The sequence below is a fragment of the Pontibacter flavimaris genome (assembly GCF_001907195.1).
Lineage (GTDB): Bacteria > Bacteroidota > Bacteroidia > Cytophagales > Hymenobacteraceae > Pontibacter > Pontibacter flavimaris.
This window is the reverse complement of the sequence record NZ_LVWA01000002.1, coordinates 401374-459044: the sequence shown is the minus strand read 5'-3', so window position 1 is coordinate 459044 and position 57671 is coordinate 401374. Positions and strand designations below refer to the sequence as shown.

The following is a 57671-nucleotide window of genomic DNA, read 5'->3' as shown; positions in this document are numbered from 1 at the left end:
GATGTTGGCAGGTTTGGCACGATCGGAACGTTGACTACCGGCAACTCATAGTGGTTGGCCGAGATAACGGAGTTCCTGTCTATGTTGCGCGGTCCTTCGATGGTCCAGTCCTTCACCTCTTTCTTATCAAAGCGGCAGGTGTTACAGATAAACTCCTCCACCTCGCCGTACTGGTCTTTGCGGGCTGTTACGCGCAGCACTTCCTCGCCGCGAGTCCATAGCGTCACCTTGCCGGAGCAGGTAGGGCAGTCGCGGTGCGCGTCCATCGGCTTTGTGAACCACACACGGTTCTTAAAGCGCCACGTCTTGTCTGTCAGGGCGCCCACCGGGCACACGTCGATCACGTTTCCGGAGAAGTCGTTGTCGATCACGTTCTCAATGTAGGTTCCGATCTCAGCGGCATCGCCACGTCCTAGCACGCCATGTACGCGGTTGTCCGTGATCTGGTCGGCCGTGTACACGCAGCGGTAGCACAGGATGCAGCGCGTCATGTGCAGCTGGATGTACGGGCCCAGGTCCACCTTATTGAACGTGCGGCGCTCTTCCTCAAAACGCTGCCCGCTTACACCGTGCTCGTAAGAAAGGTCCTGCAGGTCGCACTCGCCCGCCTGGTCGCAGATAGGGCAGTCCAGGGGGTGGTTGATGAGCAGCATTTCCACGATGCCTTTGCGGGCGTTCAGCACGTCCTCATTGGTCGTGTTCTCCACCACCATGCCGTCCTGTACCTGCGTGATGCACGAGGCAACCAGCTTGGGCATAGGGCGTGGGTCTTTGGTTGAGCCCTGTGTAACTTTTACAAGGCACACACGGCACTTGCCGCCACTGCCCTTTAATGGAGTATAGAAACACATGGCAGGAGGCACCACGTGCCCACCGATTTTTCTGGCGGCCTGCAGGATGGTAGTTCCATCTTCTACCTCTACCTCAATGCCATCGAATGTTATTTTAGCCATTTTTATGATCGTTGTTCGTTATCGGTTGTTCGTTGATCGCGAACACCTGAACGATTTAAGCTATACTTTCCTTCTTAGGATGTTAATTTATACTTTCTCTTTTTGTCATCCTGTAAGGATCTTGGTAGCTAATAGAAAAGACTTAACCTCCCTTCAACCAAGTTTCTTTCAGAATGACAGAGATAAGTCTATTCTTAAGCCGTTACTTCGGCCAGCTGACCCCTGTACACCGCGCCTGGGGCTGTGGCCTCTTGCGGGTGCTTGATGTGCCACTCAAACTCCTCGCGGAAGTGGCGGATAGCGGCTGCTACCGGCCAGGCGGCCGCATCGCCCAGCGGGCAGATCGTGTTCCCCTCAATTTGCTTGGCTACGCTTACCAGTAGGTCGATGTCCTGCTGATGGCCGTGGCCGTACTCAATGCGGTGCAGCACTTTCTCCATCCAGCCGGTACCCTCACGGCATGGGCTACACTGGCCGCACGACTCGTGGTGGTAGAAGCGGGCATAGTTCCACGTGTTACGCACGATGCACTGGTCCTCATCAAACACGATAAAGGCACCCGAACCCAGCATGGAGCCGCTTACAAAGCCACCGTCAGACAATGATTCGTAGGACATCAGGCGATCTTCGCCGGCTGCCGTTTTAAGGATCAGGTTGGTTGGCAGGATTGGCACAGAGGAACCTCCCGGCACCACGGCCTTCAGTTGCTTGCCTTTCCAGATGCCGCCGCAATACTGGTCTGAGTAGATGAATTCTTCTACCGGCACACCCAGTTCGATTTCGTACACGCCCGGCTTGTTGATGTTGCCGCTGGCTGAGATCAGCTTGGTGCCCGTGCTGCGGCCGATGCCTATTTTGGCGTACTCGGCACCGGTGTTGTTCACAATCCAAGGCACAGAGGCAATGGTCTCCACGTTATTCACTACGGTTGGGCTCTGGAACAGACCTTTCACCGCCGGGAAGGGGGGCTTGTTACGCGGGTTGCCGCGTTTGCCCTCCAGTGACTCCAGCAGGGCTGTTTCCTCGCCGCAGATATAAGCGCCACCACCCGGCGCCACGTGCAGGTCCAGGTCGTAACCGGAGCCAAGTATGTTCTTGCCCAGCAAACCGGCCGCATACGCTTCCGCGATGGCTTTCTCCAGGATACGCAGCACGAACAACAGCTCGCCGCGGATGTAGATGTAAGATTTATTGGCTCCCAGCGCGTAGCTCGACGTGATCATGCCCTCCACCAGCGCGTGCGGGTTGTGCTCCATGAACCAGCGGTCCTTGAAGGTGCCCGGCTCCGACTCGTCGGCGTTGCACACCAGGTAACGCGGAATGCCCTCCGGCTTGGCCAGGAAGCTCCATTTCATACCTGTCGGGAAGCCGGCGCCACCGCGGCCACGAAGGCCCGATGTCTTCACCTCTTCCACCACCTCTTCCGGAGACATCGTTTTCAGGGCTTTCTCTACAGACTTGTAGCCGCCGTGCTTACGGTATACTTCCAGCGTTTCGATGCCGGGAACGTTGATATGCTCAGTTAATATTTTAAGTCCCATTGTAGCAGGATATATAGCTTGGCAGTTGCTTTACCGGCTTCTGCCTGTTTATACTTTATTAGTGACTGACCAAGGAGCTTTTGACAAAGGACGAAAGAGGTGATGCAAGTATAAAGTCTTTTGTCTGATGGTCTTTTGTCAGAAGTCCTTAAATACTACTTCAGATGATGCGGCTTTTCGGCTTCGCTGTGGCGCATGGTCTCCAGGAACTCGTCCAGCTTCTCCTCGCTGTCGATGTTCTCGTAGAACTTTTCACGCACCTGCAGCATCGGGCCTGAGCCACACGAGGCTAGACACTCCACCGGCTTGAGTGTGAACATGCCGTCGGCGCTTGTCTCGCCTTCCTCAATGTTCAGCTTCTGCTTGATCATGTCGATGACCTGGTCGGCGCCACGCAGGCAGCAAGGGCCGGTGCGGCATACTTCCAGCACATGCTTTCCAACCGGCTTGAGGTTGAACATGGTGTAGAACGTGGCCACCTCGTATACTTCGATCGGCTGTATGTTCAGGATCTGGGCTACTTTGTCCATCACCTCCGGGCTAACCCATCCGCCGGATTCCGCCTGCGCAATGTGCAGGATGGGAAGTATAGCAGACTTCTGGCGCCCTTCCGGGTAGTGGCTGATGTAGCGCTGGATCTCGGCCATGGCCTCATCAGAAAACTTTACTTCGTTTATTGTCTCTGCCATTTTTCAGTTGTCATTGATCAGTTGTGAGGGACCAATGTTAAATGGTAAATGATAAATGTTTATGCGTCCAGCTCGCCGGCGATCACGTTCAGACTGCTCAGCGTCAGGATCGCGTCAGCCAGCTGCCCACCTTTGATCATCTCAGTATAAGCCTGGTAGTAAATAAAGCACGGGCGGCGGAAGTGCAGGCGGTACGGTGTGCGGCCCCCGTCAGAGATCAGGTAGAAGCCCAACTCGCCGTTGCCACCCTCCACGCTGTGGTATACTTCGCCAACCGGAGCGTCCACCTCACCCATCACAATCTTAAAGTGATAAATCAGGGCTTCCATGCTAGTGTATACTTTCTGCTTGGGTGGCAGGTAGTAATGCGGCGCGTCGGCGTGGTATGAGCCCTCGGGCAGGTTTTTGTAAGCCTGCTCAATAATCCTAAGGCTTTGCCATACTTCCTCGTTGCGCACCAGGTAACGGTCGTAGGTGTCGCCTTTGGCGCCTACCGGTATCTCGAAATCGAAGTCGTCGTAGGAAGAGTAGGGGTTCATCACGCGCACGTCGTAGTCTACGCCGGTGGCACGCAGGTTCGGGCCGGTAAAGCCGTAGTTCAGGGCACGCTCCGCAGAGATGGCGCCCACGCCCACGGTCCGGTCAATGAAGATGCGGTTGCGGGTCAGCATTTTCTCAAACTCCGCCCATACTTTCGGGAAGCGCTTGAGGAACTCGTCGATCATGTGCAGGGCCTTCGGCGAGAGGTCGCGCTCCATGCCCCCGATGCGGCCCATGTTCGTCGTCAGGCGGGCGCCGCATACTTCCTCGTAAATATCGTAGATATGCTCGCGCTCCTGCATCACGTACAGGAAGCCGGTGAAGGCGCCGGAGTCCACTCCCAGGATCGAGTTACAGATCAGGTGGTCGGAGATACGGGCCAGCTCCATCATGATCACGCGGATGTACTGCGCGCGCTTCGGTATTTCGATGCCCAGCAGCTTCTCCACCGTCATGTGATACCCCATGTTATTGATAGGGGCGGAGCAGTAGTTCATGCGGTCGGTCAGCGGCGTGATCTGGTAAAATGGCCGGCGCTCCGCAATCTTCTCGAAGGCGCGGTGGATGTAGCCGATGGTTGGCACCGCATCCACGATTACCTCCCCGTCCATTTGCAGGATGTTCTGGAAAATGCCGTGCGTGGCCGGGTGGGTCGGGCCCAGGTTCAGCGTGGTAAGCGGCCGCTCTTCCTCAAGGGCGAGTCCGTGGTCTTGACGGAACTGCTCTATATCGGTAAGCTCGGCGGGTTTATGTTCAGTAGCCATGATGGTCTCCTTTTTCTGTCAGCTATAGTTGTTGGTAACTATAAATCTGGCTTAACGTCCGAAATAAGTGTTGATCTTATCTTCCCGTGTCTGGTCTTCCAGCGGGTACTGCTTCAGCATCGGGTGGTACTCCATCTCCTCTATGTTGAGGATACGGGTCAGGTTCGGGTGGCCGATAAACTTAAAGCCGTAAAAGTCAAAGGCTTCGCGCTCCATCCAGTTGGCGGTGGCGTACAGGTCTGTCATAGTCGGCATCACCGCGTCATCCATAGGCATGTATACTTTTATGCGGATGCGGTAATTGTGGCGCAGGCTGTGTTTCTGGTACATCATGCACATTTCCTTGTCGCCCTGGCCGGGGAAGTGGATGCCGCACATGGTGGTCAGGAAGCTGATCTGCAGTTCCTCGTCGTCGCGCAGGTATTTGATCAGGTCGTGAATCGTCTCGCGGTTGGTGGTGATCGTCATGATGCCATCCGGGTTCATCGCGTCCCAGATGTTCTCTTCCCCAAACTCGCTGATGATCTTGCCGAGTACGTTTTCGTTCGTAAGCTCCATGCTGCTTATTTAATGTTGTAAGAGGCTAAGAGTGCCTGATATTCCGGGGAGTCGCGGCGGCGAAGCGATTCGCTTTCGGCCAGCTCCTGCACGCGCATCAACCCGTCCAGGATCTGCTCCGGGCGCGGCGGGCAGCCGGGCACGTACACGTCCACCGGCACCACGCGGTCGATGCCCTGCAGTACCGAGTAGGTGTCGAAGATACCGCCTGAGGAGGCGCAGGCACCCACTGCGATCACCCAGCGCGGCTCGGCCATCTGCTCGTACACCTGCTTTACCACCGGGCCCATCTTCTTGGCAATGGTACCCATTACCATCAGGATGTCGGCCTGGCGGGGCGAGAAGCTTGGGCGCTCCGAGCCAAAGCGGGAAATGTCATAGTTGGAGCCCATGGTGGCCATGTACTCGATGCCGCAGCAGGAAGTGGCGAACGGCAGCGGCCACAGCGAGTGCTTACGGGCAAGTCCTACTACTTTTTCTAAGGAAGTGGCAAAAAAACCCGCTCCGGAAATACCATCCGGGGCCTCCGCCATCATTATGTCTTTATTCGTATCGCTCATGTCGAGATTATTTTGTTGCACTGAAAGTATGGTATAAACCAGCTACAGAACAACGGTTAATTCTCAAAAGTTTAATATTCGTGGTCTACTTAAGAATGCCCTTCTTGATCTCGTAAAAGAAGCCCGCCAGCAATACGCCCAGGAAAACCAGCATCGGCAAGAAGAAGTCCAGGCCATACTCGCGGAAGTTCACCGCCCAGGGATACATGAAGATGATCTCCACGTCGAACAGCACGAACAGGATGGCCGTGATAAAGTACTTGTAGGAGATCGGTGTGCGGGCATCCCCCACCGACTCGATACCACTTTCAAAGGCGGCGCCCTTTACCTCGCTGGTTCGCTTGGGGCCAAGGATGTGGGTGAGCACCAGTGCAAAAATCACAAACCCGAGTGCGGCCGCAAACTGGATAAAAATTGGCAGGTAATCCGACGGTAAATACTGATTTACAGATGGTTCCATAACACTGTATCGCTTTCTTAAGATTTGGGAGCAAAATTAGGTATAAATAGCCATTAATCAAAAGTATAAGCCAAGTGTAAAATACCATAAAAGCCGCATAAGCGGGAAGTTCTCAGAAAATGAAGTTAAAACAACATTTTTAGCCGCTGAGGTGCCGGAGGGGCAAACAAAAAGCCGCACCCTCTTGCGGGGCGCGGCCTCTGTTACAGGTATGATTATACTTTAAAGTATGGCTTACTTGTTCTCGCCCAGGAACGGGTAACGGTAATCCACAGGCGGTACAAAAGTTTCCTTAATGGAGCGGGCAGACACCCAGCGCAGCAGGTTCAGCATGGAGCCGGCCTTGTCGTTGGTGCCGGAGGCGCGGGCGCCACCGAACGGCTGCTGGCCCACCACGGCGCCGGTTGGCTTGTCGTTGATGTAGAAGTTACCGGCCGCCTGGTCCAGGCGCTTGGTGGCATACTCCACTATGTAGCGGTCCTGAGAGAAAATAGCACCGGTCAGTGCGTACGGCGATGTGGAATTCACCAGTTCCACGGTGTCCTCGAAGTTGTTCTCATCATACACGTAGAGCGTTATAACGGGCCCGAAGATCTCCTCGCACATGGTGATGTACTGTGGGTTGTGCGACAGCAGTACCGTTGGCTCGATAAAGTAACCTTTCGACTTGTCATAGTTACCGCCGGCGATCACCTCCACCTCATTGCTCTCCTTGGCATTGTCGATGTAGCGGGCAATCTTATCAAAGGACTTCTCGTCGATCACAGCGTTGATGAAGTTGCCGAAATCCTCCGGCGCGCCCATCTTAAACGACTTCAGGTCTTCGATCACGTAGCCTTTCACCTCGTCCCACAGGTTGCTCGGGATGTAGGCGCGCGAGGCGGCAGAGCACTTCTGGCCCTGGAACTCAAAGGCGCCGCGTGAGATGGCCGTAGCCAGCGCCTTGGCATCGGCAGACTTGTGAGCAAGTATAAAATCCTTGCCGCCGGTCTCGCCCACAATGCGCGGGTAGGTTTTATACTTGTGGATGTTGTTGCCGATGGTTTTCCAGATGTTCTGAAACACGCCGGTGCTGCCCGTAAAGTGGATGCCGGCAAAGTCAGCGTGGCTGAAGATCACGTCTCCGGCCGTCGGGCCGTCCACATACACCAGGTTGATCACGCCATCCGGCAGGCCCGCTTCGCGGAACAGCTCCATGATCATCTGGGCCGCGTAGATCTGCGTATTGGCTGGCTTCCAAACCACCACGTTACCCATCATAGCCACAGAGGAAGGCAGGTTGCCGGCAATAGCCGTGAAGTTGAACGGCGTGAGCGCGAACACAAAACCCTCCAGCGGGCGGTGCTCCATGCGGTTCCAAACGCCCGGCGATGACTCCGGCTGCATGTGGTAGATCTCGGTGGCATACTGCACGTTGAAGCGCAGGAAGTCGATCAGCTCGCAGGCAGCGTCGATCTCGGCCTGGTAGGCGTTCTTGGACTGGCCCAGCATGGTGGCAGCGTTCAATCTTGCTCTCCAGGGGCCTGCCAGCAGCTCGGCGGCCTTCAGGAAGATGCTCACGCGGTGCTCCCAGCCCATGGCAGCCCAGGACTCACGCGCGGCAAGCGCCGCGTTTATCGCCTGTTCCACGTGGGACGCGTCGCCCTCGCTGAAGTGGCCCAGGATGTGCTGGTGGTCGTGCGGCTGCACCAGGGGCTTTTTGTTGTCGGTGTATACTTTGTCGCCGCCGATGTACATGGGCACATCCAGCTGCTGCGACTTCAGTTCTTTATAGGTGCGCTGCAGTTCTTCGCGCTCCGGAGAACCCGGTGCATACGATTTCACAGGCTCATTTACTGGGGTGGGTACTTTAAAAAATCCGGTTGCCATTACGTATATCGTTACAGATTCAGAATTAAATATTTATACTTTATTTACGGCCCTGAAGGCCATTTATACAAAGATAAGGCTTATTATTTGATTTTTTGGCATGAAACGGCCCTGGCTTTGGCCGGGGTGGGGCATCCTGCTTCGGGTGTGCGTAAGTATGGCATTCATGCGCGTAGCGGGTGCCGTGGCTATACTTTGTATCGTGTGTTGCTAAATCTAGCTATACCTATTCCATTATATCTCTAAATTATTTATAACTTGATAGCGAGTAAGTAACGAATTGCGCACTTGTTCCCACATAAAAAGTTACAGACAGACAACATGAAAAAACTAACCGTAGGAGTGTGGCTGCTTGCCCAGGCCATGCTGATGAGCTGCTCTCAAATCTCCACTGACACCGCTGCCGTAACGGCCGCCAATGAGGCGGATGCGGCGGCACAGGGCCTGAGCCTGAAAATAGAACTGGCCGACAACCAGCAACAGAATAGGGGGCAGTCCCGGTCGGTTTTAACGATCACCAACAATGGCCCGGAGGCACTGCCAGCCAAAGGCTGGAAGCTCTACTTCAACGGGGGCGCCCTTAAATCGGCGGATTCCACGGTGGCGACCGTAGCGCACTTCAACGGCGACCTGCACTACCTGGCTCCGGGGCCAGCATTTAAGGAACTAGCGCCTGGCGCCTCGGCTACGGTAGAGGTGCAGGGCCGCGCTGTCCGGAATGTCTCCAACTTCCCGGTCGGGTTTTATATAGTGTATGATGCGGAGCCGGGAAAAGGTATCCCTGTGTCGCTGGAAATTGAGCCGGGGGAACACTTTGAGGAGGCCACACAACAGTTCGCGGCGAAGGTCTATGAGGCTAACGCCGCTATACAGGACCTGCCGGCGACAGCGCTTACGAAGGTTTTCCCAACGCCGGATTCTTTCCAGGAGAAAGGAGCGCCGTTCATGCTGGACACCAAGGTAACTCTGGTCGCTGACGCAGACTTCAAAAGAGAAGCAGAGCACCTGGCAGCCGTATTGGCAACTGCCACTGGGCAGAAACCTGCCATACAGAGCAATGCTACCGGCAAGGCGATCTTCCTCCGGAAAAAGCTGGGCATGGGGGCAGAGGAGTATTCGTTGAGTGTAAACCCGGAGCGCATTGAGATCACCGCTTCCGCACCTGCCGGCGCTTTCTACGGCATCCAGTCGCTTAAAACACTGCTGCCGGCCACGGCATTCGCGAACAAGGCCGCTACAGTTGAGGTGGCAGGCGTGGAAGTGAAGGACGCGCCGCGCTTCGGCTACAGAGGATTTATGATGGACATGGCCCGCAACTTCCAGCCAAAGGCGGAGGTGCTGAAGGTGCTGGACGTGATGGCCCTGTACAAGATGAACAAACTGCACTTCCACTTCAGCGAGGATGAGGGCTGGCGCCTCGAGATCCGTCCGTTGCCGGAGCTTACGGCTGTGGGCGGTACGCGCGCCCATACCACCGACGGCAGCAGCATTGTGCCTTCCTACGGCTCCGGGCCGCATGCAGACAACAAGGCGGGAACAGGATTCTACAGCCGGGAGGACTTTATCGAGATACTTAAGTATGCACGCGACCGCCACATCGAGGTGATCCCCGAGATTGAGTCGCCGGGCCACGCCAGGGCGGCCATCAAGGCCATGGATGCCCGCTACACGAAACTGATGGACGAGGGCAAAAAGGAAGAAGCCGAGCGCTACCTGCTGCGCGACCTGAACGATAAGTCGGTTTACCGCTCGGTGCAGGGTTGGAACGACAACATCATGGACGTGTCGCTGCCTTCTACCTATACTTTCCTGGAGACCGTGGTGGATGAGATCAGGAGCATGTATAAAGAGGCGGAAGCCCCGCTGCACACGATACACTTTGGCGGGGATGAGGTGCCCTCAGGTGTGTGGGAGAAATCACCCTCCGTGCAGCGTCTCATCAGCCAGAACACAGAGGTTAAGAATACTGATGACCTGTGGTATTACTACTTCGGCAAGGTGAACCAGCTGCTCAAGGAGCGTGGTCTGTACCTCTCGGGTTGGGAGGAAATAGGGCTGCGGAAGGTAGTGGAGAACGGCAAAGTGAATTGGGTGCCTAACCAGCAGTTCGCCAATGAGAACTTCCATGTGAATGTGTGGAAGAACGACCCTGGCTCAGGCGCCGAGGACCTGGCCTACCGCATGGCGAACGCCGGCTACAAGGTAATCCTGACGGGCGTGACCCACTTTTACCTGGACCTGGCCTACAACCCTTCCTATACCGAGCCGGGCCTGTACTGGGGCGGCTATGTGGACATCGACAAACCCTTTTACTTTATACCCTACGATTACCTCCGCAACCTGAAAGAGGATAGCAAGGGCAATCCGCTGGACCGCTCCATCATCAAGAGCAAGGAACCGCTGACCGAGAAGGGAAAGGCAAATATTGTGGGCATCGAAGCGCCGCTCTGGTCGGAGACGAACCTAACCACTGAAGCCTTCGAGTATAAACTGCTGCCCAAGTTGCTGGGCGTGGCCGAGCGTGCCTGGTCAAAGGATCCGGACTGGGCCAAGGAAAAAACCCCGGCAAAAAGCGAAAAGCTCTACAGCCAGGCCTGGTCTGAGTTTACTAACGTGGTGGGTAAGCGAGAGCTGCCGCGGCTCGATTATTATGCAGGCGGCTATGGGTACAGAATCCCGACGGCAGGAGCAAAGGTGGTGGACGGAAAGGTAGCGGCCAATGTGCAGTTCCCTGGCTTTACCATCCGGTACACAACAGACGGCAGTGAGCCAACCAAAAGCAGCCCTGCCTACGCCGAGCCTATTGCGGCAACCGGTGCTGTGAACCTGCGGGTCTTTAATGCTGCAGGCCGGGGAGGGCAAACCATTACCATCCAAAACCAAAGTACCATGTAAACAACCGGAAGCTTCAGTGAACTGACTTGAGTATGGCCTACAGGTTGCAGTACGCAGCCTGTAGGCCATACTTTTTTATACAAGCCGTGTTTAACTTATCATTTTCCTGTCGGCCCATGAACCAGTCATACTTTTCTACGGCTCATGTTAGCAGCCTTAGGGAGATAATCGCATCCGGCCTGCGTTTACAGCTCATCGTGCGCCATCCATGAGTTGCGAAAGCGTTAAGATGCAGGCTCCTTTTTCGAGCAGAATTGCACTGCAGCGGCTAGGCGGGAAAAACGAAGTTCTGCTATACTTTGAGGAGGTGTAAATTGCACAGATTTATACTTTATACTTGCTGAGAGCCCTGTGAAAGTATAAATACATAATCATAACGATGTTTATTTAGAGCCGGAGCGTAACAAAAATTGTACTCTTTCACGTATAAGGTTCCGGCCCCTGCTCCTAAGCGGTGGCTGTGTTACTAAATTTTAAGATTATGAAAAAACCGAATAGAACCTACGCAAAAGTAATGCTGGCAGCAGCCTTAGGCTTTTCTTTTGCTGCCGAAGCTACAAACCTTACATCTGCCAACGCAGCAGCAGTGACAGTAACCATACAAGACGACAAGCTGCCCATGCAGCAGGAACTGCTGGGTGAGTTTGCCGACATCAACGCCATAACTGCGGAGAACACGCGCCAGGCCTACATTACCTTTATGGAGAATGTGCGTGAGCAGAAGGGTGCCTGGGGCGATACGGAATGGCAGAACGCCAAGAATATCCTGGAGCGCCTGAACGCCCATAAGGAAACGGTGGAGAAAGAGCTTGGTACCGACGATAAGGGCAAGATCAAAATGCTGCAGTCCGAATTCAGGTCGCTGGAGACAGCGGGCGATATCAAAGACTAAGCATACACCAAGTATGAGCAGAAAGGGCGATGGTTTTCCATCGCCCTTTTTTTGTTGCTTATAAAATCTGCTTCAGCTCGCTCAGGCAGCTGATCTCATACGTTGGCTTGGGCCTTCGGCGGGTTGTGCTCTTCTCCGGGTTAAAGAACACCTGGTCTATGCCGGCGTTGCGGGCACCCTCTACGTCGCACTCATAGTTGTCGCCGATCATCAGGCACTCCTCGGGGCGCACGTTCACGCGCTCCAGCAGGTGGTGGAACATGCGCTGGTCCGGCTTCTTGTAGCCGCAACACTCCGATGTAACCACCTCCCCGAAGTAGTCGTGCAGCATGGCGGCGCTCATTTTTATCTGCTGCACCTCCTTAAACCCGTTGGTGATGATGTGGAGCCCATACTTTGGCTGCAGGTATTGCAGCACCTCGTAAGTATGCGGGAACACGGCCGTTTTGGTAGGGCAGAGGCTGGTATAGGCTTCCGAAATGCCCTCCGGCACCTCGTGCTCGGCCAGCCCCAGGCCAGTCAGCGTCTTAACGAAGCGGCGATGGCGCAGCTCCTGCTGGCTTATCTTGCCTTTGTTGTAGAGGTCCCAGAGGCGCACATTCACGAATTTATACTTGCGGTAGAACGAGTCGCAGGTAAACTTGCCGTGCTTTGCCAGCTCAAACTGCTCGTACAAAGTATAAAGGGTCTCCTCGGAGTTCTTCTCAAAATCCCATAAAGTATGGTCCAGGTCAAAGAGGATGTGCGTGTAGGTCTTCATAAGTATAAGTTTGCTCAGGAAAGGGTATAACCCTATTGGGGGGTGGATGTTTCGGGCACCGGGGAGAAAGTAAGGGCGCCCGGTGGAACTGCCATACTAAAACATTGGTTCGGGAGTTATACGTTGCGCATACTTTCAGGAGGGCACCCAGCGGCGGTTCTGCAGCTTTGTAACGGCAAGCTCGCGGTTAGAGTATAAAATACGGTATACCTCCAGGTCTTTCTGCAGGGCCGTGTCACGCTCCATGTAGGTAAAGATCTGGTTCACGAAGTCGGCCGCCTCCTCCTTAACAGAATAATACACCCACTGGTCCAGCTTGCGGGGCGACACCAGCCCGGCATTGCGCAGGTAAGCCAGGTGGCGCGAGGTCTTGGTCTGGGTGAAGTCCAGCACCTGCTCCAGGTCGGAGGTGCACATCTCCCGGTTGCGCAGGATCAGGTGCAGGATGCGGAGCCTGGACTCGTCGGCAAGGGCCTTTAGTACCTGCTGCCCGAAGGCCAGGCTGAAGTGTTTTAGTCTCATAAGGCAGTGGTGGTGGCTAGGGGCAGCGTGAACAAATTTAGCCAAAAGTGGCTATTATAAAAGAATTAATAAGTATAATTGTGTCCTATGATCTTTCCCGCCATACTTCAAATCAGCTTTCCTAACGTACTGAAGTGGCTGTGGCTCCCGCTGTTTTTGCTGCTGCTGGCGCCCGACCAGGCGCAGGCGCAAAGCAAGCAGCGCGTGGTGCAGCTGTCGGGCTTTGTGGCCACCGGCGACAGCCTGTATGGCGTGGCAGGGGCGGGTGTGTACGTGCCGGGCACCAACCGCGGCACCTACACCAACGACTACGGTTACTTCTCCATGCCGGTGTTGGCCGGCGACAGCGTGCTCTTTGCCGCGCTGGGTTTTAAGGCCCAGTACCTCATTATCCCAAAAAACTACGAGAGCCAGAGTTACTCCATTATCATGCAGATGCAGGAGGACCCGACCGAGCTGCCCACGGTGGAGGTGTTCCCGTGGCCGACAGAGCGCGACTTTAAGGAGGCCGTGGCTAACGTAAGGCTGCCCGACAGGGGCAACGCCATCATTACCCGCGACCTGGACCCGCGCCGGCTGGAGGAACTGGCCCGCATCACCCCGATGAGCGACGCGCAGAATTACCGCTTCTGGCAAAACCAGCAGATACAGCACCAGCAGAACCGCATCATGGCCCCCACCGTGAACATGCTGGCCATCCCGCAGCTGCTCCGCGGCCTGCTTAACGGCAACAAGTAAATCCCCTTATTTTAAGTGCAATGCCGCACTTGCTGCGGCAAGTAAAAGTATAGTATGATTTCTGGGCTCCGGCTGCGGGAAAAGCAGTTTTGGCAACTAACAAATGCGTGCCTCGTTTGTTGCCAGTATAGTGCTGCGCCTACGTAAAGTGTATAAAGCGCAGGTACCTGCTATCGATATAAAAGAAATCATCCTACTATGCTCGAACCGGAACAACTCTCCCTTAACATCCCTGACACCACCAAGCCCCGCGTCATCATCATCGGAGGAGGCTTTGGAGGTATAAACCTTGCTAAAAAGCTGCCGAACAAGGACTTTCAGGTGGTGATGTTTGACAGGCAGAACTACCATGGTTTCTGGCCGCTGCTGTACCAGGTGGCCACGGCCGGCCTGGAGCCAGACTCCATTGCCGAGCCGCTGCGCAAGATGTTCGGCTCGGATAAGTATCCGGACTTCCATTTCAGGTTGGTGAAGGTTAACGGCGTTGACCCGGTGACCAGGGTTGTTGCCACAGTGATCGGGGACATCTCCTACGACTACCTGGTAATTGCTACGGGCACCAAACCCAACTACTTCGGCAACGACCAGATCAAGAAGTTCTCCTTCCCGCTGAAGCAGGTGCCGGAGGCCCTGAACCTGCGCAGCCAGATACTGCAGTGCTTTGAGCAGGCCAACATGACCAAAGATGCCGAGATGCGCCAGGCGCTCATGAACTTCGTGATTGTGGGGGCAGGCCCGACGGGGGTGGAGCTGGCGGGCTCGCTGGCCGAGATGCGGCGCCACGTGCTGCCGACAGACTACCCCGGCCTTGACTTCGGGCAGATGAACATCATCCTGGTGGAAGGCATGGACCGCGTGCTGCCGCCCATGTCGGCCGAAGCGAGCGAGAAGACCTATAAGTACCTGAAGGAGTTGGACGTGGACATGCGCCTGGGCACCCTGGTAAGCTCCTACGACGGCGATGTAGCCACGCTCAAGGACGGGGAGCAGATCAAGACGAATACTCTTATCTGGGCAGCCGGCGTGGCCGGGGCCCTGATAGACGGCCTGCCGGAGACATCGGTGGAGCGGGGGCGTATACTTGTGAACGAGTACAACCAGGTGCTGGGCTTCGATAACGTCTTCGCCATCGGCGACATTGCTTTTATGAAGACCCCTGAGTTCCCGAAAGGGCACCCCGGCGTGGCGCAGCCGGCCATACAGCAGGGCAAACTGTTGGGCAAAAACCTGCCCCGCCTGCTGCATGGGGAGCCGCTGGCGCCTTTTAAGTATAAAGACAAGGGCTCTTTGGCGATAATTGGCCGAAACCGCGCCGTGGCCGACCTGCCGGGTAACCTGCACTTTGGGGGCTTCCTGGCTTGGGTGGTCTGGCTGTTTGTACACGTGATGGCGCTGGTGGGCTTCCGCAACAAACTGGTGGTGCTCAGCAACTGGGCCTACAGGTTCTTTACCTACGAGAACGGCACCCGCCTCATTATCCGTCCGTTCGTGCGCAGCGGCGACAGGGTGCGGCGCAGGTTCATTGATAAGTATGAGGCGGATTGATGCCAGGTAAGATAGTAGCCGGGTGGTGCTGAAGGATCACCTGAAAAGTATAAAAAAACACAAAATCGCCTGCAGTTAAGTTCTGCAGGCGATTTTTTATGTCAGCCAAAGTATATCAAGTTGCGCTCAACCCACCCCTGCCCCTCCCAAGAGGGGAATTTTGCAAAAGAGCAGGTAATTCCCCTCTTGGGAGGGGCAGAAGTAGGTTTATACTTTGTAGGGACAGATCGCGACCTGTCCGCGCGAGATCAGCAGCTATGAAACTTATACTTCAGCAGCAGCAAGTACAGGCTCCCCGCCTTAGACAAGGAGGGGATAAAGGGGTGGTTGGACCAAGTTAACTATGCAACATGTACTTCCCAGTAGCCTCAGCTTCACCTTTCTTCCCACAAGATCCTTTCAAGATGACAGAAAAAGGAGCAAGTATCGCTCCCTCCCCTGTTTTTAGGGGAGGGTTGGGGAGGGGTTATACTTTGGCAGGGGTGGTTCGACCCGGTATAGCTTTATGCCTGGCAGCCCCTCATACTTTTAAGCACCGATAGATATTTTCCCGTACCTATACTTCCTGATCAGAATTTTATACTTTTAACAGAAGCATCACCCTCAACCCCTACACCATGCTCAAGCAATTTAACCTAAATCCCCGAAAGCTGGTACATAAACCTGTGCTGGCTTTTGCCGTTGTACTGGCGCTGGCCGGCTGTAACCAAACCGCTGAGCAGCAGGGCACAGTGGCTACTGAAACATCAGAACCTGAAACAATGAAAACGACCATGTTCTACGTGGGTACCTACGCCAAACCCGATGCGGAAAGTATATACCTCTACAGCCTCGACCCCGAAACCGGCGAACTGACGCGGGAGAAGGGTTTTAAGGCCGGTGAGAATCCCTCATACCTGGCGCTGAATGATGCTGGGAAGTACCTGTACGCCGTGAACGAGACGCAGGAGTTCGAGGGGAAAAAGAGCGGCGCTGTGAGTGCCTTTGAGATAGCGGGGGACGGGAAAGAGCTGAAACTGCTGAACCAGATGCCCTCCGAGGGAGGCGCGCCGTGCTATATCGCTATAGCTGATAACACGGTGCTGGTGGCCAACTACAGTGGCGGCAACGTGGCGGCGCTGCCACTGCAGGATAACGGGCAGCTCGGGCAGCCAAACGCGGTGCAGCACAAAGGCGCCGGCCCAAACCAGGAGCGGCAGGAGGGGCCTCATGCCCATTACATTGCGCCGGCGCCGGATGGCACGTATACTTTTGCGGTGGACCTGGGGGCGGATAAAGTATTTGGATACAAGGTGCAGGACGGAAAGCTGGTGCAGCACACGCCTGCGGTGGCTTATACTTCCGAGCCCGGTTCCGGTCCGCGCCACATGGCTTTCCACCCCAACGGGCAGTACGCCTACTTACTGCATGAGCTGAACGCTACCATGACGGCGCTGGCCTACGATGCTGGCAAAGGCACTTTTTCGGAGATACAAACCATCACCACCTCGCCCGCAGATTTTGACGGGAACAACTATCCTGCTGCCGTGAAGGTGTCGCCGGACGGCAAATTTCTTTATGGCTCCAACCGCGGCCACAACAGCATAGTGGTGTATGCCATAGAGGAAGGCACCGGCAAAATGGAGCTGGTGCAGCACATGAGCACCGGCGGCGACTGGCCCCGCGATTTCGTCATCGACCCTACCGGGAATATACTTCTGGTAGCCAACGAGCGCTCCAACAACATCACCTCCTTTAAAATAGACAAGGCTACTGGAAAGCTGACCGCCACGGGCCACGAGGCGCAGGTGCAAAAGCCGGTGAACATCGTGTTTAAGGACTAGCAAAGTATAAAAGTATAAATGCCATGCTGGAGATCCTGCCCGAAACCCATGACGACATGCTGGCCGTGCGGGTGAGCGGTGAACTGACGAACGAGGATGTTGACCTGTACCGCGACCTGATCCGGGGCCGGATGAAGCAGTATGGCGCCGCCCGTTTGTACTACGAGATGGTGAACCTGACCTGGGTAAAACCCGGCGCGGCGCTGGAGAATGCCCTGTTCGACCTGGTGCACGGCCGTGCGTACGACCGGGTGGCCATGGTGGGCGAGAAAGTATGGCAGAAGTGGGCAGCCAATCTTATTAGTCCGGTAAAGAAGAAGGGCGTGCGCTACTTCGAGCTGGCAGAGCGGGAGCAGGCCATGCGCTGGGTGCAGACGGGGCAGGAGTAGAAACGGAAACGCCCGCTGGTATGAAGGCCAGCGAGCGTTTTTTATACTTATTTCCTTATTGCGCCAGCGCCTCCGTCCGTATTTTCTGGAAGAACAGCAGGTGATACTCCAGTGCGTTGCCCCAGTAAGCCCAGGTGTGGGCACCGGGGCGCTCGATGTACTCGTGCGGCACTTTTTCATACACCAGGCGGCGGTGCAGCTCGCGGTTGTCCTCTATCAGGAAATCATCCACGCCGCAATCGATCATAAACTTAACGCCACTGGCCTTTAGCTGCGGCACCATGTGCACCACGGAGCTTTCCCGGAACAGTCCGGCGTTCTCTTGCTTTGGCCCCAGCACGGCCTCTATACTTTTGAGCAGGTTCTCGTGCGCGATGCCATTCACATTCAGGGCGCCGCTCATACTTCCGGCCGCTACGTACAAATCCGGGTGGCGCGCCGACAAGTATAAGGCGCCGTGGCCGCCCATGCTCAGGCCCGAAATGAATCGGCCGCTCCTCTCGCTGATGGTTTTATACTTTTTTTCCACCTCTCCCCGCAGCTCCTGCGTGATGAACGTCTCGTACTGGCTGGCCTGGTCCACGGGGCTGTCGTAGTACCAGCTGCTGAAGCCGCCGTCGGGGGTAACGATGATGAGCTGGTACTTATCGGCCATCTGCTGCAGCAGGTCTTTTTGAGGAGGCGTTTTGAGCCAGTCGCTGAAGTTGCCGCTGTAGCCGTGCAGCAAGTATAAAACCGGGTAAGGGCCGTTCTTTTTCTTCTGATGCCCGTCCGGGGTGACCACGCCCGCCTTCAGCGTTTTCTGCATCGAGGGGCTTTGGATGGTTAGCGTATCCACGTTGGCCTGCGCCGTAAGTATGGAAAGGGCGAGAAGCAGGAGGAAAGTATAAAATCTCTTTTGCATGGCGTCTGAAGTATAGTTTCTGCAAAATATAGAATAAGTACGCCTATTTCAAGCTTTCAGCCCGGAATGGATGTGGACCCAGCCTGTAGCTGATATTGCTTTATACTTACACCAGCTAAAAGCTGGTACTATGGGGAACCACGAGCTGAAAGCTCGCGGTAGAGAATAGCTAATTGTAACTATACTTTCTGCTGTTCAGTTAATTAAGCAATGAGTCGCAACTATAAATTCAGGGACCAGTCGAAGTTATACTTTGTGTCGTTTGCTGTAGTGAACTGGATGGATGTTTTTGTACGACGGGAGTATAAGGATGTAGTGGTAGAAAGCCTGCAGTACTGCATCAAACACAAAGGGCTAGAAGTATATGCCTGGTGCCTGATGAGCAGCCATGTGCATTTAATTATAGGCAGCAACAAGGAACCCATCGAAGGTATAATGCGGGACATGAAACGGCACACAGCTAAGGCCATACTTCAGCTAATGGAAGAGCATAACCAGGAATGCCGGAAGGAATGGATGCTGTGGATGTTCCGAAGAGCTGGCAGGCAGAATCCAAACATTGAGACCTTTCAGTTTTGGCAGCATCATAACCACCCCATCGAGTTATCCACCAACCAGATGATGCAGCAGCGCCTCGACTACCTGCACCAGAACCCTGTTGAGGCTGGTTTTGTGGAAGAACCCTGGGAGTACCTCTACAGCAGCGCCAGAGACTATGCTGGCAAAAAAGGCTTGCTTGATGTTATCTTGATAGAATAATTCTGCTGCCGCGAGCTTTCAGCTCGTGGTTCCCCATAGTACCAGCTTTCAGCTGGTGTAATCCATACTTTATAACCCAAGTTGCGATTTACTAATGCAGTGCAGGTGTAAACCCACCCCTAACCCCTCCGAGGAGGGGAATCACCTACTCTTTTGCGAAATTCCCCTCTTGGGAGGGGCAGGGGTGGGTTAATCGCAACTTGAGTTTTATACTTTCGCCAGCTGAAAGCTGGCCTCAAGAAAAACCACGAGCTGAAAGCTCGCGGGAGGAAAACAAAAGCGCCACCCCAGGAGGAGTGGCGCTTTTATGCTAGCTAAACTTTATACTTTAAACTTATACTTACTTGTCCGTCGGAATCTCCACATCAATGTTGTTGAACTGGATTTTGCCGTTTTCCAGCACCGCTTCCACTACCGAATCTTTGCTGATGGTGTTGGCCAAGATCTCTTTCGACAACTCGTTGAGCACCTGGCGCTGAATCACACGCTTCAACGGTCGGGCACCGAACTGCGGATCGTAACCCTGATCGCCCAGGTAATCGAGCACCTCGTCGGTCGCGATCAGGCGGATGCCGGCTTCCTCCAGACGGTCCTGGATATGGCCGAACTGGATCGAAACGATCTTGCGGATATCCCCGCGGCTCAGCGGACGGAACATCACCAGCTCGTCGATACGGTTCAGGAACTCCGGCCTTACTGATTTTTTCAGCAGCTCAAACACTTCGTCCTTGGTGCGCTCAATCACTTCGTCGTGGTTAAACTCGTCCATCAGCTCAAAATTACTCTGTATGATGTGCGAACCGATGTTGGAGGTCATGATGATGATCGTGTTCTTGAAGTTCACCACGCGGCCTTTGCTATCGGTCAGGCGACCATCGTCGAGTACCTGCAGCAGGATGTTGAACACGTCCGGGTGCGCTTTCTCGATCTCGTCGAGCAGCACCACAGAGTAGGGCTTGCGGCGCACGGCTTCTGTCAGTTGGCCACCTTCATCGTAACCCACGTAGCCCGGAGGCGCACCGATCATACGGCTCACGGCATGGCGCTCCTGGTATTCACTCATATCGATGCGCACCATGGCGTTCTCGTCGTTGAACAGGTAGTCGGCCAGCGCTTTGGCCAGCTCGGTTTTACCTACACCGGTTGTGCCCAGGAAGATGAACGAGCCGATCGGACGTTTCGGGTCCTGCATGCCGGCACGGCTGCGGCGCACGGCGTCGGAAATGGCCTGGATGGCTTCTTCCTGACCGGCTACGCGTTTGCCCAGTTCCTGCTCCAGGTGCAGCAGTTTCTCACGATCCGATTGCAGCATTTTGCTCACCGGTATACCGGTCCACTTAGCCACGATCTCAGCAATATCTTCGGAGGTAACCTCCTCTTTCAGCATCGGGTTTTCGCCCTGCATCTGGTGCACCTGCTCCTGCAGTTCTTTCAGTTTCGCTTCCGCTTCCTGAATCTTGCCGTAGCGCAGCTCGGCCACGCGGCCATAGTCGCCGCTGCGTTCGGCCTGCTCGGCTTCCAGTTTATAGTTTTCGATGTTCTCTTTCGCTTTCTGAATGCCTTCGATGATCTGTTTTTCGTTCTGCCACTTGGCTTTCAGGTCATCGCGCTTAGTAGAGAGCTCGGCAATCTCTTTCGAAAGTATGGCTTCTTTGTCGCGGTCATTTTCGCGGCGGATAGCCTCGCGTTCGATCTCCAGCTGCATAATGCGGCGCTGAATTTCGTCCAGTTCCACCGGCAGCGAGTCGATCTCGATGCGTAGTTTCGCCGCTGCTTCGTCCATCAGGTCAATGGCCTTGTCCGGCAAAAAGCGGTCGGTAATGTAGCGGCTCGATAGCTCTACCGCAGCAATAATGGCATCGTCTTTAATACGCACCCCGTGGTGTACTTCATACTTATCCTTGATACCACGAAGGATGGAAATGGCGTCCTGCACGCTCGGTTCGTCCACCATCACGGCCTGGAAACGTCGCTCCAGCGCTTTATCTTTCTCGATATACTTCTGATACTCTTTCAGCGTAGTGGCGCCAATGGCATGTAGCTCACCACGTGCCAGGGCCGGCTTCAGCAGGTTAGCTGCGTCCATGGCGCTGTCGCCACCCGCACCGGCACCGATCAGGGTATGGATCTCGTCGATGAAGAGCACAATCTCGCCTTCGGCATCCACCACTTCCTTGATCACGGCTTTCAGGCGCTCCTCAAACTCGCCTTTATACTTGGCGCCTGCCACCAACAGACCCATATCCAGGCTCATGAGCGTCTTGTTTTTCAGGTTCTCCGGCACGTCGCCACTCACGATACGCTGCGCCAGGCCTTCCACGATGGCGGTTTTACCCACACCCGGCTCGCCCAGCAATACCGGGTTGTTTTTGGTACGACGGCTCAGGATCTGCAGCACGCGGCGGATCTCTTCGTCGCGGCCGATCACCGGGTCGATCTTGCCGCTGCGGGCCATCTCGTTCAGGTTGCGGGCGTAGCGCTTCAAAGAGTTATACTTTGCTTCGGCGTTCTGGTCGGTTACCTTGGCGCCACCGCGCAGTTCCTTGATTGCTTTTTTGAGGTCTTTCTCGTTAAAGCCCACGTCCTTCATCACGCCCGCCACACGATCGCGCCCGGCCAGAATACCCAGCAGCATGTGCTCGATGGCCACATATTCATCGCCAAATTCTTTCAGGTAAGAAGTTGCTTTCTGCAGGGCTGCATTGGCATCATTCGCCAGGTACGGACTGCCGCCACTTACTTTTGGGTAAGCCGCTACAATCTCGTCGAGCTTGGTGTGCAGGATGTTGCCGTTGATGTTGAGTTTCTGGAGCAGGAAATTGGTCACGTTCTCGTCTGTCTCCAGTATCGCTTTTAAAATATGCCCGGTTTCGATCGCCTGCTGCTGGTTGCCGCCTGCTATCTCAGTTGCCTTCTGGATGGCTTCCTGGGCTTTGATGGTATAGTTATTAAAATTCATATCGCTTTGCCTGTTTTCCTATTGTTATAGTTCTACGAGGTAAGTAGCAAAGGGTAAACCAATAGTATTTTAAGTATGTTTGTATGTAATTATGTCAGGTTTGAGAAGCGGGGTTTTAAAGATTCAGGTCATATTGGCAGCAAAGTATAAACCTGCTTCCAACGTATACCTCCGGCTCAGGAAAGTCTGCTTTATACTTACAACAATGGGAAATAAAAAGCCCCGGAAGTATGGCTCCCGGGGCTGTAAAGTATGATTTCCTGATCTAGTGGCTTTTGTAGGTGGCGAAAGGTTCGGTGAAGCCTTTGGGCTGCTGCTTGTTTACCTGCAGCTCCACGTTAATCCGAAGCTCATCCTCCACTTTAAACAAACCGCCCAGCTTTTTAGGCGTTGCGAGCCCTATTTCAGAGAAGTTCAGGCAGATGTTGCTTTTCAGCAGGTCTATGTTTTTTCCTGCGCAGGTCTGAAACTGAACATTATCCAGTACCATTGTCTTTCCTGCCACCTCCAACTGAAGCGTACCCTTGTAATCCTTGTTTTGCTTATCCAGCCTCACCAGTTCGATCCTGATGTAGGGGTGCTCTTTTACGTTGAGCGTATTGGCAAAATCCTTATCCAGGAGCAGGTTACCGCAATCGAAATCCTTCACAGGCAAGGCCAGTATTAGTCTTTCTCTCTGCGGGATCAGCCTGTTCAGTAAAAGTGTATCCTTCCGGCTGCTGCTGGTGTAGGCGCAGTTAATATTGCCTAGCGAAGTGCCTGCTGCTACGGTTATCCTGTTTCCTTTGATAACCACAAACTCTTCATTTTTAGGCAGCACCATTGCGCTCAGCATCGATACAGCAACCAGGAGGATACGAACTAGTAACATGATACTCAGATTTAGAAAGATATAGCGCCTTCGATCATGAAGCCATCGAACTCACCACCGTGGCGGATGTCTGTAGGGGCGAAGCCTTTGTACTGCTGCTTCACGTATTCGGCTTTGGCAACCACGTTCTTGGTTACAAACCAGCCGCCGCCTACCTGCACACGCTCCAGGTTCACTTTGTTATTCTGCACTGTTGGCGCAGAGGCCAGCGGTGCCAGGCGTCCTTCCACCACGTTGTAGCGGCCAGCCAGGTAGAGGTTCTCGTTGCTACCGAAGCGGTACACCAGGTCAGTTCCCAGCTGCGTCCAGGTACGGTCTTTAGGCTCGTCGTTGGCGCCCAGTCTGCCTTTGCCTTTGGCCTGCTCAAAGTTACCGAAGAACTCCAGGCCGCGGAACTTGACGAAGGGGTTGAGCACCATGGCGGTCAGGCTGTTGGTCAGGCCCGGGTTGATGTGGCCGGAAGTAAAGTGCGTAGCAGGAGTTACGGCTACACCGCTCGCCACTTTAGCAGGGTCCATTACCAGGAAGTAACGTGAGCCGGCACGGTCGCCACCGTAGAGGGTGTTTCTAACGGAGCCTGCAGTGGTGTACACGGAGCCTGTCAATCTTACCCGCAGGTCTTCGTTTAGCTGGTTGTCGTAGCCCAGCTTACCGATGAAAGAAGGTTTGCGCTGGTCCGGGTTCTGGATACCGCCCTGTACTTCGCCGCCTGTTACGGAGCCTACCGCCAGGAAGTTTTTATACTGGAAGATGGCTTCGGCGCCGATCTCGGTTGTGAAGGCATCCATGATATAGTTTCCTACAAACGGGTTCTGCAGCGCGTGGGCGTTATCGGTTCTTCTGAAGTGCGCATCGCCGTAGTTGATCTCCATGTGGCCTACGCGCAGGGTCAGGTTCTCGAACAGTTTGTCGACCAGCGGGATGTTCAGGAACTCCGCTTTGTCAATCTGGATGTAACCGCCTTTCACCCAAGCCTCCGAGTGGTGGCGGGAAGAGAGGTAGGTCACCAGGTTTAACCGGATACCATCAGCCAGCAACACGTCCAGGTTCAGGTTAGCCGAGGCCAGGTTAAAGCCATTCTCGATGGGCATAAGCTGGTTCAGGTTTACCTCGTTGCCGCCCTGTGTTTGCATGTTTACCGTGGCCGTGTTCTTGTGCTGCAAGCCCTGGAACTGCTGGGCAAAGCCACCACCTAAGCGAACCTTGATGCCATCAAAAGCGGTGGAGTCTTTTTTGCTTGTCTCAAACGTGTTGAGCCCTCTTTGATCGTAAGGTCTCCAATAAGGTAAATCAGAGAGCGTGATCTGTGCGAATGAACTTAAGCTTAAGCCTAGCATTAAACTTAAAGAAAGTACGATCTTTTTCATGGTATGAGGAATAAGAAGTGTCTGTATTGTTTGAATCGTTAGATGACGTTTGGCAGGAAGCTAACCCGGAAAGTAAGCTTAAGGTCGTTGGTGGTTTTTACAGTGCCGAGCAAGGCTGTGGGCGGCGTGAGGTTGAAATCAGAGAACTTGATGGCGGTTTCGCCTGTCATGAAAACTGATCCGCCTTTCACGCTGGATTCTACCGTAAAGGTTACCGGTTTGGTCGTTCCTGCTATGGTCAGGTTGCCGGTTGCCTGTCCTTTTTTACCGTCCAGGTTTTTAAAGGAAGTCAGCGTAAAGGTGATGTCTGCATACTTCTTGGCTTTCAGGGCGTCGTAGGCAATCTCATTCATTTTGTCCTTGCCACTCTTCAGCGACTCGGTCTTCATGGTGATACTTGCTGACTTCACACTTTTCAAGGTGGTTCCTTCCACCAGCAGTACCGCTTTTCCCTGAGACTGTGCGGAGATCATTTCCCAATCGTGTATGGTAGAGCCGCCCATGACGGTCAGCGTCGGCTTGGCCGCCAGTTTGTATGTATCCTGCGCAAGCACTGTAGTGCTAAGTCCGGTTGCCAGGAAAAGGCCTGCCGCAACCAAGAGTCTTACTAATTTCTGAGCTTTCATGATTTCTATGTTTTAGTGCCTCTGAAACTATTTGTGTTATTTTTATATGACAAAGGTAGATAGCCATCCGCAGGCAAATGATGATAATAGGCAGCAGGAAAGATGATTGATATCTCTGGAGAAGATGACCGATGTTTCTTTTGGCCCCGGATTCAATACAGGCACTATCCAGCGCTTTTGACGCAGGAGGGGTGGCGTGGCTACAGCAACGGGAAGGACATTACAGGGCCCCAACAGAAATTGGAGAGAAAAAGGATAGGGGAAATGTATATAGCTGTTGAATGGCTAAGGTGCTTAGCCTTAGTCAGTAGCATGGTGGGATATCAGAAATAAAGTATAACTGGTAAAGTATAGCTGGCAGGAGCGGCTTACTTTACCTCGCTTTTAAACACCGCCGCATAATGGTCGGCCAGGCGGGTGGGTTCGGGGAGTTTATACTTGGTGGCGCAGTTCAACGCGATTTCTGTGGCGGATGCCAGGTCCATCAGGTGGCCCGGCGAAACGAAGACAGGCTTGATGTTATCCTTGGTGCGCAGCACGTTGGCAATGATCTCTCCTTTATACTCCAGCGGCGAGATGGCGCCTTTGGTAGCGGCGGGCTCCTTATACTTGCCCACGAGCACTTTTTTGGCAACGCCCATGGTGGGTTTGTTCAGGTGCAGGCCCAGGTGCGTGGCAATGCCCAGCCCGCGCGGGTGCGAAATGCCGTGGCCGTCCACCATGATCAGATCAGGCTTTTGTTTCAGTTTTTCGTAGGCTTTCAGCAGATTGGGCGCTTCCCGAAAGGCCAGGAAACCCGGAATGTAAGGCAGCTCCACCGGCCCATGGTGCCATACTTTCTCCACTACTTCCAGCTGCGGGTACGTTAAAAGTATGAATGCCGACAGGATGGTATCCTCCCCAATAAAAGAGGAGTCGCAGCCGGCAATCAGCTTCAGGTTAAAGTCGGGCTTTTGGATGATGACGCGCTCCTGCATCTGGCGCTGCTGTTCAGTAAGCCGGGCAAGTATAGCCGGGTCTGGTGCCGGGTAGTCGAAGCGTCTGTAGTAAGCCATGGGAAGTTTGGGAAGTTAGAGAGTTTAGGAGTTAGAGAGTTGGGGAGTTAGAAAGGTGGAAAGTTAGAAAGTTAGAAAGTGGAGCATGGGCCTGGTGATCAAAGTATGAAATTACTGGTACGTGCATACGTTATTTCCGATCAATAGGGTGAAGGCTGCAGAGCGCTAATCAAAGTATAACCCCATTACTTTTTATCCCTCTTAACCCCTAAACTCTCTACCTCCCAAACTCTCTAACTCCTCTCAGGCGCTGCAGGGCACGCGCAGGTCGGCGAACAGAAGCAGCCAGCGGCCGTTGCGGTAACCAAAGTGGAAGCGGTAAGAAGTGCCCGTGTGCAGCACGGTGGCCTGTACCTGTTGCTGTAGCTCCTGCACCTGCTGCGCCTGCTGCTCGCTCAGGTCGGCGTATTGCCACATGTCTGTATGTTGGAAGTTGGCGGTTTTAAATGTATAAAAGCAGCCGTCCTCGGCAAAGCCCGTGGAGCCACCGTCCATATCAGCGCAATCAAAACCGGGGAAAGTGTCGCGGTGCTCGAGCTGGCAAGCCTTTACCTCCTGGTTTATACTTGTAAAGGGCCGCTGTTGGTACTCGCGCTGCACCTGCTGTATACTTGTGAAATGGCTGTAAGCGGGCATGGCGCCCGGCTGCTCTATCAGCCAAAGGCCCTGGTCGGCTTCCACAAAACGGTTCAGGGCAGCCGTGTCGCCGGCCTGCAGGGCACTAAAAAATTGGTTGAACGCGTCTGCAAAAGCGGCTGTGTCGGGGTCCGCCGGCTGGCTGGCAGGCTGCGGCTCCTCCTGTACCGCCTCCAGCGAGTCTACGCGCAGCCTGCCCAGGATGCCGGGTTTGCCATCCGGGCCGCAGGAGGTGAGCAGCAGCAGTAAACCAAGTACAGATAAAGTATAACGCATGGCGAAAGACATTGCTTTAAGCACTGATACGTGGCAGGGCTGGCGGAGAGTTATACTTTCTGAACTTTGGATATGCCTGGTCGTACTGATAAGTATACAGATAATCAGGTTTTTACTGCGATAATACCTATGCAAGCTATGGCAAACTATACTTTCAACGAGAGCGTCCGCCTGGAGCTGGGGGACGTCACGCTTATCGGCGATCTGGTTATCCCGGAAAATGCCTTCGGGCTGATCATCTTCTCGCATGGCAGTGGCAGCAGCCGCCTCAGCAGCCGAAACCGCTTTGTGGCCGGGCACCTGCAGCGGTCGGGTTTCGCTACGCTGCTTTTTGATTTGCTTACGGAGCAGGAGGACCAGGAGTACAACAACCGGTTCGATATTCCCAAACTCACCCGCCGCCTGATAGACACCACGTACTGGGCGCAGAAAGATTCCCGCACCAAAGACCTGAATATAGCCTTTTTTGGAGCCAGCACCGGCGCCGCATCCGCCATTGGAGCCGCCACAGCCGTAGGCCCCGACATCATAAAAGCCGTGGTGAGCCGGGGCGGACGGCCTGACCTGGCTGATACCGTGCTGCCCGACCTAATGGTGCCGACGCTGCTAATTGTGGGGGGCAGGGATGAGGAGGTGCTGGCGCTGAACATGCAGGCGCAGGACCAGATGCAGTGTATCAAGGATCTGGAGATCGTGCCCGATGCCACGCATCTGTTCGAGGAGCCCGGTGCCTTGGAAATGGCCGCCCAACTCGCCACCGACTGGTTCCGCAAGTACGTGAAGCCCGGAAAGCAACAGCCCCTGCATCAGGACAGGCCTTGATTAATTGTGAATGAGCGAATGAGTGGATGAGTGAATGGTTATCGGTTGCTTGTTATTCATTATTTGACTTGTAGTTAACAACAGAATATGTTTTTGAGCAAGATGTTTGATACCCGCATTTATCATTACTTATAGTCATATTCACTCATTCACTCATTCGCTCAGTCAAAATTGAATAGAGCTATGGACATGATCCGGAACAGGGAGGAGGCAGCGCAGCTACTGACCGAGCGCCTGCTAAAGTATAAAGGAGAGTCTGGCGTGGTGTTGGCCATTCCGAGGGGAGGCGTGCCGGTGGCGGCGCCCATTGCTAAAGCGCTGGGCATGCCGCTGGAGGTAACGGTCTCCAAAAAGATAGGCCATCCCCTGAACCCGGAGTTCGCCATCGGCGCCGTAAGTATGGACAGTGTCATCTACGACCACCGCTCGGACGTGTCGGAGGAGTACATCGCGGCGGAGGTGCAACGCATCCGCGAAAGTATACAGCAGAAGTATAACCTGTTCATGGGCAACCGCCGGCACATCCCCTTCAAAGACCGCATCGTGATTATTGTGGACGATGGCATTGCCACCGGCAAAACCCTGGAGGCCACCGTGAAGCTGGTGCAGAAAGAGCAGCCGCGCCGTGTGGTGGTGGCCGTGCCGGTGGCGCCGCCCGAGGCCGCCAAGCGCTTCTCGGGGCTGGTGGATGAGTTCGTGTGCCTGCTCACGCCGCCGTTCTTCCAGGCCGTTGGCCAGTTTTACGAGGCCTTCTCCCAAACCTCCGACGAGGAGGTGATGCAGCTGCTGCAGGAGCAGGATAATGTATAACTACCGCTCCAGCACAAACTTGGAAGTGTATACTTTGTCGCCTGCTATGACGCGCACCAGGTAAACGCCGGTGCCATGCAACTGCTCCGTCAGGATTTTAGTGCTGAAGGTACCGTTGTTGCCCGGCAGGTTTTCCCGCTTGTGCACCAGCTTTCCTTCCTTCGTATACACCTGCACCTGGGCCACCTCGGCCGGGTCGTTATGCTGCAGGTGCACCATCACGGTCTGCCCCCGGCTGCTGGTCGGAAATACCTGTAGCTGCTCCTGCCGCTCGCTTACCTGCACCTGCACCACCTTCGACAGGCTGCTTGTACTATCGGCATCCACCTGCTTTAGCCTGTAGTATAAAGTACCCGGCATGGCCGCAGAGTCGGTGAAAGTATAATGCTGCGTTACCACGGTGGTGCCTGCGCCCTCTACCCTGGCAATTCCTTCAAACTCTTTCCCGTTCTGCGAGCGCTGCACCTCAAAGTAGGCATTGTTGGTTTCGGAGGCTGTTTGCCACTCCAGCAGCACATCGCCACGCAGGTTACTGCGCGCACCAAAAGCGGAAAGTTCCACGGGGAGCGGCACGATCACCTCGTTCATGATGGCCTCGTACCAGCGCTGGGCCATTTTCTCCTCACCGCTGGCGTTGGGGTGGATTCCGTCCCAGGTATCGGCACCGGGAGTTGGGTCAAAATCAGCGTTCTGATCTACCACGATTACCGGCGACTGCAACGTATTCAACCGCTCTGCCAGAAGCGGAATCTGCTCATTAAAGTTTTTCAATCTTTCCACTGTGTTCGGCCCCACCTTATTCAAGTATAAAGGAGTCAGTTGAGCCAACAGGATGACCACAGCCGGGTTCGTTTTCCGAATTTCCTTGACAACTTCCTCCAGTTCGCCAATGGTTTCAGCCACAGGTTGCTCCTGCATCACATCGTTTGATCCTAAATGCAAAAGCACAAGATCAGGAGAGTAATCCCGCAGCCAGGTCTTTAGCCTGTTTGGCTTATCGTTGCCCAGGCCATTCAGGATTTCGTCGGCACGCCAGCCCCAGTGCCCTTCGTTCCGGTTGGTAAAAGTCTGGCCTTTGTAAGCAGGAAACGCAGGGGTGCCGCCCTCATTCACAGTGTGTGATCCTACAAATTCAAAGTCTGCCTCAGCATCAATAAGTTTTTGCCACAGCCGGTACCTGTAGGAGGGATGCTCTGTATTGCCTTGCGTGATGGAGTTGCCCAATGGCATTATTTTTAACTGCGCAGAGGCAGGCATGATGCTAAAAATAAGGCAGGAAATAAGCAGGATGCGTAAAACGGGTAGGCTAAGCGAAGTATAAATTGTACTCATAAAACAGTAAAATAGGTAAGCTATAACTAAGCTTTGAGAGACGGCTTAAGAGTATAGCTGTTGCGCAGGGTGCCGCGGAAACGGGCGAAAGTGCGGCCTAGGTGGGGGAGTGGCAGGGAAATGGTGGCGAGAAGACACAAAAACATCCGGAAACTTACTTAGCAGTTGGTTTCAGCAGCGCTTTTTTATACTTGAGAAGTATAACTTTCCTGCTGAAAGCGGGTTAATTTGCTAAACCCGTAGGCAGCGTGAGGCACGCTTGAACAAGTATGGCAGGAAAGGTACGGCGGTCCTAGCCTATATCGAAAAGACTCTTATATTTGCTATTAGAACTTATGTATACTTCCTCTTTCGCAGGAGGCATGGCTATTTAAAAAAGATTAAAATGACGACAAAAGCATCCAGAATCATCTATACCATTACCGATGAAGCGCCAGCCCTGGCCACGCGCTCTTTCTTACCTATCGTGCAGGCTTTCACAAAGGCCGCCGACATCGAGATCGAAACAAGAGATATTTCCCTGGCTGGCCGTATCATCGCTGCCTTCCCGGAGAACCTGACGGATGAGCAGAAGCAGAACGACGACCTGGCATACCTGGGCGACCTGGCTAAAACTCCTGAAGCTAATATTATCAAGCTGCCCAACATCAGCGCTTCTATTCCGCAGCTGACAGCGGCTATCAAAGAATTGCAGTCGCAGGGCTACAACATTCCAGATTACCCAGCCGACCCGAAGAATGATGCGGAGAAAGATGCCAAGGCACGTTATGCCAAGATACTTGGTAGCGCGGTAAACCCTGTATTGCGCGAAGGTAACTCTGACCGTCGTGTAGCGGATGCCGTGAAGCAGTACGCTAAAAAACACCCGCACTCGATGGGTAAATGGTCATCAGACTCTAAAACGCACGTGGCCCACATGAGCGGCGGCGATTTTTACGGCACTGAGCAGTCTGTGGTAGTGGACAAAGCAACCGATGTACGCATCGAGTTTGTTGGCGCTAACGGCAATACGACCGTGCTGAAAGACAAAGTAGCCTTGAAAGCCGGTGAAGTAATGGACTCCTCCGTGATGAGCAAAAATGCGCTTCGCTCGTTCCTGGAGAAAGAGATTGCTGAGGCCAAGGAGCAAGGTATCCTTTTATCGCTGCACCTGAAGGCTACCATGATGAAGGTGTCTGACCCTATTATGTTCGGCCACGCGGTAACGGTTTTCTTTAAAGATACGTTTGCCAAGCACGCGGCTACTTTTAAAGAACTAGGAGTTGACCCGAACAACGGTTTAGGCGACGTTTACAATAAAATACAGAACCTGCCAGCTGAGAAACGCTCAGAAATTGAAGCTGACCTGAAAGCGGAAATGGCGAAGCGTCCTGAACTGGCAATGGTGAATTCTGACAAAGGCATTACCAACCTGCACGTACCTAGCGATGTGATCATTGACGCGTCGATGCCGGCGGCTATCCGTTCGTCTGGCCAGATGTGGGGAGCCGATGGCAAACTGCATGATACAAAAGCAATCATTCCGGACCGTTCTTATGCGCAGATCTACCAGGAAGTGATCCAGTTCTGCAAAGAGAATGGCGCTTTCGACCCTACAACTATGGGAACTGTTCCGAACATCGGTTTGATGGCGCAGAAAGCGGAAGAGTATGGCTCGCATGACAAGACGTTTGAAATGACGGAAGCCGGAACGGTACGTGTAGTGGATGCGAACGGTAACACGCTGATGGAGCAGAAAGTAGAGCAGGGCGATATCTTCAGAGCCTGCCAGACGAAAGATCTTCCGATTCAGGACTGGGTGAAACTGGCGGTTACAAGAGCTAGAATTACCAACACACCTGCTATTTTCTGGCTGGATCCGCAGCGTGCACACGATGCCAACCTGATCCAGAAAGTAGAAAAGTACCTGCAGGACCACGATACCAAGGGTCTTGAGATCAAGATCATGTCTCCGGTTGAGGCCATGCGCTATACCTGCAAGCGTGCCAAAGCTGGTAAAGACACTATCTCGGTAACTGGTAACGTACTACGTGACTACCTGACGGACCTGTTCCCGATCATCGAGCTGGGCACCAGTGCCAAAATGCTTTCCATCGTTCCGTTGCTGGATGGCGGTGGATTGTTCGAAACTGGTGCCGGTGGATCTGCACCGAAGCACGTGGAACAGTTTGTAGAAGAAAACTACCTGCGTTGGGATTCGCTTGGTGAATTTCTGGCGCTGGCTGTTTCCTTAGAAGACCTGGCTTACAAGACCAAAAACGAGAAGGCGGAAGTACTGGCAGAAGCTCTGAACAAAGCCAATGCTGAATTCCTGGAGAAAGATAAGTCGCCGGCCCGTAAAGTGGGTGGCATCGATAACCGCGGAAGTCACTTCTATCTGGCGATGTACTGGGCACAGGCACTTGCTGAGCAGACCAAGAATCAGGAGCTGAAAGACCGCTTTACAAAGCTGGCACAGGAACTGACCGACAACGAGCAGAAGATCGTGGATGAGCAGATCGCCGCACAAGGCAAGCCAGTTGAGATCGGCGGTTACTATCACCCGAACGAAGAGAAAACCAGCGAAGCCATGCGCCCAAGCGAAACGTTGAACGCTGCGTTGGCTAACTTCTAAGAAGTATAAAGTATAAAATAGGAAAGGCTGCCTGAGCGATCGGGCAGCCTTTCTATTATTTTCATATCAAATCGATGTGGAAAATTATTTTATTGAAGACATTCTCTTTGCTTAAGTGGAGATAAATATATATTATTTATTATTTCTGTTGATTACGAAGCGACAAAAGCTAAATACTTGTTTGATTACAAAATAAGACCAATAGCCTAAGCATAGAGTTATAAGTATCCAAACGTGAGTGTATAAACCTTTAATCTTTGATGGTATACCAATAAACTTCAGCAATATGGTTGCTACCATCATCACAAAAACTGATGCTAGGAAATAACCAATAAAGAAAGTTAATCCAGCGCCTAATTCATCTATACCATCTGATATGAAGTTACGCATTTCCTCATGCGTTTTCAAACCTGTCTTAATTAACGTGAATTTTATAAGGTATAGAACCACTGCTAATAGAGCAAAGATGCTAACAAGAATGATAGATAGTCCTAGACCATCGTCCGAATCATAAACAAATCTATACATAGTAACATAAATATATAATTAAGGATAATTAAAACATATTTTTTTACTTGCTAACACCTGCTAAGTTAGTAAGCTGTAAGATTTATATCTCTTTTCATGCCGCAAGTTTAGCGTCAGCGCAATTTGTGGCTTGCCATGAAGCCAGTTTGTAACTGGCGAAAGTAGATCAGATATATATGCCAGTTACAAACTGGCGCCATACCAACCACCAGTTACCGCTTCGCTCAAACTGGCGGTATAAGCTAAAGTATAGTTGTAACCTGAATTTATAGTTCGGGTATACTTTTTACCATGAGCCGAAGCTATAAGATCAGCGACCAGAGCCAGCTGCACTTTATCTCGTTTGCAATTATAAACTGGATAGATGTTTTTACCAGACCTGCCTATAAAGACATCGTAGTTGATAGTCTGAATTACTGCATCAGGAAGAAAGGTCTGGAAGTGTATGCTTGGTGCATCATGTCTAACCACGTTCATCTCATCATCGGCTCCCGATCGGCAAATCAATCCCATATTATCCGCGATCTGAAAAAACATACTTCCAAAACGATTGTAAAAGCCATAGTCGATAATCCGCAGGAGAGCCGGAAGGATTGGATGCTCTGGATGTTTGAACGTGCGGGCAAGCGAAATGCCAATAACCAGGATTTCCAGTTCTGGCAACAACACAACCAGCCTATCGAACTCAACTCAAACTTTCTAATAGAGCAGAAACTTAACTATATTCATAATAATCCTGTAGAAGCTGGTTTTGTGTGGGAGCCGCAGTATTACCCTTACAGCAGCGCCACAGACTATGCAGGAGGAAAAGGCATGGTAGAGATTATTCTTCTAAACTAGCCATACCGCCAGTTTGAGCGCAGCGGTAACTGGTGGTTGATATGGTGCCAGTTTGTAACTGGCATATATATCTGATCTACTTTCGCCAGTTACAAACTGGCTTCATGGCAAGCCACAAGTTGCGCTGCCGCTAAACTTGCGGCATGAACTGCCTCTAAATTCCACAAGATGTAACCTTTCCTACAAAAGCCTGCTACAACCAAAGGTAAACAAGCAGCTATGGACACGAACAATATTTCAGGCTCACTCCAACCAACGATAGTTCTGGCCGGCGCTACCGGAGATTTAGGTGGGCGAATTGCCCGATCACTTTTAGCAAAAGGGGCTATTGCTAGAGTACTGGTCCGACCGGATAGTGATGCAAGTAAAGTGGCTGCCTTGCGAAAAGCAGGAGCGACTATCTGTGAAGTGGATTTTCATAACGCTTCTGACCTGGCGAAGGCCTGCGAAGGTGCAAGTTGTGTGGTTTCGGCTTTGTCGGGGTTGCATTATGTTATGGTTGGTATTCAAACCCTATTATTAAATGCAGCTGTAGCAGCCGGAGTGCCTCGTTTTATACCATCCGACTTTGCCATCGATTTCACGAAGCTGCCTTGTGGTAACAACCGCAACCTGGACTTCCGGAAAGAATTTAAAGAACGATTAGACAAAGCTCCTATCCAAGCTACTTCAATTTTATGCGGCATGTTTGCTGATCTGCTTACCGGGCAGGCGCCTATCGTTCTTTTCCCATTAAAGCGGGTTATGTATTATGGCAATGCAAACCAGCTGATGGATTTTACCACCATTCAGAATACCGCTGAGTATACTGCGGCTGCCGCTCTTGACCATACCACACCACGCTACCTGCGCATTGCCGGCGATGTATTAAATGCTCATGGTTTGAAAGATGCTGCCAGCAAAGCTACCAACCAAGAGTTTAAGTTGTTCCGGGTTGGAGGACTGGGCTTACTCAACTCAATCATCAAGATCACAAAAGCAGTTACTCCTGATAGTAAAGAAGTCTTTCCAGCCTGGCAGGGCATGCAATACATGCGGGATATGTTCAGCGGACTGCCGAAGCTGGAACCCTTAGATAACAACCGTTATCCTGAGATTAAATGGACTACTGTAGCCGAAGTGCTGACAAAGCGGTAAAATTGTTATTACAATGCATTGCGCCTTCTCGATTTCTGATCTTTAAGGTAAGTATAAAGTATAGCCATTATTCCGCACGCGAAAGCTGTGTATCCATAACCTGTAAGGAAACCATACACTTGATTTTCTTCGCCCAACAAAAGCATCGCAACTAATGAAACTATACCTGATACCAATAATACTATTGCTTTTGTGTAGTTCATCCTGTTCTCCATATCCAAGATTATAAGTTTATACCCTGTCAAGCAAGCCTGCCTGAGCAGGTTTGTATACGAATATCGTAAATACAGCCACGCCAGTTTCTGGTATTAGACCAACCCTGATATTGACAAGACGAATCAGGTTTTCTTCTATAGATCTATGATTTATAGAACTATAGCCTGGATACAAAACGAAAGCGGCGGCCAATTATGGCTGCCGCTTTTTATAAATTCTGTAATCTGGCTGTTAATACCCAAACAGTTCTTTCAAAGTCAGCTGTTTCACTTTGCCATACTTCTCCAGTTCTTTAAAGTTCAGCTTATCTTTAGAACCGATCACAAGTATAGCCTGTGGCTGGGCTTTTACATACTTCTGCTGGAACTCCTTCAGCTGGTCAAAAGTCATGGAGTTGGCGTTTTGGTACACGTCCTGCCGGATGTCGTAGTTCAGGCCCAGCTTTTTGGCGCGCTCGTAGTCGAAAAGGATACCCGACTTGGTGATGCGCTCGGTAGAGATGCTGTTGCGAAGGGCAGCCTGCGCGTTCTGGAAGTTAGCATCGGCCAAAGGCATATCCGTTAGCAGGGCCTGCATGCCCGCCATCGCCTCCGACAGCTTATCGGCCTGCGCCCCGATGTAAGACACCAGGTAGTTGGCGCGCTCTTTCTTGGATGCCGTGCCATAGTAGGAGTAAGTGGAGTAGGCGAGGGCCTTCGACTCGCGCAGGTCCTGGAACACGATACCGCCCATGTACTCGTTGTACAAACGCACCACCGGAATAATGTCTTTCGTGTAAGGCACCGACTTGCTCACAAACATCATCTCGGCCTGTACCATGTTATAGTCTGCCCAGTACACGGTTGGCTCTTTGATATCCAGCTCAGGATATACTACTTCTGCGGGTACCGGCTTCAGCGTGGCTGGCACGTTGTGGCCGGCGTTCAGGGTGGCTACCAGGTTCTCTGTTTCACGTGGACCATAGTATAGCACACGGTGCTCGTAGGTCGGGATACTCTTGATGATATTCACCAGTTCCTGTGGCTTCAGGGCCCTTAGCTGTTTTTCGCTCAGCACGGTGTTGAACGGGTTCTTCGGGCCATACTTGGCGTAGTTCATCATGGCCTGCTGCAGAATGACGCCTTTGTTTTTCTTGGCATCGTCACGCGCTTTCAGCACTCCGGCCACCATGTCGTTCAGCGCCTTTTGGTCTGGCTTGGCGTTGGCCAGTACGCTCTCAAACAGGTTCAGGCCTTTCTCGAAGTTCTCATCCAGGCCTGTCAGGCTCACATATACCTGGTCGCCGCTGGAGAACACGTCAAACGAGGTGCCCAGCTGGTAAAACTCCTTCTGCAACTGCTCGGCCGTATACTTGTCCGTGCCCAGGTACTTGAGGTAGTTTACGGCCATGCCCAGTTTCGGGTCGTTGTTGGTGCCTATGTCCAGGATGTAATAGAGCTGGAACAGGCCGTTATCCTTGTTTTTGGTGTAAAGCAGCGGGATGTTCTGCTTCAGTTTGGACTCTGTGATATCTTTTGTATAGTCGATAAACACAGGTTGCAGCGGCTGCACCTCTTTGGCCATAAAGGCTTTGTAGTACTCAGACTGGACATCGCGGTTAACGGCTACCGGCGTGATGGCCGGCTTCTCTACTTTCTGCGCGTTCGGATCTTTGCCGGTTTTCTTGTACACCAGCACATAGTTGTTGCTGAAGTATTTGTTGGCGACATCCACTACATCCTGCTTGGTGATGTTGGCAAACACTGCAGGGCGGTTTACGAACTTCTCCCAAGGCATTTCATAGATAAAGGACGTCACGAACGCATCCGCGCGGTTGCCGTTGTCCTCGTAGGCCTTCATGGTATTGATCTTGTCGTTGTTCACCACCGCCTGTAGCAGCGACTCGTCGAAAGAACCTTTCTTAATCAGCTCCAGCTGCTGCAGCAACAGGTCGCGCACCTGGTCCAGCGTCTGGCCCTGGCGCGGCATGCCCGTCACCCGGAAGGTGCCATAGTCTTTCATTGGCGTGTCGTAGGCGTAAGCCTGGAGTACTTTCTGCTGCTGGTTCAGGTTCAGGTCTATCAGGCCCGCCTGGCCGTTGTAGAGCAAATTGCTGATCATCTGAATCACCAAGGCGTCTCTTTCGTTGATGCCCGGCGTACGGAAGGCGATCGACACGTTCTCCGCATCCGGTCCTAGTACCTCCTTCACGATCGGCTTTTGGATGGGCTGCTCCTGCGCTACAGTAAAGGCGGGCTCCGGCTGCTTCTCCATACTTCCCCAATACTTATCGATCAGGCGGATGGTCTGGTCAAAGTCCAGATCACCACTCATGGCAATGGCCATGTTGTTGGGGATGTAGTACTTGGTGTAGTACTTCTTGATCTCGGTGATAGAGGGGTTCTTCAGGTGCTCGATAGTACCAATAGTGGTTTGCGTGCCGTACTGGTGCGTCGGGAAAAGCTCGGTGTTGATCACCTCAGCCACTTTGCGGCCATCACTGTCCAGGGAGCGGTTTTTCTCTTCGTACACGGCCTCCAGTTCGGTGTGGAAGATACGCGGTACCATATCGGCAAAGCGATCAGCCTCCAGCTCGATCCAGCGCTCCAACTGATTGCTTGGGATGTCGTTGGTATACACCGTCTGATCTACCCAGGTATAGGCGTTGGTGCCTTTAGCCCCGATGGCGCCCAGGATCTTGTCATACTCGTTGGCAACGGCATAGGTGGCGGCCACGCCGGAGACAGAGTCGATCTGGTGGTAAATCTTTTTGCGGGCGGCTTCGTCTTTGGTGGCTCTATACTTTTCGTACAGCGCCTCGATTTTATCCAGCTCTACTTTCTCTTTTTCCCAGTACCGGGTGCCGAGTTCGGTAGTGCCCTTAAACACCATGTGCTCCAGGTAGTGGGCCAGGCCGGTGGCATCAGCAGGGTCGTTTTTAGAACCGGCACGCACGGCAATGAATGTCTGGATGCGCGGTGCCTCCTCGTAGTCCGACAAGTATACTTTCAGACCGTTGTCCAAGGTATAAATACGGGCATTGAGCGGGTCGTTGGGGACAGTCTCGTATGTATACTCCTTCTCGGCGGGAGTTGCAGCTGCTGTTACAGCCGTATTGGTCGTGGATTGGGTTTGGTATGCTTCGTTTTTGCATTGCGTGAACACAAGGCCCAGCGCAAGCAACAGCAAAGAGGTACCTCTTTTTATCGCCATAGTTTTGATGTTAATTTTTATAAATATAGTGGGAATTATTTAAAAATATAAGCCAAGATAAGAACAGTACCAAATTAAATAAACAGCCCCATCTTGTAGAGAAGGGGCTGAGGTAATTCATAAGACTTATCGTCTTAAAAGTCTGCATCCAGGCCGAAGCGCTGTTTCAGGTCGATGAGCACCGGGTACTTTTCTGCCAGGTAATTAAACTTGTCTGCCGAAGTATAGAGTTTGCGGCCTTCGTCCTGCACTTCCACTACCTCGGCCCGCAGTTTTATACTTTTGTTGCCCAGCTCGCGCTTGAGCTCACGCAAGATGTCCGGGCGAAGCGCCGTGAACTGGTCCATCATCACGTGGTTTTCCAGCTGAAGCACCACCTCGTTTTCCGGGCCAATGTGGTACTGGCGGTTGAGCAGGGTATACTCCATCATGTTCTCCGCCTTCTTCCGGCGAAGTATAGCATGCCACACCGTTTTCAGCCTGGCCTCATCCACCGGCACCACGGCACCATAATTGGTGTCCTCTTCCTCCTCGGCTAGGGCTACGTCCGCTACGGCAGCCTGTTGGTGCTGCAAATCCTTCAGGCTGGGCAGCTTACCTAGCTTTTTAGGCGGAGGCAGTTGCAGGCCGGCACGCGGCTTGTCCGAGGCAGTTGCTGGCGCAGGTGCCGCAGCCTGAGGAGGTGCGATGTGTGCGTCCGGTGTTACCTGCTGTGGCTTTGGTGACTGCTGCAGGCCCTCAGAGGGCACATGCTGCGGCGCGTGCTGCGGCTGCAGGCGCTCCGACGGAATACTATCGGCTTTGACTGGCTGCTGCATCTGTGCCGAAGGTATGGCTGCGGCAGGCGCAGAGGTGGCACCTGTTGTAGCGGTAGGGGCTGGTGCCGGAGCCGCTACCTTAGCTTTTTTTGATCCTTCTCCTTCACTGGCAAAACTCAACGCGGCGTTCAGGTGCGCCAGTTTCATGAGGCAAAGCTCTACGTGCAGGCGCTGGTTCTTGCTGCTCTTGTAGTTGGTGTCGCAGGTGCTCACCAGGTTCAATCCAGATAGCAGGAACGAAACGGAAGATTTTTGTGATTGCTCGGCATACTTCGCCTTGATGTTATCCGACACCTCCAGCAATTGAATCGTCTGCGGGTCTTTGCACACCAGCAGGCTGCGGAAGTGCTCTGCAATCCCGATCAGGAAGTTATGCGCATCAAAGCCGTTCTTCAGGATCTCATCGAACAGCAACAAAGAGCCTGGCAGGTTTTGCGCCAGCAAATGATCCGTCAAACGGAAATAGTAATCGTAATCCAGGATGTGCAGGTTCTCGACAGTGGCCTTGTAGGTGACGTTGTGGCCCGAGAAGGTTACCATCTGGTCGAAGATCGAGAGGGCGTCGCGCAGGGCGCCGTCGGCTTTCTGTGAGATCAGGTGCAGGGCGTCGGGCTCGGCCTGTACACTTTCCTTTTGGGCGATATTGCCCAGGTGGCGCACCATGTCCTCTATACGGATCCTATTAAAGTCGAAGATCTGGCAGCGCGAAAGGATGGTCGGGATGATCTTGTGGCGCTCGGTGGTGGCGAGTATGAAAATAGCATAAGATGGCGGCTCCTCCAGCGTCTTCAGGAAAGCGTTGAAGGCCTGGTTCGAGAGCATGTGCACCTCGTCAATAATATAGATTTTATACTTGCCCGTTTGCGGCGCGTAGCGCACCTGCTCCACCAGGTTGCGGATATCCTCTACGGAGTTGTTGGAGGCAGCATCTAGCTCGTGGATGTTGAACGAACTGTTGGAGTTAAAGCTGCGGCAGGAATCGCACTCGTTGCAGGCTTCGGTCTCCGGCGTGATATTCTCGCAGTTGATCGTTTTGGCCAGAATGCGGGCACAGGTCGTCTTGCCCACCCCGCGCGGACCGCAGAAAAGGAATGCCTGCGCCAGGTGCTTGCTGCTGATGGCGTTTTTAAGGGTGTTGGTGATATGGTGCTGCCCTACCACGCTATCGAACGTGCTTGGGCGGTACTTGCGCGCTGATACTACAAAGTTCTCCATTACTTACAAAGATAATCAATCTGACGCTTAGATGGGAGCAAGTTGGACGTTAGAAAGTTAGAAAGTTAGGGGGATTTTTAGTTAGAAAGTTAGAAGGTTAAAAATTTAGAAAGTGCAATAGCTTGATCTGGCGCGGCTGTCCTCGCTCGTGACGTACTATGTTCTGATCCACTTAAATTGTAAGCCCGGTTCTCCCGCTGTTTCAGGGCATTCCTATTCGGGACCTTTCTGCTGCGGATTTCCAGATCCGCATAAGCCATACTTTTATACTTGCCGGTTTATACTTTGGCTATACTTATACTTCGGTCATACTTGCCAGCTATACTCGGCGTAGGTCTCCGCTTGTGCCTTTTCCTGCCTCTGCTTGATCCATTAACGGGCGTCGGGTTCCCCTACAAGAGGAGCTCCTTGGTAGGGGTTGTTTATACTTCCACGGATCACCTCACCGCCTCATATCCGCCCACAATTCCTTTTTTCGAGAGCACCAGTTGCCAAAGCTGGTTGTTGCGCGCCCTGAACGAGCCGGCGCTGGAGAGCAAATAGTACTGCCACATGCGGTAAAAGCGTTCGCCGTACTCGCCTTGCAGTTGCTCCCAGTTGCTATCAAAGTTCCGGAACCAGGCCATCAAAGTATGATCGTAGTAGGGGCCGAAGTTGTGCCAGTCTTCCACCATAAAAACGTGCTCCATGGCAGCCCCGAGCTGTCGGATGGAGGGTATGAGGCAGTTGGGGAAAATGTAGGTGTCGGTAAAGGGGTCGGCAGACACTTTGGAGAAGTTTACGCCAATGGTGTGCAGCAGGAAAAGGCCGTCATCCTTCAGGCAGCGGGCGGCGGTTTGCATAAACGTGCGGTGGTTGCGGTAGCCCACATGCTCCACCATTCCCACCGATACCACATGGTCGAATTGCTCGTTCACGTCGCGGTAGTCCTGCAGGCGTATGTCTACGGGCAGCCCCCGGCACAGCTCCTGCGCCAGTGCCGCCTGCTCCCGCGACACGGTTACGCCCACCACCTCCACGCCATACTTCTCGGCGGCATACCTGGCAAAGCCTCCCCAGCCACAGCCGATGTCGAGCACGCGCTGGCCCGGCTGCAGGTATAGTTTCCGGCAGATCAGGTCGAGTTTGTTTTCCTGGGCCTGGTCCAGTGTTTGAGCATCCTTCCAGTACGCGCAACTGTACACCATGCGCTTGTCGAGCATGAGCTGGTAGAGTTTGTTGCCGATGTCGTAGTGGCGCTGGGCGTTACGGGCGGCCTTGCCTTTGCGCTGCATGTTCAGCAGTTTGGCGAGCAACACTTGCAGCACCGATCTCCATCCGAGCTTTGCCTGTTTATACAGATCAGCCCTGATTACCTTGAACACAAACTGATCTATACTTGCGCAGTCCCACCAGCCATCCATGTAAGACTCGCCCAGACCCAGGGTGCCCTCCGACAGCACGCGCTTGTAAAACCGCTCGTCGTGCACCTGCAAATCCCAGGGATCGGGACCGTTTACTTTTACATCCGCAGTGGCTAAGATACCGGTAACCTGCTGCTGCAATCCTGTTACACCCATCGCTCAATTATTTTTAAGTATAACCTGCTGTTAGATATTGATTTATAATTCTATAGCTATGAACGCAGGTAAAGCCTCAGGGTTGAAACCAGCTGCTGCCCCTTAGGGTAAAACCGGCCGGGGCGTGTGCTGCGGCTTCAGCAGGGCTTTCTTGGCGGAACATAAAACAAAGTATAAAACACCAAAGGCAGCCGCTTTTCGCAACTGCCTTTGGTGTTTCTCAGCAAGTATGAAGTTCATACTTTACAGCGGTGTGTTTAGTATGGCTTGCCCGGATGCGACCGGTCCTGCGCCTCTTCCACGCCTTCCTCGCCGGTTACGTTGCCCAGCGGGCCGTCCGTTCCGGCAATCTTGTCGTGCTTCATCATTTTCTTCTTCTCTTCTGTAGCACGCGCGATGCTCTCCTTCACCCGGCGGCCATACTCCTCGTCGGCCTGTGTAAAGTAGCTCAGCATCTTCTCCTGAATGCGTGGATCGCACTTGGCCAGGTCGTTGCCCAGGTTGTTGATCAGCTCGTCGCGCTCCCAGTCCTCAAAGTTGCGGAAAGTATCGCCCGCCTGCCCGAAATGGTTGGTGCGGTCGATGTGCTGGCGCACCAGGTTGGCCTCGTAGCGTGGCGTATACTCCTTCTCCGGCCTCGGCGCCTCCTCTAAACCGCCCAATATGGAGGGCTCATAGTTCACGTGGATGTTCTGGCCCTCCGCAAAGTCGGTGTCAAAAGCCATCTGGCCGCCGCGCTGGTTGGTGGCCACATGCGTTTTGGCGGCGTTTATCGGCAACTGTAAATAGTTGGCGCCCACGCGGTAGCGCTGGGTGTCGGAGTAGGAGAAGGTACGGCCCTGCAGCATTTTATCATCCGAGAAATCCAGGCCATCTACCAGCACGCCGGTTCCGAAAGCAGAAAGCTCAACCTCATTAAAGTAATCTACCGGGTTGCGGTTCAGCGTCATTTTGCCCACCGGGTACCAAGGGAACTGCTCCTTGGGCCATATTTTGGTGTCGTCCAGCGGGTCGAAGTCCAGTTCAGGGTGCTCATCATCGCTCATGATCTGCACGTTCAGCTCCCACTCCGGGAAATCGCCGCGGTCAATGGCCTCGTACAGGTCCTGCGTGCCGTGGTTGAAGTTCTTGCCTTGTATTTCTTGCGCCTCTTTCTGTGTCAGGTTGCGGATGCCCTGCAGCGGTTCCCAGTGGTATTTCACCAGCACGGCCTCGCCATCGGCGTTCACCCATTTATAGGTATTCACACCGGAGCCCTGCATCTGGCGGTAATTGGCCGGAATGCCCCAGGGCGAGTACAGGAATGTGACCATGTGCGTTGCCTCGGGAGAGCCCGAGAAAAAGTCGAAGATACGCTCAGCGCTCTGGATGTTGGTTACCGGGTCGGGCTTTTGGGAGTGGATCAGATCCGGGAACTTCATGGCGTCGCGGATGAAGAAGATCTTCAGGTTGTTGCCCACCAGATCCCAGTTGCCGTCTTCGGTATAGAATTTCACGGCAAAGCCCCGCGGGTCGCGCAGTGTCTCAGGAGAGTGCGTGCCATGCCCTACGGTAGAGAAACGTACGAAAACCGGGGTTTCCTTCCCTTTCCCGAATAATTTAGCGCGGGTCAACTTCTCCACCGGGTCGTTGCCCACCATGCCGTAAGCCTGGAATACCCCATGCGCGCCAGCGCCACGGGCATGCACCACGCGCTCGGGCACGCGCTCGCGGTCAAAATGCGAGATCTTCTCAATAAAGTGGTAGTTCTCCATCGTAGCCGGGCCACGGCTGCCGATGGTGCGGATATTCTGATTGTCGGTTACGGGGTGGCCCTGGCGGGTGGTCAGTGTGCGGGAATTCCCATTGCTCTTGCCCTTTTGGTTGTCGCCCAGGTTTGCGGTGCGGTATTTCTTGTTCTCTTTCATATTGGCTTGCCGGTAGGTGATAAAATAATTTTACTACAACAGTATACTCTATCTCAGATACTATTGTTTATAGATATTGTCTATGCCTACCTTTGAATAGTCTATAAACCGCTACTGTGAGAAATGTATTTTATACTTATACCAATATAAAGCCAGATGGAGGGGAAGTATACACTAACACAAAACAGTGTTCTGAGGCTCAGCAGCGCACAGATACGCATGCCTCCAGCAGAGAGGGTCATCTGCCGAAAGTATGACTTTAGATTGTGGCTGCTAGAAGTATAGCCTGAACACGGTCCCCACGCCCTCCTCGGAGCTTACCTGTATACTGCCTTTGTGCAGCAGCATGATGTGCTTGGCCAGGCTCAGGCCGATGCCGGAGCCGTCCTTGTGGGAGGTGAAAAATGGGATGAAGATGCTCTCCAGCAGCTCTTCCGGGATGCCGCTGCCGTTATCCTGCACTTCAATCACTATCCCGCCGTTTTCCTGGGCTGCAGTAAGTATAACCTGCGGCTCCGGCCTGCCCTGCACGGCGCGCTTGGCATTCAGGATGAGGTTGATGAGGACCTGCTCCAGCAGGTTCACGTCGCCCTGCAGGGTGAGGTTGGACGGCGTTACATGGCAGTCCAGCGTTACACCCTGCTCCTCCAGCTGCGGACGCATCAGGCCGTTTATACTTTTAAACAGCTCCTGCACATACACGGTGGTCAGCATCAGTTCCTGCTGCTTGTTCAGGTTGCGGTAGAAGTGGGCGAAGCGCAAAAGCCCTTCACTGCGCTTTTTGATGATGGAAATGCCCTCTTCGGTATCCTGCAGCAGTTCGGGGTCTATGTACTTCTCCGGCTCCTGCTCATACTTCTCGCGCTCCAGGTGCAGATGGTGGCCCAGGGTGTCGGCCAGCGAGGCGATGGGCGCCACCGAGTTCATGATCTCGTGCGTCATCACGCGCAGCAGCTTCTGCCAGGCCTCTGTTTCGGTGGCGTCCACGGTGGCGCTCACGTTCTTTAGCGCGATGAGCAGCAGGTGGCGGTGCTGCATGGTAAAAGCCGTGGCCGACAGCAGCAGCTGCGCCTGCACCTCCTGCAGCTTTAGTTTGAGCAGCCTGCTTTCGCCGGGTTTTATGCGTTGCAGGGCCTCGTGCAGCAGCGGGTAGCGCGGCTCCAGGCCGTTTATACTTTTGAGGTAGGGCAGGTGCAGTATACTTTTAAAGGCCTCGTTTACCCACTCCACCTCGCCGGTCTCCTCATCCACAGCCATAATGCCCGTGTCGATCATCTGCAGGATAGTCTGCATGTACCGGAACTGCGCCTCCTTCTCAATGTGCAGCTGCTTGTAGGTATCGTTGATGAGGTTGAAGGACGCGTGCAGCTGCCGCAGCGAGCTGTTGGTGGTGTGCTCGTTAAAGCGCTGCGAGAAATCACGCTGCTTCACGGCCTCCAGGAAACGGGCCAGCTCGTTATTGCTGCGCGTCACGTACCGGGCCAGTTCCCATACCTGCGCCAGCATCACCAGGATGCCCGAGCCGACCTGCAGCCAGGTAAAGTGCGTCAGGAAATGCACCGTGAGGAGCATCATGCCCAGCAAAAGTATAAGCCGGACCAGCAGCCCGAATTCGAGGCGTCTAAATATCATGCTTGTTGAGTCGGCGGTAAAGGGCGGTGCGGGTAAGGCCCAGTTCCTTGGCAGTGCGGGAGATGTTGCCTTTGTTCTTCTCCAGTACCCGGATAATCGTCTCGCGCTCTATCTCGCGCAGCGGCATGGGGGTGTCAGGCACAAAGGCAGCGGCAGGGGCAGGCGCCACCTCCATGGCCGAGAAACTGAAATCCTGCGGCTGCAGCACGTTGCCCTCGGCCAGTATAATGGCGCGCTCCACGGCATGCTGCAGCTCGCGCACGTTGCCCGGCCAGTTGTGCCTGTTTAGCTTCTGCAGTGTTTCCGGGGCGAAGGTAGGTACAGGCTTGTGGTTTTTCCGGGCGTAGATGGCGGCAAAATGGCGCGCCAGCAGCTCCACGTCGCCGTGGCGCTGGCGCAGCGGGGGCAGCGTGATCTCTACGGTGTTGATGCGGTAGATCAGGTCCTTTCGGAACTGGTTGCGGGCGGCCAGCTCATAGATCGGCTCGTTGGTGGCCGAGATCAGGCGGATATCCACCGGAATAGGTGTGTTGGAGCCCAGCGGCGTTACCTGCCGGTTCTGCAGCACCGTGAGTAGCTTTGCCTGCATGGCCGGCGAGATGTTGCCGATCTCATCCAGGAACAGGGTGCCGCCGCTGGCCGACTCAAAACGGCCGGGCCGGTCTTCGCGGGCATCGGTAAAGGCGCCTTTCTTGTAGCCGAACAGTTCGCTTTCAAACAAGCTATCCGTCAGGGCGCCCATATCCACGCTCACAAACGGCTTGCCCGCCCGAAACGATCTCTCGTGCAGCGCCTGCGCCACCAGCTCCTTGCCGGTGCCGTTCTCGCCAAGAATGAGCACGTTGGCCTCGGTAGGGGCGATCTTCTCTATCTTATACAATACCTCCTTTATCGCCTCGCTCTCGCCCAGTATGGTGGTGTGCGTGTTCTTTACGGATGCTGTTGTTGTGCCGCCTTTTGCCTTCTGCTGCCGTTTTTCCAGGGTCTGGTGCAGCGTCTCCAGCAGCTTCTCGTTGCGCCAGGGTTTCACGATGAAGTCTGCCGCGCCCTCTTTCAGGGATTTTACTGCCAGCTCCACATCGCCGTAGGCCGTGATCAATATAACCGAGGCTTCTTTGTCTTTCTCCAGTATCTGACGCAGCCAGAAAAGCCCCTCGTTGCCGGTGTTCAGAGCACTTTTAAAATTCATGTCCAGGAAGATGACATCGAATTTATGCCGCTCCAGCAGGCCCGGCAGCAGGTCGGGGTTTTTCTCGGTTACTACTTCTTTTACCTCGGTTTTGAGCAGCATCTTCAGGGCGAACAGCACGTCCGCCTCATCATCCACCACCAGCACGCGGGCGTTTTTTACAGAGGCCATAGGCAAGCAAAATTCAGGTTGAAGAATCGAATATACCAATTCCATCTAATAAAAATAAAAATGGAAACAGCGGCAGGTTTGAGCAGGATGGCGCCTGAGTTTATACTTGTAGCGGAAGCGCACAGGTGTAGCGCGTGCAGCTGTATCGGAAGCGTACACTTATGCTTTGTGGTTGTAGTATAAATAGCTGTAAATAAGATGTTTATACTTTTGGCATCTTAATTTCTTGCAGGCTTTGTGTCCACCGGGAAAACTTTTAAAAAAAATTTCCGGGCCATACTTTTACAGCGCAACACCTACAACTATGATTAAGAACTACCTCAAAATGGCCTACCGCAACCTGATGCGCCACAAGGTTTTTTCGCTCATTAACGTCTCCGGTCTGGCGCTGGGCATGACCTGCTCCATACTTATACTTCTGTGGGTGCGGGACGAGCTGAGTGTTGATCGTTTCCATGCGGATATAGACAACCTGTATCGCGTGATGGAGGTGCAAAGCTACCCCGGCGCCGACGACCTGACCGTGGATGCCACGCCGGGGCCGCTGGCTGAGGCGCTGGAGCGGGAGTTACCGGAGGTGATTCATGCGGTGCGCTCCACTACCTGGGACTGGGAACAACTCTTTGCCTACGGGGATAAGGTCCTGAAAGTGAACGGTCGCTACGCGGACCCGGAGTTCTTCGAGGTGTTTTCTTTCCCGCTGCTGCATGGTGATGCCAGAACGGTACTGTCGCAGCCAAACACGGTGGTGATTTCCGAAACGGTGGCCAGGCAGTTCTTCCCTTCCCCGGAGGAGGCGCTGGGCAAGCTCTTCAAGATAAACAACACCACCAGCTACAAAGTAACCGGGGTGATGCAGGACGTGCCGAAGAACTCCACCATGCAGTTTGATTACGTGATGCCGGTGAATGACTGGATCAACAGCCCCGGAAGCGAGTGGCTGCAGGAGTGGGGAAACAATGCCTTGCGTACTTTTCTGCAACTGCAGCCCGGCACCGACATTGTCGCTTTTAACGAGAAGATCAAGCCCCTGATAAGGAAGTACCATGAAGGCTCCAAAACAGACCTGTTTGTGCAGCCCGTGGCCGATATGTACTTGCATGGCGACTTTACCGGCAGCAAAGCCAGTGGCGGCAGAGTAGAGGTTGTGCGCCTCTTTACCGTGGTCGCTTTATTTATACTTGTTATTGCCTGCATCAACTTTATGAACCTGGCCACCGCCCGTTCCGCCAAGCGCGCCAAAGAGGTGGGTGTCCGCAAAGCTATCGGGGCCAATAAACTGGCTTTGTTGAGTCAGTTTATGGTGGAGTCGGTGCTGGTGGCTTTCCTGGCGCTGTTCATATCGGTCAACCTGATCGGCATCCTGCTACCGCACTTCAATGACCTAACCGGAAAGTTTATAAACCTCAACTTCTCTGATCCTTCGCTGCTTCTGATGCTGCTGGGGGTGGCTCTACTAACAGGGATCGTTTCCGGTAGTTACCCGGCCTTCTTCCTGTCCTCTTTCAATCCGGCGGTGGTACTGAAAGGCACGGCTAAGCTGAGCAAAAGCGTATCGGTGTTCCGCAAGGGCCTGGTTGTTTTTCAGTTTATACTTTCTGCCTTGCTGATCATAAGCACCCTGGTGGTATACCTGCAGCTGCACTTCATCCGAACCAAGAACATTGGCCTAAACAGAGAGAACGTGGTGCTGTTGCCGCTGGAGGGAGAGCTCCGCGACCGTTACGATGTGATGAAGGAAGAGCTGCTGAAAGTGCCAGGGGTAACCGGTGTTACGGCTGCTAACCAGAACCCATTGATGGTCGGCAACTCCACGGGAGATGTGCATTGGGAAGGGAAAGACCCTGATGCAGACATTCTGTTTAGCATGTTAAAAATCGACTACGATTTCCTGGAGACCATGGGAGTGCAGGTGAAGGAGGGCAGAAGCTTTTCGAAAGATTACGGCGCAGAGGAAAGCAAAGTGATCATAAACGAAGAGGCCGCCCGCCTCATGCAGATGCAGGAGCCTGTAGGGCAGTGGCTTGCACGCGGGGATCAGCGCGCGGTCATCATCGGAGTAGTGAAAGACTTTAAGACTACCTCTATGCACGATACGATGAAGCCCCTGGTGATGATGCTGGACATGAACGATGCCAACACCGTTTTTGTCCGCCTTACTTCAGGGCAAACAGCAGAGGTGTTGACCGCCATGGAGGGCATTGTGAGAAAGCAAAACCCAGCCTTCCCGTTCGAATATCACTTCCTGGACGAGGACTTTGAGCGGATGTATAAAACAGAGGCCATCATGGGCCAACTGACCAAGTACTTTGCGGGTATCGCTATTTTCATCTCCTGCCTAGGGTTGTTTGGGCTGGCCCTTTTCACGGCGGAGCAGCGCACCAAGGAGATTGGCGTGCGCAAGGTGCTGGGGGCCTCGGTAGCAAGCATCGTTTACCTGCTTTCCAAGGATTTCCTGAAGCTGGTGCTGATTGCCAACTTGATTGCCCTGCCGCTGGGCTGGTATTTCATGAGCAACTGGCTTAACGACTACGCCGACCGCACCGAGATGAGCTGGTGGATCTTCGCCATGGCCTTTGTCTCCACCATCATCATCGCCATGTTCACGCTCAGCTTCCATGCCTTTAAAACGGCGGTGGCCAACCCGGTAAACTCGCTCCGGGCCGAGTAAATGGTAAGCTTATACGACACAACCTATACAAAATAAAACCATGAAAAAGTCATTCTCATTTATGCTCTTTATGCTGGTGCTGCTCGCGCCAGCCTTTGCTCAGAAAGTTTACAAAGGACTTCCTGTCATCAAAGCAACTGCTACGGTGGCCGATTACAGAATAGGCAAAGAGTGGGTAAGGGGCAACTGGAACATCTCGCCGCAACTATCGCCGGATGTGCTGAAAGTGCCGGTGCACAACGGCAAGGAGATTTTTACCTTCCACACCAACACCGACTCCATCAGCTTTAAAGTGCAGGCAGGCAAGTCGTACCGCTTCTACGTGAACCTGAACGACACCGCCTATGCCCTGACCGAGCTGCAGGGGTATGGCTTCGAGGCGGTAGAGTTTAACAAGAAACAGGTGGTGCCGGCCTATACGTTGCTGTATGAGCAAGACCCAAACAACGCTTACCTGCAGCAACTGCGCACTACCTACAACCTGGATGCCCTAGTGGCAGGTGCCGCCAATGATACCGAAAAAGCACTGCGCATGGTAAACTGGGTGCACCAGCAGTGGCAGCACAACGGCATGAACGAGCCTAGCAACCCCGATGCGCTCACCATCCTGGCTGAGGTAAAGGATGGCAAGCAGTTCCGTTGCGTAGAGTATGGCATCGTCACCACCGCCTGCCTGAACGCCATCGGCCTGCCCGCCCGCACCATGGGCCTGAAGATGAAGGAGGTGGAAACGATAGAATCCGGTGCCGGACACGTGCTGCTGGAAGTATACCTGCCGGATCTGCGGAAGTGGGTGATGCTGGACGGACAGTTTGACGTGATGCCGGTGCTCAACAACGTGCCCCTGAATGCGGTGGAGTTTCAGCAGGCGATCGCCAATAACTACAATAAATTAGAGATCAGGAGTTTGTCTGGGGCCGGCAAGATGCAGTACGTGAACTGGGTGTACCCCTACCTGTACTACTTCGATGTGCGCTTCGACAACCGCGAGGGCGTGGCTTTTGAGCGGGAAACCATTGATGGCAAGAGCTCGCTGATGCTCGTGCCAGTGGGAGCCAAAGTGCCGGAGGTGTTCCAGCGCAAGTACAAGATGGGCCGCTACAAGTATACCAACTCCCTCTCAGACCTGTATCAGGCACCTGTGCTGCCTGCTGCCACTACTACGGCTGCCAGGTAAGTATAAAGTATACACCTGAAACTTTTTAGCTGTTGCCAGACGTTATTTATTCGCTGGCAACAGCTAAAATGCCACAGATAATCGTTATGTTTGTGGCATACTTCTTGAAGTATAAACAGCAAGAACAACGTTCTTTAACTTAATGGGGATGACCGGAATTGACAGCTTGTGCAGATTGCGTGTAAGCATGTCGGGTGATGAACGTACCACCTGTTAAAAATTCGTTCGAACAATAACTGGCGAATCTAATTACGCCATGGCTGCTTAGTCTAGGTATTAAGCAATTGCCATAGTCTCGTGCAGGTTTCGTAGATCTGCTTGCACACCAGAGGCTTCGATCCGATTTACTAGTTTGTGTAAGGGTGCGGTACACAGGCGAAATAAAGCATCTAAGGAGGGCGCATTAGTTTGGTTTATACTAGCAAACTCCCGACAACCCGAATAAACCTAAGCATGTAGAAAGCCCGTTGATTTCCTTGTCTGGACCAGGGTTCGAATCCCTGCATCTCCACTTAGTACCTTATCAATTAACATAAAAAGCTCTTAAATCAGCGATTTAAGGGCTTTTTTGTTTTTAGCCCCACCTGAATTTTACATTTTCTCTCCTTCCTGAGGCAGCAAATTCGGGTACCCGAAGCCATTGTGATTTTGGGTATCCGAATTTAAGTGCAACAACTTGGCTTACAGTGAGATGTACAGTTGTTTTACATCTTGTGGAGCCTTGGTTTGATTGTTAGTTTTAAGCATAAAAGGAGTAACGAAATGAACACCAAAATCAGCATCCTGTTCTACGGCAGAAAAGCCAAGACCACCAAAGACAATCTCGTGCCGATTTACCTGCGCGTCACGCTGCAGGGCCAGCGGTTAGAGTTGAGCACTCACCGCTACGTCTCACCCGCCCGATGGTCAGCCGAGGCAGGCAAGGTGAAGGGTAGCTCAGCGGAAGCTAGAAGCGTGAACGCCTATCTGGACACCCTGCGGGCAAAGGCATACGGACACCATCGGGAGCTGATCGAGGAAGGCATGCCCGTCAACGTGGAAACGTTCAAGGAGAAGTGGATAGGAGTGGAGGAGAAGCCGGTGCTGCTTCTAGAGGTGTTCCAGATGCACAATGATCAGGTGGGCGAGCTGGTGGGCAAGGACTACGCCCCGCTAACGCTGACCCGTTACAAGACATCCTTGCAGCACACCCGGGATTTTATCCAGTGGAAGTACAGCGCCGAGGACATTGACGTGAAGAAGCTGTCCTACCGGTTTATCACCGATTATGAGTTCTGGTTCAAGAGCGTCCGGAACTGCAATCATAATACCGCGATGAAGTACCTGGCCAACTTCAAGAAGGTCATTCACCTCTGCCTGAAGAACGGCTGGCTGGAGCGCGACCCATTCCTGGGCTTCAAGATGAATAAGAAGGAAGTGGTGCGGGAGTACCTCACCGAGGCCGAGCTGCAGCGGATGGCAGCCAAGGAGTTCGCCACCGACAGGCTGGACCAGGTGCGCGACGTCTTCCTGTTCAGCTGCTATACCGGCCTTGCTTACGTGGACGTGCAGAAGCTCAGGCGCTCTGAAATCCGCGAGGGCATGGACGGGGAAAGATGGATCTTCACCAGGAGGCAGAAGACAGAGACCCCTTCCCGGATCCCGCTCCTGCCAGTGGCCCTGGACATCCTGGACCGCTACCAGGACCACCCGCAGTGCCTCTACCAGGACAGGGTGCTGCCGGTGCTGAGCAACCAGAAGATGAACGCTTACCTGAAGGAGATCGCCGATCTGTGCGAAATCCACAAGACGCTCACCTTCCATATCGCCCGCCACACCTTTGCCACCACCGTCACCCTGAGCAACGGAGTGCCGATTGAGACGGTGAGCCGGATGCTAGGGCATCGCAACCTGAGAACCACCCAGCACTACGCCAAGATCCTGGACCAGAAGGTGAGCGATGACATGCAGCAGCTCCGGGAAAGACTTACCATAAAGAAGGAAAAGTAGCAACAGGGCGTTGCTTCATTACAGGTTAGATACAGTCAGTACTACATACATATCATTCATGATGCTGTTAAAAGGTAGAACTTTTACTACCTTTGCATCGTTATTCTTCAGAAGCTCTATGAAATCATCGGAGTTGCACCGCCTTATCCGTAAGCACGGGTGGGAGCTGATCCGGGCTGAGGGCAGCCACTACATCTACAGTAAGGGCGGCAAGACCTACCCGGTTCCTTTCCATGGGGCAAAGGAGGTAGGCAAGGGAATTGAAAAGAAGATCAAGAAGGAGATGGGGCTTCAATAGCCTGCATACTTACGTCAACAAGGGCAAAGTTCTAAACAAGATGAAGCAGGTACGCATCATTATCGAAAAGACAGATGACCTCTACAGCGCCTACGCCGAGAACGTTGAGGGTGTCTATGGCGGAGGGGAAACGGTGGCGGAGGCCAAGCAGTCCGTGGTGGACGCTATCCGGCTCCTGAAACAGTATAACGCGGAGGAGGGTGTTCCAGCTGTGCTGAAGGGGGAGTATGAGCTGGTTTACAGGTTTGACACCGTGAGTCTGCTCAACTACTATAAGGGTATAATCACCAATGCGGCGCTTGAGCGGATGACGGGAATCAACCAAAAGCAGCTGCAGCACTATGCCACCGGGCTTAAAAAACCGCGGAGGCCACAGGCCAAGAAGATAGAGCATGCGCTGCACGAGTTGGGAAAGGAGTTGTTGGCTGTAGAGCTTTAGTTAAGTGTGTTGGTTCTATAGATCCGCTCCACTAACAGGTCTGCCAAAGTATGGATATTTCTAATTTCGGCAGGTTTTATCCTGACCAGTATTTGCTGGGCTTTCTTTCTCGTCTTCTCTCTTCTACCTGGCCAGCCGGTGAGGCCTTCTGGAGCGGGCAATGCCGCAGTGGCGGACAGCCTTGCTGATGGCCCTAGCTGTTGGTAAATCTTGATCCTGCCTGCTCTGACTTTTTTCTCTGTTCCTGCTTATTTATAGCGATACAGGAAAAAAACAGCGGAAGATTTATCGATAACGCTCCCGGGTTACCCATAAATCCTCCGCTTCAACAGTAGTCATGTTACAAGATCAAGCCAGTACCGTAGCTGCAGCGAACCTTTTGAACCTTCACACTTAGGTTCTAACACATTGTCTCTTTCTTTGAGGTATTTCAACAAAGCACAAATTCAGGCCTTAGCTACTGTCAAAACCCCGCTAAATCTAGCTTCCCCTTATCTCATTAATCTGCTTCACCAAATCTTGAATGGCTTGATTAGCATTGGTCAATATCTCCACTTTCTCCTTCTCACTTCGAAGTAGCTTTTCAAAAAGCTCAGCGACCTGCTCAATTGGGTTATGGATAGTATTTTGATTTAGCTGATAGTTCACGTTACCGGCTTGGTCATTAAAAGTCATGTTCGTCTGAATGTTATACACCGCCTTCTCCTCATCAAAGCTTTTGATAAAGTCGGCCGTCACGCCTAACCCCTTCGCCAGTTTCTCCAGTGTTTCTTCCGGCATGCTTTCGCTCTGCTCCAGCTTGGAGATATTCTGCTGGCTCATGCCCGTAACATCGGCTAAAGCCATTTGCTTCATGCCTATGATCTCGCGCACACGCTGTACCTTCCTGCCCAGGTGCGGCGTACGCTTTGGTTTTTCATCCACGTCGGTAAACATAGCTATTAAGTTTAAAAGTGAGAAAGTCGTGTAGTATAATACCACTCCTAAGTGGTTCTATACCAATGCTTTTATTATTAGCTCCAAACTGATCTTCTTATCTTCGTGAAGATACAAAAAATATCTAAAATTTTCCATGTTGAACAGCCCCGCCCGGGTGTTTTTTACCACATCCTGCCATGTTAAATACTCTGTCCTGGCAAGGGTAAAACAACCCGGCGGATACGCATTTATACCTTACCTCACGATGAGAAAAGCAACCTGCACGACCCACCTGCTCTCAAGGAACCCACAAGCTCAGAAAAAGGGTGCGGTGCTGCTTTTGCGCGTGGAAATACTCTTCATAACATCTACTAGTAAGCAGCTATATAATTCAAGCGTGATAGTGCCCGCAACTTGAATTAAGTTAACACAAGGGTCTTATGAAAGCCTCCTGCTAGACACAAACCGTTTCGTGACGGTGCATCATTCGATTTTGGACCGGTCCTGTCAGCCCTTTAAGGTGCCTCCTCCTGGTTACACTGTAGAGGGTACAAGATCTCCACGCACTAGCCGTATCCAGGCGCACGAATGGCCTCCATACAGCGTTCTTGAGCGGCCAGCCAATCCCTCCCAGGGCAGGTGCCTGGGCCATCGCTGCAGTGTGGAGCGGGCGATGCCGCAGCGGCGGACGGCCTTGCCGATAGCCCCAACTGCTGGGAAACCCTGATCCAGTCTGCTCTGGCTTTCTTCTTCTGTTCCTGCTTTTTCATGGCGGCACAGGCAAAAAAATAGCTGTGGATTTATGGATAACCCTCCCGGGCTACCCCTAAGTCCACAGCTTCAATAGTCGTAACACAATAAGGATCAGCCAATGCCCGCAACTGTAGCGCATCCTATGAACCTTTACATATTACTCTGGCAGGTTGGCCTACGCATATAGATGTGCAAGAAAAGGAGAGGGGCTATAAAAGCCCCTCGTCTGCCAGGGAGTAGTAGCCCTCGCTGGTGAGGATGATATGGTCCAGCACGGCGATGTCCAGGAGCTCGCCGCCCTTCCTGAGCTTCCTGGTGAGCTGCAGGTCGGCTGCGCTGGGCTTGAGGTTGCCTGAGGGGTGGTTGTGCGAGAGGATGACGCCGGAGGCGCAGGCCTTGAGCGCTGCCACGAAGACGAGCTTGGGGTCTGCCACGGTGCCCGCTACGCCGCCGGTGGAGAGCTCGTAGACGCCCAGCACCCGGTTGGCGCGGTTTAAGAGCAGCACCTTGAACTGCTCGACGAACTCCAGCTTGCCCGTGTCCCAGCTCTCTTTGAGTACCTTGTAGGAGTCAGCAGAGCAGGTGACCTGCGGGCGCTCTGAGGGCTTCACTTTGTTCCGGTAGGAGAGCTTGACTTCGGCTACTCTGGTGGTGGCGGATGTTTTAATGGTCTTTTCCATAATCATCTGGTTTTATGAGTGAGGGAATTGATTATGGTGCCCCTCCAGGCCCCGGGCAACCAAGCCCAGAAGGAAACGGAATAAATGGGCCGCGGGCGGGCCTAGCGGGTTTATGCCGTAGTCTTTTGGGCGCCCCGGCAGCCCGGGGCCTACCTTTGCGCCAACTCCAATGACCATGGACTTTTGCATTGGGGTGGCTTTCCGCCTGCGCTCCTTCCAGACTCCCTCCCTTTCTCCTTGCTTGTGCTTCTTTGCCTTTACCACTACTACCGTGCTGTTGGCATGTGGGAAACCCCGGCGGGCGTTTTCCACATGCCAACAGCCTTTTAAGTGGGCTTGGGATGATTTGCCAGGTCTTAGTCAAGTTGTAGCTATCGGAAGGCGTTACACGTCAAGCCGGAAGCGGGAGGCGGGATCCTGCCCCGGCTGTTTCCTTGGCACCGGCTCCTGTGGAGTGACCACGGCCACGAGCAGGCTGTTTACCTCCCGCCTTACCCGTCGGTAATACTCCTGTATATCGCCTTTCGTGGCCGGCCGGGGGAGGGGGACCTGCGGCGGCCTTGCCGGCACCCGGAACTGCGCGTTGAACTCTGTCTTGTTGCTCTCCACGGCGATGCCGGCGAAGCGGCCGACAGGGAACCGGAGGAACTCGCTGGCCCTGATCCTGTCGCGCTCCTGCACCGTCTCGCTTTTCCCCACATTGCCCCCGAGCCACTGACGCCAGTTTCTGCTGGCGCTGGAGGTGGTGTAGACCTGGTCGTAGCGGCCGAACTGCTCAGACATGAACCGGGCTGTCTTGCTGCTGCTCACCCTCCCGTAGAAGTGGCTGTTGAGCGCCGCGCTCAGCACGTCGGCCTTCTCCGTACCGTACATGTCCACCAGCTGCGCCAGGTCCTGGCACATGAACACGGTGGCCACCCGGTTGCTCCTGGCCGTGTTGGGCAGCAGCTCCAGGTGGGGGATGAACACGGTTGGCCCCTCGTCCAGGAGCAGGAAGCTGTGGTGCTTGCCCGGCTGGTTCATCAGCCGGGTCGCCACGGTGATGACCAGGCTGCACAGGGGGGCGTAGGTGCCGGCAAGGCTCGGGTGGCTCCCCAGCGAGAGGATAATGGGGTTCTCAGGGTCGTTGATGTCCAGCGAGAAGTCATCGCCCCCGAAGAGGTAGCAGACCTCGGGCGTGTTGAGCTGCGCCACGGCCCCCTGCAGCGTGCCCACCACGCCGCTCACCTGGTTCTCCGCCCCCCGCTCGAGCGCCCCCAGGATGGAGACGGTCATCTGCGCGCACTGCTCGTTCTGCCGGAGCGTCCTTAGGAGCTTCTCGTCCGGGCTGGTGACGAGGGCCAGCACGTGCGGCAGGTCGCACAGGTCCGGGTGCTCCGAGCGCAGGTACCAGATGCAGGCGGTGAGTAGGTCGGTGGCGCTGCGGGTCCAGAAGTCGGGCCTTTTGATACTCTCCCGCATCAGGTTGCTGACGATGGCCGTGGCGTACTCGCGGGCGTAGCCGGTGTGGGGCAGGTAGCGGGGGTGCAGGGGGTTGACGCGGTAGGAGCCGAGCGGGTCGTGGAAGTGGAGGAAGTAGTGCGGCAGCGGGCTCTCCTGCGCGGCCAGGAAGCTGTGCATGTCCCCTGTCAGGCTGGGGAACTTGAAGTCGTAGAGCACCCCGCTGTAGGCCTTTCGGGCAAAGCCGCGCATCAGGGGCAGGGCGATGCTCTCGCTCTTGCCGCTGCCGGCAGCGCCCACGACGAGGATCCCCCTGAAAGGGTTGTAGAGCCGGATCGGCCCCCGGGTGGTGGCCAGCTCCAGGCTGTAAGGA

Annotated in this window: 45 protein-coding genes and 1 other RNA gene (2 of these 46 only partly in view); 18 read left to right on the top strand and 28 right to left on the bottom strand. The window is 53.6% G+C overall.

Going from position 1 to position 57671, the window contains the following annotated elements; all coding sequences use genetic code 11:
• The 8 genes from A3841_RS01870 to pruA form a co-directional block, all read right to left on the bottom strand.
• Positions 1 to 953: the 5' portion of a 2Fe-2S iron-sulfur cluster-binding protein gene (locus A3841_RS01870; RefSeq protein ID WP_073850574.1), read on the bottom strand. The gene continues 28 nt to the left of window position 1, outside the view; only the first 953 of its 981 coding nucleotides appear in the window; it begins with the start codon at positions 951 to 953; the stop codon falls past the left edge of the window.
• Positions 954 to 1147: 194 nt separating this feature from the next.
• Positions 1148 to 2494, bottom strand: a complete 1347-nt coding sequence (gene nuoF, locus A3841_RS01865; RefSeq protein ID WP_073850573.1) for an NADH-quinone oxidoreductase subunit NuoF — start codon at positions 2492 to 2494, stop codon at positions 1148 to 1150.
• Positions 2495 to 2649: 155 nt separating this feature from the next.
• Positions 2650 to 3183, bottom strand: coding sequence for an NADH-quinone oxidoreductase subunit NuoE family protein (locus A3841_RS01860; protein WP_073850572.1), 534 nt, complete (start codon positions 3181 to 3183; stop codon positions 2650 to 2652).
• A 59-nt stretch (positions 3184 to 3242) separates the two neighbouring features.
• The gene (gene nuoD / locus A3841_RS01855; protein WP_073850571.1) at positions 3243 to 4487 is read right to left on the bottom strand and encodes an NADH dehydrogenase (quinone) subunit D; all 1245 of its coding nucleotides are present in this window, start codon (positions 4485 to 4487) and stop codon (positions 3243 to 3245) included.
• Positions 4488 to 4538: 51 nt separating this feature from the next.
• On the bottom strand, positions 4539 to 5045 hold the full coding sequence (locus A3841_RS01850; protein ID WP_073850570.1) for an NADH-quinone oxidoreductase subunit C: 507 nt from the start codon (positions 5043 to 5045) through the stop codon (positions 4539 to 4541).
• Positions 5046 to 5050: 5 nt separating this feature from the next.
• Positions 5051 to 5605, bottom strand: coding sequence for an NADH-quinone oxidoreductase subunit B (locus tag A3841_RS01845; protein WP_073850569.1), 555 nt, complete (start codon positions 5603 to 5605; stop codon positions 5051 to 5053).
• An 85-nt stretch (positions 5606 to 5690) separates the two neighbouring features.
• The gene (locus A3841_RS01840; protein ID WP_073850568.1) at positions 5691 to 6065 is read right to left on the bottom strand and encodes an NADH-quinone oxidoreductase subunit A; all 375 of its coding nucleotides are present in this window, start codon (positions 6063 to 6065) and stop codon (positions 5691 to 5693) included.
• Positions 6066 to 6299: 234 nt separating this feature from the next.
• Positions 6300 to 7934 carry an L-glutamate gamma-semialdehyde dehydrogenase gene (gene pruA, locus A3841_RS01835; RefSeq protein ID WP_073850567.1) on the bottom strand — a complete coding sequence of 545 codons (1635 nt, stop codon included), beginning with the start codon at positions 7932 to 7934 and terminating at the stop codon, positions 6300 to 6302.
• A gap of 321 nt (positions 7935 to 8255) precedes the next feature.
• On the opposite strand from pruA, the gene A3841_RS01830 reads away from it, so the two are divergent.
• Positions 8256 to 10829 carry a family 20 glycosylhydrolase gene (locus A3841_RS01830; RefSeq protein WP_073850678.1) on the top strand — a complete coding sequence of 858 codons (2574 nt, stop codon included), beginning with the start codon at positions 8256 to 8258 and terminating at the stop codon, positions 10827 to 10829.
• A gap of 481 nt (positions 10830 to 11310) precedes the next feature.
• Positions 11311 to 11721 (top strand): hypothetical protein, encoded by a 411-nt coding sequence (locus tag A3841_RS01825; RefSeq protein ID WP_073850566.1) that lies wholly within the window; start codon positions 11311 to 11313, stop codon positions 11719 to 11721.
• A gap of 58 nt (positions 11722 to 11779) precedes the next feature.
• On the opposite strand, the gene A3841_RS01820 is transcribed toward A3841_RS01825, so the two are convergent.
• On the bottom strand, positions 11780 to 12481 hold the full coding sequence (locus tag A3841_RS01820; protein ID WP_073850565.1) for a YjjG family noncanonical pyrimidine nucleotidase: 702 nt from the start codon (positions 12479 to 12481) through the stop codon (positions 11780 to 11782).
• 135 nt (positions 12482 to 12616) lie between these two features.
• Complete coding sequence (locus tag A3841_RS01815; RefSeq protein WP_073850564.1) at positions 12617 to 13003, bottom strand: ArsR/SmtB family transcription factor; 387 nt, start codon at positions 13001 to 13003, stop codon at positions 12617 to 12619.
• An 87-nt stretch (positions 13004 to 13090) separates the two neighbouring features.
• On the opposite strand from A3841_RS01815, the gene A3841_RS01810 reads away from it, so the two are divergent.
• From A3841_RS01810 to A3841_RS01795, 4 genes are all read left to right on the top strand, one after another.
• On the top strand, positions 13091 to 13741 hold the full coding sequence (locus tag A3841_RS01810) for a carboxypeptidase-like regulatory domain-containing protein (RefSeq protein ID WP_073850563.1): 651 nt from the start codon (positions 13091 to 13093) through the stop codon (positions 13739 to 13741).
• A 198-nt stretch (positions 13742 to 13939) separates the two neighbouring features.
• Entirely contained in the window at positions 13940 to 15286 is a 1347-nt protein-coding gene (locus A3841_RS01805) for an NAD(P)/FAD-dependent oxidoreductase (protein ID WP_073850562.1), read from the top strand.
• Between the two features lie 617 nt (positions 15287 to 15903).
• Entirely contained in the window at positions 15904 to 17109 is a 1206-nt protein-coding gene (locus A3841_RS01800) for a lactonase family protein (RefSeq protein WP_083610134.1), read from the top strand.
• A 23-nt stretch (positions 17110 to 17132) separates the two neighbouring features.
• Positions 17133 to 17498, top strand: a complete 366-nt coding sequence (locus A3841_RS01795; protein WP_073850561.1) for a SpoIIAA family protein — start codon at positions 17133 to 17135, stop codon at positions 17496 to 17498.
• A gap of 55 nt (positions 17499 to 17553) precedes the next feature.
• On the opposite strand, the gene A3841_RS01790 is transcribed toward A3841_RS01795, so the two are convergent.
• Complete coding sequence (locus A3841_RS01790; protein ID WP_073850560.1) at positions 17554 to 18402, bottom strand: alpha/beta hydrolase; 849 nt, start codon at positions 18400 to 18402, stop codon at positions 17554 to 17556.
• 210 nt (positions 18403 to 18612) lie between these two features.
• On the opposite strand from A3841_RS01790, the gene A3841_RS01785 reads away from it, so the two are divergent.
• On the top strand, positions 18613 to 19161 hold the full coding sequence (locus A3841_RS01785) for an REP-associated tyrosine transposase (RefSeq protein ID WP_073850559.1): 549 nt from the start codon (positions 18613 to 18615) through the stop codon (positions 19159 to 19161).
• A 340-nt stretch (positions 19162 to 19501) separates the two neighbouring features.
• On the opposite strand, the gene clpB is transcribed toward A3841_RS01785, so the two are convergent.
• From clpB to A3841_RS01750, 6 genes are all read right to left on the bottom strand, one after another.
• A complete protein-coding gene (gene clpB, locus A3841_RS01780) occupies positions 19502 to 22120 on the bottom strand; it encodes an ATP-dependent chaperone ClpB (RefSeq protein WP_073850558.1) in 2619 nt (872 codons plus the stop codon).
• Between the two features lie 265 nt (positions 22121 to 22385).
• On the bottom strand, positions 22386 to 22991 hold the full coding sequence (locus A3841_RS01775) for a hypothetical protein (RefSeq protein ID WP_139307856.1): 606 nt from the start codon (positions 22989 to 22991) through the stop codon (positions 22386 to 22388).
• 11 nt (positions 22992 to 23002) lie between these two features.
• The gene (locus A3841_RS01770; RefSeq protein WP_073850556.1) at positions 23003 to 24358 is read right to left on the bottom strand and encodes a hypothetical protein; all 1356 of its coding nucleotides are present in this window, start codon (positions 24356 to 24358) and stop codon (positions 23003 to 23005) included.
• 38 nt (positions 24359 to 24396) lie between these two features.
• Positions 24397 to 24984, bottom strand: coding sequence for a YceI family protein (locus A3841_RS01765; RefSeq protein WP_073850555.1), 588 nt, complete (start codon positions 24982 to 24984; stop codon positions 24397 to 24399).
• Positions 24985 to 25352: 368 nt separating this feature from the next.
• Positions 25353 to 26039, bottom strand: a complete 687-nt coding sequence (nfi, locus tag A3841_RS01755) for a deoxyribonuclease V (protein WP_083610132.1) — start codon at positions 26037 to 26039, stop codon at positions 25353 to 25355.
• A 243-nt stretch (positions 26040 to 26282) separates the two neighbouring features.
• Positions 26283 to 26963, bottom strand: a complete 681-nt coding sequence (locus A3841_RS01750) for a hypothetical protein (protein ID WP_073850553.1) — start codon at positions 26961 to 26963, stop codon at positions 26283 to 26285.
• Between the two features lie 126 nt (positions 26964 to 27089).
• Between A3841_RS01750 and A3841_RS01745 the strand changes: the two genes are divergently transcribed.
• Together A3841_RS01745 and A3841_RS01740 are read left to right on the top strand one after the other, a co-directional pair.
• A complete protein-coding gene (locus tag A3841_RS01745; RefSeq protein WP_073850552.1) occupies positions 27090 to 27773 on the top strand; it encodes a dienelactone hydrolase family protein in 684 nt (227 codons plus the stop codon).
• 183 nt (positions 27774 to 27956) lie between these two features.
• Complete coding sequence (locus tag A3841_RS01740) at positions 27957 to 28583, top strand: phosphoribosyltransferase (RefSeq protein ID WP_073850551.1); 627 nt, start codon at positions 27957 to 27959, stop codon at positions 28581 to 28583.
• Here the strand turns inward: A3841_RS01740 and A3841_RS01735 are convergent, their stop codons facing one another.
• Positions 28584 to 29813 (bottom strand): GDSL-type esterase/lipase family protein, encoded by a 1230-nt coding sequence (locus A3841_RS01735; RefSeq protein ID WP_073850675.1) that lies wholly within the window; start codon positions 29811 to 29813, stop codon positions 28584 to 28586. It lies immediately after the preceding gene.
• A 487-nt stretch (positions 29814 to 30300) separates the two neighbouring features.
• Between A3841_RS01735 and A3841_RS01730 the strand changes: the two genes are divergently transcribed.
• The 3 genes from A3841_RS01730 to A3841_RS01715 all read left to right on the top strand — a co-directional run bounded on the left by A3841_RS01730 (position 30301) and on the right by A3841_RS01715 (position 35034).
• Positions 30301 to 32529, top strand: a complete 2229-nt coding sequence (locus A3841_RS01730) for an NADP-dependent isocitrate dehydrogenase (protein ID WP_073850550.1) — start codon at positions 30301 to 30303, stop codon at positions 32527 to 32529.
• Between the two features lie 819 nt (positions 32530 to 33348).
• A complete protein-coding gene (locus tag A3841_RS01720; protein WP_073850548.1) occupies positions 33349 to 33897 on the top strand; it encodes an REP-associated tyrosine transposase in 549 nt (182 codons plus the stop codon).
• Between the two features lie 219 nt (positions 33898 to 34116).
• A complete protein-coding gene (locus tag A3841_RS01715) occupies positions 34117 to 35034 on the top strand; it encodes an NmrA family NAD(P)-binding protein (protein WP_073850547.1) in 918 nt (305 codons plus the stop codon).
• A gap of 447 nt (positions 35035 to 35481) precedes the next feature.
• Here the strand turns inward: A3841_RS01715 and A3841_RS01705 are convergent, their stop codons facing one another.
• The 7 genes from A3841_RS01705 to A3841_RS01680 all read right to left on the bottom strand — a co-directional run bounded on the left by A3841_RS01705 (position 35482) and on the right by A3841_RS01680 (position 46933).
• Entirely contained in the window at positions 35482 to 38442 is a 2961-nt protein-coding gene (locus A3841_RS01705; RefSeq protein ID WP_235861248.1) for a M16 family metallopeptidase, read from the bottom strand.
• Positions 38443 to 38576: 134 nt separating this feature from the next.
• Positions 38577 to 40475 (bottom strand): DNA polymerase III subunit gamma/tau, encoded by a 1899-nt coding sequence (locus A3841_RS01700; protein WP_073850545.1) that lies wholly within the window; start codon positions 40473 to 40475, stop codon positions 38577 to 38579.
• A 437-nt stretch (positions 40476 to 40912) separates the two neighbouring features.
• Positions 40913 to 42034, bottom strand: a complete 1122-nt coding sequence (gene cfa, locus A3841_RS01695) for a cyclopropane fatty acyl phospholipid synthase (protein ID WP_073850544.1) — start codon at positions 42032 to 42034, stop codon at positions 40913 to 40915.
• 102 nt (positions 42035 to 42136) lie between these two features.
• On the bottom strand, positions 42137 to 42274 hold the full coding sequence (locus A3841_RS20175; RefSeq protein ID WP_170866128.1) for a hypothetical protein: 138 nt from the start codon (positions 42272 to 42274) through the stop codon (positions 42137 to 42139).
• Positions 42275 to 42291: 17 nt separating this feature from the next.
• Positions 42292 to 43941, bottom strand: coding sequence for a catalase (locus tag A3841_RS01690; protein WP_170866127.1), 1650 nt, complete (start codon positions 43939 to 43941; stop codon positions 42292 to 42294).
• 273 nt (positions 43942 to 44214) lie between these two features.
• Positions 44215 to 45573 (bottom strand): sensor histidine kinase, encoded by a 1359-nt coding sequence (locus A3841_RS01685; RefSeq protein ID WP_073850543.1) that lies wholly within the window; start codon positions 45571 to 45573, stop codon positions 44215 to 44217.
• Positions 45563 to 46933 (bottom strand): sigma-54-dependent transcriptional regulator, encoded by a 1371-nt coding sequence (locus tag A3841_RS01680; protein WP_073850542.1) that lies wholly within the window; start codon positions 46931 to 46933, stop codon positions 45563 to 45565. Before A3841_RS01680 ends, A3841_RS01685 begins: the two co-directional genes overlap by 11 nt.
• Positions 46934 to 47237: 304 nt before the next feature.
• On the opposite strand from A3841_RS01680, the gene A3841_RS01675 reads away from it, so the two are divergent.
• The 6 genes from A3841_RS01675 (at position 47238) to A3841_RS01650 (ending at position 53507) form a co-directional block, all read left to right on the top strand.
• Positions 47238 to 49604: an ABC transporter permease gene (locus tag A3841_RS01675; RefSeq protein WP_073850541.1), complete on the top strand. Its 2367-nt coding sequence runs from the start codon at positions 47238 to 47240 to the stop codon at positions 49602 to 49604.
• 40 nt (positions 49605 to 49644) lie between these two features.
• Positions 49645 to 50781 carry a transglutaminase-like domain-containing protein gene (locus A3841_RS01670; RefSeq protein WP_073850540.1) on the top strand — a complete coding sequence of 379 codons (1137 nt, stop codon included), beginning with the start codon at positions 49645 to 49647 and terminating at the stop codon, positions 50779 to 50781.
• A gap of 144 nt (positions 50782 to 50925) precedes the next feature.
• Positions 50926 to 51295, top strand: a transfer-messenger RNA (tmRNA) gene (gene ssrA / locus A3841_RS01665).
• A gap of 248 nt (positions 51296 to 51543) precedes the next feature.
• Complete coding sequence (locus A3841_RS01660) at positions 51544 to 52770, top strand: site-specific integrase (protein WP_073850539.1); 1227 nt, start codon at positions 51544 to 51546, stop codon at positions 52768 to 52770.
• A 118-nt stretch (positions 52771 to 52888) separates the two neighbouring features.
• Positions 52889 to 53068 (top strand): type II toxin-antitoxin system HicA family toxin, encoded by a 180-nt coding sequence (locus A3841_RS01655; RefSeq protein ID WP_073850538.1) that lies wholly within the window; start codon positions 52889 to 52891, stop codon positions 53066 to 53068.
• 40 nt (positions 53069 to 53108) lie between these two features.
• A complete protein-coding gene (locus A3841_RS01650) occupies positions 53109 to 53507 on the top strand; it encodes a type II toxin-antitoxin system HicB family antitoxin (RefSeq protein ID WP_073850537.1) in 399 nt (132 codons plus the stop codon).
• A gap of 480 nt (positions 53508 to 53987) precedes the next feature.
• Here A3841_RS01650 and A3841_RS01645 read toward each other — a convergent pair whose 3' ends face one another.
• The 3 genes from A3841_RS01645 to A3841_RS01625 all read right to left on the bottom strand — a co-directional run.
• The gene (locus A3841_RS01645) at positions 53988 to 54443 is read right to left on the bottom strand and encodes a helix-turn-helix domain-containing protein (protein WP_073850536.1); all 456 of its coding nucleotides are present in this window, start codon (positions 54441 to 54443) and stop codon (positions 53988 to 53990) included.
• 944 nt (positions 54444 to 55387) lie between these two features.
• Complete coding sequence (locus A3841_RS01635) at positions 55388 to 55858, bottom strand: JAB domain-containing protein (RefSeq protein ID WP_073850671.1); 471 nt, start codon at positions 55856 to 55858, stop codon at positions 55388 to 55390.
• 384 nt (positions 55859 to 56242) lie between these two features.
• Positions 56243 to 57671, bottom strand: partial view of a type IV secretory system conjugative DNA transfer family protein gene (locus tag A3841_RS01625; RefSeq protein WP_073850533.1) — the 3' portion only. 239 nt of this gene lie beyond the right edge of the window; 1429 of the gene's 1668 nt are visible here — the last part of the coding sequence; its start codon lies off the right edge, out of view — the gene reads right to left on this strand; it ends in the stop codon at positions 56243 to 56245.

Coding starts and splice junctions, on each gene's coding strand:
- A3841_RS01830 (WP_073850678.1), top strand. CDS start 8,256: ATGAAAAAACTAACCGTAGGAGTGTGGCTGCTTGCCCAGGCCATGCTG.
- A3841_RS01650 (WP_073850537.1), top strand. CDS start 53,109: ATGAAGCAGGTACGCATCATTATCGAAAAGACAGATGACCTCTACAGC.
- A3841_RS01815 (WP_073850564.1), bottom strand. CDS start 13,003: ATGAGACTAAAACACTTCAGCCTGGCCTTCGGGCAGCAGGTACTAAAG.
- A3841_RS01655 (WP_073850538.1), top strand. CDS start 52,889: ATGAAATCATCGGAGTTGCACCGCCTTATCCGTAAGCACGGGTGGGAG.
- A3841_RS01805 (WP_073850562.1), top strand. CDS start 13,940: ATGCTCGAACCGGAACAACTCTCCCTTAACATCCCTGACACCACCAAG.
- A3841_RS01845 (WP_073850569.1), bottom strand. CDS start 5,605: ATGAGCGATACGAATAAAGACATAATGATGGCGGAGGCCCCGGATGGT.
- A3841_RS01680 (WP_073850542.1), bottom strand. CDS start 46,933: ATGGCCTCTGTAAAAAACGCCCGCGTGCTGGTGGTGGATGATGAGGCG.
- clpB (WP_073850558.1), bottom strand. CDS start 22,120: ATGAATTTTAATAACTATACCATCAAAGCCCAGGAAGCCATCCAGAAG.
- A3841_RS01790 (WP_073850560.1), bottom strand. CDS start 18,402: ATGCAAAAGAGATTTTATACTTTCCTCCTGCTTCTCGCCCTTTCCATA.
- A3841_RS01660 (WP_073850539.1), top strand. CDS start 51,544: ATGAACACCAAAATCAGCATCCTGTTCTACGGCAGAAAAGCCAAGACC.
- A3841_RS01670 (WP_073850540.1), top strand. CDS start 49,645: ATGAAAAAGTCATTCTCATTTATGCTCTTTATGCTGGTGCTGCTCGCG.
- A3841_RS01675 (WP_073850541.1), top strand. CDS start 47,238: ATGATTAAGAACTACCTCAAAATGGCCTACCGCAACCTGATGCGCCAC.
- A3841_RS01810 (WP_073850563.1), top strand. CDS start 13,091: ATGATCTTTCCCGCCATACTTCAAATCAGCTTTCCTAACGTACTGAAG.
- A3841_RS01840 (WP_073850568.1), bottom strand. CDS start 6,065: ATGGAACCATCTGTAAATCAGTATTTACCGTCGGATTACCTGCCAATT.
- A3841_RS01740 (WP_073850551.1), top strand. CDS start 27,957: ATGGACATGATCCGGAACAGGGAGGAGGCAGCGCAGCTACTGACCGAG.
- A3841_RS01645 (WP_073850536.1), bottom strand. CDS start 54,443: ATGTTTACCGACGTGGATGAAAAACCAAAGCGTACGCCGCACCTGGGC.
- A3841_RS01785 (WP_073850559.1), top strand. CDS start 18,613: ATGAGTCGCAACTATAAATTCAGGGACCAGTCGAAGTTATACTTTGTG.
- pruA (WP_073850567.1), bottom strand. CDS start 7,934: ATGGCAACCGGATTTTTTAAAGTACCCACCCCAGTAAATGAGCCTGTG.
- A3841_RS01850 (WP_073850570.1), bottom strand. CDS start 5,045: ATGGAGCTTACGAACGAAAACGTACTCGGCAAGATCATCAGCGAGTTT.
- A3841_RS01685 (WP_073850543.1), bottom strand. CDS start 45,573: ATGATATTTAGACGCCTCGAATTCGGGCTGCTGGTCCGGCTTATACTT.
- A3841_RS01735 (WP_073850675.1), bottom strand. CDS start 29,813: ATGCCATTGGGCAACTCCATCACGCAAGGCAATACAGAGCATCCCTCC.
- A3841_RS01860 (WP_073850572.1), bottom strand. CDS start 3,183: ATGGCAGAGACAATAAACGAAGTAAAGTTTTCTGATGAGGCCATGGCC.
- A3841_RS01800 (WP_083610134.1), top strand. CDS start 15,904: ATGCTCAAGCAATTTAACCTAAATCCCCGAAAGCTGGTACATAAACCT.
- A3841_RS01715 (WP_073850547.1), top strand. CDS start 34,117: ATGGACACGAACAATATTTCAGGCTCACTCCAACCAACGATAGTTCTG.
- A3841_RS01745 (WP_073850552.1), top strand. CDS start 27,090: ATGGCAAACTATACTTTCAACGAGAGCGTCCGCCTGGAGCTGGGGGAC.
- A3841_RS01720 (WP_073850548.1), top strand. CDS start 33,349: ATGAGCCGAAGCTATAAGATCAGCGACCAGAGCCAGCTGCACTTTATC.
- A3841_RS20175 (WP_170866128.1), bottom strand. CDS start 42,274: ATGAACTTCATACTTGCTGAGAAACACCAAAGGCAGTTGCGAAAAGCG.
- A3841_RS01765 (WP_073850555.1), bottom strand. CDS start 24,984: ATGAAAGCTCAGAAATTAGTAAGACTCTTGGTTGCGGCAGGCCTTTTC.
- A3841_RS01635 (WP_073850671.1), bottom strand. CDS start 55,858: ATGGAAAAGACCATTAAAACATCCGCCACCACCAGAGTAGCCGAAGTC.
- nuoD (WP_073850571.1), bottom strand. CDS start 4,487: ATGGCTACTGAACATAAACCCGCCGAGCTTACCGATATAGAGCAGTTC.
- A3841_RS01775 (WP_139307856.1), bottom strand. CDS start 22,991: ATGTTACTAGTTCGTATCCTCCTGGTTGCTGTATCGATGCTGAGCGCA.
- A3841_RS01820 (WP_073850565.1), bottom strand. CDS start 12,481: ATGAAGACCTACACGCACATCCTCTTTGACCTGGACCATACTTTATGG.
- A3841_RS01700 (WP_073850545.1), bottom strand. CDS start 40,475: ATGGAGAACTTTGTAGTATCAGCGCGCAAGTACCGCCCAAGCACGTTC.
- nfi (WP_083610132.1), bottom strand. CDS start 26,039: ATGGCTTACTACAGACGCTTCGACTACCCGGCACCAGACCCGGCTATA.
- A3841_RS01750 (WP_073850553.1), bottom strand. CDS start 26,963: ATGTCTTTCGCCATGCGTTATACTTTATCTGTACTTGGTTTACTGCTG.
- A3841_RS01705 (WP_235861248.1), bottom strand. CDS start 38,442: ATGGCGATAAAAAGAGGTACCTCTTTGCTGTTGCTTGCGCTGGGCCTT.
- A3841_RS01795 (WP_073850561.1), top strand. CDS start 17,133: ATGCTGGAGATCCTGCCCGAAACCCATGACGACATGCTGGCCGTGCGG.
- A3841_RS01730 (WP_073850550.1), top strand. CDS start 30,301: ATGACGACAAAAGCATCCAGAATCATCTATACCATTACCGATGAAGCG.
- A3841_RS01690 (WP_170866127.1), bottom strand. CDS start 43,941: ATGAAAGAGAACAAGAAATACCGCACCGCAAACCTGGGCGACAACCAA.
- cfa (WP_073850544.1), bottom strand. CDS start 42,034: ATGGGTGTAACAGGATTGCAGCAGCAGGTTACCGGTATCTTAGCCACT.
- A3841_RS01770 (WP_073850556.1), bottom strand. CDS start 24,358: ATGAAAAAGATCGTACTTTCTTTAAGTTTAATGCTAGGCTTAAGCTTA.
- nuoF (WP_073850573.1), bottom strand. CDS start 2,494: ATGGGACTTAAAATATTAACTGAGCATATCAACGTTCCCGGCATCGAA.
- A3841_RS01825 (WP_073850566.1), top strand. CDS start 11,311: ATGAAAAAACCGAATAGAACCTACGCAAAAGTAATGCTGGCAGCAGCC.